This is a genomic window from Streptomyces sp. ISL-1 (assembly GCF_018614585.1).
GTDB lineage: Bacteria > Actinomycetota > Actinomycetes > Streptomycetales > Streptomycetaceae > Streptomyces > Streptomyces maoxianensis.
In genome coordinates this window covers 1-57,136 of sequence record NZ_JAGGOI010000020.1, presented here as the reverse complement: position 1 = coordinate 57,136, position 57,136 = coordinate 1, and the positions used below count along the sequence as shown (strand labels likewise).

At 68.9% G+C, this 57,136-nt stretch carries 53 protein-coding genes and 3 pseudogenes (1 of these 56 cut by a window edge); 16 read left to right on the top strand and 40 right to left on the bottom strand.

Annotated features, from left to right (window positions below):
* The 4 genes from J7E87_RS15900 to J7E87_RS15885 form a co-directional block, all read right to left on the bottom strand.
* A protein-coding gene (locus J7E87_RS15900; RefSeq protein ID WP_215094360.1) for an ABC transporter ATP-binding protein crosses the window boundary here: on the bottom strand, positions 1-76 show its 5' portion. Its footprint begins 887 nt before the window's first position; only the first 76 of its 963 coding nucleotides appear in the window; its start codon is at positions 74-76; its stop codon lies beyond the left edge, outside the window.
* Between the two features lie 133 nt (positions 77-209).
* On the bottom strand, positions 210-1,454 hold the full coding sequence (locus J7E87_RS15895) for a DUF2092 domain-containing protein (RefSeq protein ID WP_215094358.1): 1,245 nt from the start codon (positions 1,452-1,454) through the stop codon (positions 210-212).
* 210 nt (positions 1,455-1,664) lie between these two features.
* Complete coding sequence (locus tag J7E87_RS15890) at positions 1,665-2,678, bottom strand: CHRD domain-containing protein (protein WP_215094356.1); 1,014 nt, start codon at positions 2,676-2,678, stop codon at positions 1,665-1,667.
* Positions 2,679-2,852: 174 nt separating this feature from the next.
* Positions 2,853-3,863 carry a polyprenyl synthetase family protein gene (locus J7E87_RS15885; protein WP_215094354.1) on the bottom strand — a complete coding sequence of 337 codons (1,011 nt, stop codon included), beginning with the start codon at positions 3,861-3,863 and terminating at the stop codon, positions 2,853-2,855.
* Between the two features lie 185 nt (positions 3,864-4,048).
* On the opposite strand from J7E87_RS15885, the gene J7E87_RS15880 reads away from it, so the two are divergent.
* The 11 genes and pseudogenes from J7E87_RS15880 to J7E87_RS15830 all read left to right on the top strand — a co-directional run bounded on the left by J7E87_RS15880 (position 4,049) and on the right by J7E87_RS15830 (position 15,400).
* Positions 4,049-6,046: a CocE/NonD family hydrolase gene (locus tag J7E87_RS15880; protein WP_215094352.1), complete on the top strand. Its 1,998-nt coding sequence runs from the start codon at positions 4,049-4,051 to the stop codon at positions 6,044-6,046.
* Between the two features lie 176 nt (positions 6,047-6,222).
* Entirely contained in the window at positions 6,223-7,455 is a 1,233-nt protein-coding gene (fahA, locus tag J7E87_RS15875; RefSeq protein ID WP_215094350.1) for a fumarylacetoacetase, read from the top strand.
* Positions 7,452-8,135 (top strand): GPP34 family phosphoprotein, encoded by a 684-nt coding sequence (locus tag J7E87_RS15870; RefSeq protein WP_215094348.1) that lies wholly within the window; start codon positions 7,452-7,454, stop codon positions 8,133-8,135. Before fahA ends, J7E87_RS15870 begins: the two co-directional genes overlap by 4 nt.
* Positions 8,136-8,263: 128 nt before the next feature.
* Positions 8,264-9,040 (top strand): GntR family transcriptional regulator, encoded by a 777-nt coding sequence (locus tag J7E87_RS15865; protein WP_215094346.1) that lies wholly within the window; start codon positions 8,264-8,266, stop codon positions 9,038-9,040.
* Positions 9,041-9,079: 39 nt separating this feature from the next.
* Entirely contained in the window at positions 9,080-9,313 is a 234-nt protein-coding gene (locus tag J7E87_RS15860) for a ferredoxin family protein (protein ID WP_215094344.1), read from the top strand.
* A gap of 31 nt (positions 9,314-9,344) precedes the next feature.
* Positions 9,345-9,972: pseudogene (locus J7E87_RS36475) on the top strand (ABC transporter substrate-binding protein); the annotation flags it as partial.
* A 3-nt stretch (positions 9,973-9,975) separates the two neighbouring features.
* Positions 9,976-12,150 (top strand): annotated as a pseudogene (locus tag J7E87_RS15850) (fumarate reductase/succinate dehydrogenase flavoprotein subunit); the annotation flags it as partial.
* Positions 12,151-12,318: 168 nt separating this feature from the next.
* A complete protein-coding gene (locus tag J7E87_RS15845; RefSeq protein WP_215094342.1) occupies positions 12,319-12,927 on the top strand; it encodes a Uma2 family endonuclease in 609 nt (202 codons plus the stop codon).
* Between the two features lie 171 nt (positions 12,928-13,098).
* Positions 13,099-13,293: a hypothetical protein gene (locus tag J7E87_RS15840; protein WP_215094340.1), complete on the top strand. Its 195-nt coding sequence runs from the start codon at positions 13,099-13,101 to the stop codon at positions 13,291-13,293.
* 122 nt (positions 13,294-13,415) lie between these two features.
* Positions 13,416-13,829 (top strand): ATP-binding protein, encoded by a 414-nt coding sequence (locus tag J7E87_RS15835; RefSeq protein WP_215094338.1) that lies wholly within the window; start codon positions 13,416-13,418, stop codon positions 13,827-13,829.
* 176 nt (positions 13,830-14,005) lie between these two features.
* Positions 14,006-15,400, top strand: a complete 1,395-nt coding sequence (locus J7E87_RS15830) for an amidohydrolase family protein (protein ID WP_215094336.1) — start codon at positions 14,006-14,008, stop codon at positions 15,398-15,400.
* A 27-nt stretch (positions 15,401-15,427) separates the two neighbouring features.
* Here the strand turns inward: J7E87_RS15830 and J7E87_RS15825 are convergent, their stop codons facing one another.
* Positions 15,428-16,270, bottom strand: coding sequence for a helix-turn-helix transcriptional regulator (locus J7E87_RS15825; protein ID WP_215094334.1), 843 nt, complete (start codon positions 16,268-16,270; stop codon positions 15,428-15,430).
* 176 nt (positions 16,271-16,446) lie between these two features.
* Here J7E87_RS15825 and J7E87_RS15820 point away from each other — a divergent pair, with 176 nt between their 5' ends.
* Positions 16,447-16,662: an Atu4866 domain-containing protein gene (locus tag J7E87_RS15820; RefSeq protein ID WP_215094385.1), complete on the top strand. Its 216-nt coding sequence runs from the start codon at positions 16,447-16,449 to the stop codon at positions 16,660-16,662.
* Positions 16,663-16,731: 69 nt separating this feature from the next.
* Here the strand turns inward: J7E87_RS15820 and nuoN are convergent, their stop codons facing one another.
* The 14 genes from nuoN to J7E87_RS15750 form a co-directional block, all read right to left on the bottom strand.
* The gene (gene nuoN, locus J7E87_RS15815; protein WP_215094332.1) at positions 16,732-18,381 is read right to left on the bottom strand and encodes an NADH-quinone oxidoreductase subunit NuoN; all 1,650 of its coding nucleotides are present in this window, start codon (positions 18,379-18,381) and stop codon (positions 16,732-16,734) included.
* Positions 18,378-19,976 (bottom strand): NADH-quinone oxidoreductase subunit M, encoded by a 1,599-nt coding sequence (locus tag J7E87_RS15810; protein ID WP_215094330.1) that lies wholly within the window; start codon positions 19,974-19,976, stop codon positions 18,378-18,380. The genes nuoN and J7E87_RS15810 overlap by 4 nt, the downstream gene beginning before the upstream one ends.
* A gap of 5 nt (positions 19,977-19,981) precedes the next feature.
* The gene (gene nuoL, locus J7E87_RS15805; protein WP_215094328.1) at positions 19,982-21,931 is read right to left on the bottom strand and encodes an NADH-quinone oxidoreductase subunit L; all 1,950 of its coding nucleotides are present in this window, start codon (positions 21,929-21,931) and stop codon (positions 19,982-19,984) included.
* 14 nt (positions 21,932-21,945) lie between these two features.
* Complete coding sequence (nuoK, locus tag J7E87_RS15800) at positions 21,946-22,245, bottom strand: NADH-quinone oxidoreductase subunit NuoK (protein ID WP_215094326.1); 300 nt, start codon at positions 22,243-22,245, stop codon at positions 21,946-21,948.
* Entirely contained in the window at positions 22,242-23,126 is an 885-nt protein-coding gene (locus J7E87_RS15795) for an NADH-quinone oxidoreductase subunit J (protein ID WP_215094324.1), read from the bottom strand. Before J7E87_RS15795 ends, nuoK begins: the two co-directional genes overlap by 4 nt.
* Positions 23,123-23,710 (bottom strand): NADH-quinone oxidoreductase subunit NuoI, encoded by a 588-nt coding sequence (nuoI, locus tag J7E87_RS15790; protein WP_215094322.1) that lies wholly within the window; start codon positions 23,708-23,710, stop codon positions 23,123-23,125. Before nuoI ends, J7E87_RS15795 begins: the two co-directional genes overlap by 4 nt.
* A complete protein-coding gene (nuoH, locus tag J7E87_RS15785) occupies positions 23,703-25,079 on the bottom strand; it encodes an NADH-quinone oxidoreductase subunit NuoH (RefSeq protein WP_251017520.1) in 1,377 nt (458 codons plus the stop codon). The genes nuoI and nuoH overlap by 8 nt, the downstream gene beginning before the upstream one ends.
* A gap of 62 nt (positions 25,080-25,141) precedes the next feature.
* Positions 25,142-27,652 (bottom strand): NADH-quinone oxidoreductase subunit G, encoded by a 2,511-nt coding sequence (locus tag J7E87_RS15780; protein ID WP_215094318.1) that lies wholly within the window; start codon positions 27,650-27,652, stop codon positions 25,142-25,144.
* 97 nt (positions 27,653-27,749) lie between these two features.
* Positions 27,750-29,126, bottom strand: a complete 1,377-nt coding sequence (nuoF, locus tag J7E87_RS15775) for an NADH-quinone oxidoreductase subunit NuoF (RefSeq protein ID WP_215094316.1) — start codon at positions 29,124-29,126, stop codon at positions 27,750-27,752.
* Complete coding sequence (gene nuoE / locus J7E87_RS15770; RefSeq protein ID WP_251017514.1) at positions 29,126-29,941, bottom strand: NADH-quinone oxidoreductase subunit NuoE; 816 nt, start codon at positions 29,939-29,941, stop codon at positions 29,126-29,128. Before nuoE ends, nuoF begins: the two co-directional genes overlap by 1 nt.
* A 35-nt stretch (positions 29,942-29,976) precedes the next feature.
* Complete coding sequence (locus J7E87_RS15765; protein WP_215094312.1) at positions 29,977-31,299, bottom strand: NADH-quinone oxidoreductase subunit D; 1,323 nt, start codon at positions 31,297-31,299, stop codon at positions 29,977-29,979.
* The gene (locus J7E87_RS15760) at positions 31,296-32,030 is read right to left on the bottom strand and encodes an NADH-quinone oxidoreductase subunit C (protein ID WP_215094311.1); all 735 of its coding nucleotides are present in this window, start codon (positions 32,028-32,030) and stop codon (positions 31,296-31,298) included. Before J7E87_RS15760 ends, J7E87_RS15765 begins: the two co-directional genes overlap by 4 nt.
* Complete coding sequence (locus J7E87_RS15755) at positions 32,027-32,581, bottom strand: NADH-quinone oxidoreductase subunit B family protein (protein WP_215094310.1); 555 nt, start codon at positions 32,579-32,581, stop codon at positions 32,027-32,029. The genes J7E87_RS15760 and J7E87_RS15755 overlap by 4 nt, the downstream gene beginning before the upstream one ends.
* A gap of 18 nt (positions 32,582-32,599) precedes the next feature.
* Entirely contained in the window at positions 32,600-32,959 is a 360-nt protein-coding gene (locus J7E87_RS15750; protein WP_003992243.1) for an NADH-quinone oxidoreductase subunit A, read from the bottom strand.
* 693 nt (positions 32,960-33,652) lie between these two features.
* Between J7E87_RS15750 and J7E87_RS15745 the strand changes: the two genes are divergently transcribed.
* On the top strand, positions 33,653-34,450 hold the full coding sequence (locus J7E87_RS15745; RefSeq protein ID WP_215094308.1) for a C40 family peptidase: 798 nt from the start codon (positions 33,653-33,655) through the stop codon (positions 34,448-34,450).
* Between the two features lie 207 nt (positions 34,451-34,657).
* Here J7E87_RS15745 and J7E87_RS15740 read toward each other — a convergent pair whose 3' ends face one another.
* Positions 34,658-35,068, bottom strand: coding sequence for a cupin domain-containing protein (locus J7E87_RS15740; RefSeq protein ID WP_215094306.1), 411 nt, complete (start codon positions 35,066-35,068; stop codon positions 34,658-34,660).
* A gap of 100 nt (positions 35,069-35,168) precedes the next feature.
* Here J7E87_RS15740 and J7E87_RS15735 point away from each other — a divergent pair, with 100 nt between their 5' ends.
* Complete coding sequence (locus tag J7E87_RS15735) at positions 35,169-35,993, top strand: AraC family transcriptional regulator (protein ID WP_215094304.1); 825 nt, start codon at positions 35,169-35,171, stop codon at positions 35,991-35,993.
* Here the strand turns inward: J7E87_RS15735 and J7E87_RS15730 are convergent.
* Complete coding sequence (locus J7E87_RS15730) at positions 35,988-37,274, bottom strand: geranylgeranyl reductase family protein (RefSeq protein WP_215094302.1); 1,287 nt, start codon at positions 37,272-37,274, stop codon at positions 35,988-35,990. The two genes, J7E87_RS15735 and J7E87_RS15730, sit on opposite strands and share 6 nt — an antisense overlap.
* A 99-nt stretch (positions 37,275-37,373) precedes the next feature.
* Between J7E87_RS15730 and J7E87_RS15725 the strand changes: the two genes are divergently transcribed.
* Positions 37,374-37,892, top strand: a complete 519-nt coding sequence (locus J7E87_RS15725) for a GNAT family N-acetyltransferase (protein WP_215094300.1) — start codon at positions 37,374-37,376, stop codon at positions 37,890-37,892.
* On the opposite strand, the gene J7E87_RS15720 is transcribed toward J7E87_RS15725, so the two are convergent.
* From J7E87_RS15720 to J7E87_RS15650, 16 genes and pseudogenes are all read right to left on the bottom strand, one after another.
* Entirely contained in the window at positions 37,879-40,227 is a 2,349-nt protein-coding gene (locus J7E87_RS15720; protein ID WP_251017531.1) for a hypothetical protein, read from the bottom strand. The genes J7E87_RS15725 and J7E87_RS15720 overlap by 14 nt on opposite strands.
* A 51-nt stretch (positions 40,228-40,278) precedes the next feature.
* Positions 40,279-40,347: pseudogene (locus tag J7E87_RS35870) on the bottom strand (zinc-ribbon domain-containing protein); the annotation flags it as partial.
* A 452-nt stretch (positions 40,348-40,799) separates the two neighbouring features.
* Positions 40,800-41,711 carry a glutaminase gene (locus tag J7E87_RS15715; protein WP_215094297.1) on the bottom strand — a complete coding sequence of 304 codons (912 nt, stop codon included), beginning with the start codon at positions 41,709-41,711 and terminating at the stop codon, positions 40,800-40,802.
* A gap of 11 nt (positions 41,712-41,722) precedes the next feature.
* Positions 41,723-42,418, bottom strand: a complete 696-nt coding sequence (locus J7E87_RS15710; protein ID WP_215094294.1) for a demethylmenaquinone methyltransferase — start codon at positions 42,416-42,418, stop codon at positions 41,723-41,725.
* Between the two features lie 347 nt (positions 42,419-42,765).
* The gene (locus tag J7E87_RS15705; protein ID WP_374195180.1) at positions 42,766-43,419 is read right to left on the bottom strand and encodes a hypothetical protein; all 654 of its coding nucleotides are present in this window, start codon (positions 43,417-43,419) and stop codon (positions 42,766-42,768) included.
* Between the two features lie 18 nt (positions 43,420-43,437).
* On the bottom strand, positions 43,438-44,637 hold the full coding sequence (gene mqnC / locus J7E87_RS15700; protein ID WP_215094292.1) for a cyclic dehypoxanthinyl futalosine synthase: 1,200 nt from the start codon (positions 44,635-44,637) through the stop codon (positions 43,438-43,440).
* 184 nt (positions 44,638-44,821) lie between these two features.
* Complete coding sequence (locus J7E87_RS15695; RefSeq protein ID WP_215094290.1) at positions 44,822-47,749, bottom strand: bacterial transcriptional activator domain-containing protein; 2,928 nt, start codon at positions 47,747-47,749, stop codon at positions 44,822-44,824.
* A 106-nt stretch (positions 47,750-47,855) separates the two neighbouring features.
* Entirely contained in the window at positions 47,856-48,323 is a 468-nt protein-coding gene (locus J7E87_RS15690) for a Tad domain-containing protein (RefSeq protein ID WP_215094287.1), read from the bottom strand.
* Positions 48,320-48,739, bottom strand: a complete 420-nt coding sequence (locus tag J7E87_RS15685) for a TadE/TadG family type IV pilus assembly protein (protein ID WP_215094381.1) — start codon at positions 48,737-48,739, stop codon at positions 48,320-48,322. The genes J7E87_RS15690 and J7E87_RS15685 overlap by 4 nt, the downstream gene beginning before the upstream one ends.
* Before the next feature lie 19 nt (positions 48,740-48,758).
* Positions 48,759-49,136: a TadE family protein gene (locus J7E87_RS15680; RefSeq protein ID WP_251017512.1), complete on the bottom strand. Its 378-nt coding sequence runs from the start codon at positions 49,134-49,136 to the stop codon at positions 48,759-48,761.
* Positions 49,137-49,254: 118 nt separating this feature from the next.
* Positions 49,255-49,500, bottom strand: a complete 246-nt coding sequence (locus J7E87_RS15675; protein ID WP_215094283.1) for a hypothetical protein — start codon at positions 49,498-49,500, stop codon at positions 49,255-49,257.
* A 38-nt stretch (positions 49,501-49,538) separates the two neighbouring features.
* Positions 49,539-50,471 (bottom strand): type II secretion system F family protein, encoded by a 933-nt coding sequence (locus J7E87_RS15670; protein WP_215094281.1) that lies wholly within the window; start codon positions 50,469-50,471, stop codon positions 49,539-49,541.
* Positions 50,468-51,418 carry a type II secretion system F family protein gene (locus J7E87_RS15665; RefSeq protein ID WP_215094279.1) on the bottom strand — a complete coding sequence of 317 codons (951 nt, stop codon included), beginning with the start codon at positions 51,416-51,418 and terminating at the stop codon, positions 50,468-50,470. The genes J7E87_RS15670 and J7E87_RS15665 overlap by 4 nt, the downstream gene beginning before the upstream one ends.
* 10 nt (positions 51,419-51,428) lie before the next feature.
* Positions 51,429-52,736 carry a CpaF family protein gene (locus J7E87_RS15660; protein WP_215094277.1) on the bottom strand — a complete coding sequence of 436 codons (1,308 nt, stop codon included), beginning with the start codon at positions 52,734-52,736 and terminating at the stop codon, positions 51,429-51,431.
* On the bottom strand, positions 52,733-53,560 hold the full coding sequence (locus tag J7E87_RS15655) for a hypothetical protein (RefSeq protein ID WP_215094275.1): 828 nt from the start codon (positions 53,558-53,560) through the stop codon (positions 52,733-52,735). Before J7E87_RS15655 ends, J7E87_RS15660 begins: the two co-directional genes overlap by 4 nt.
* 28 nt (positions 53,561-53,588) lie before the next feature.
* A complete protein-coding gene (locus tag J7E87_RS15650; RefSeq protein ID WP_215094273.1) occupies positions 53,589-54,305 on the bottom strand; it encodes a hypothetical protein in 717 nt (238 codons plus the stop codon).
* A gap of 319 nt (positions 54,306-54,624) precedes the next feature.
* Between J7E87_RS15650 and J7E87_RS15645 the strand changes: the two genes are divergently transcribed.
* Complete coding sequence (locus J7E87_RS15645) at positions 54,625-55,527, top strand: hypothetical protein (RefSeq protein WP_215094271.1); 903 nt, start codon at positions 54,625-54,627, stop codon at positions 55,525-55,527.
* Between the two features lie 107 nt (positions 55,528-55,634).
* Here the strand turns inward: J7E87_RS15645 and J7E87_RS15640 are convergent, their stop codons facing one another.
* The 3 genes from J7E87_RS15640 to J7E87_RS15630 all read right to left on the bottom strand — a co-directional run bounded on the left by J7E87_RS15640 (position 55,635) and on the right by J7E87_RS15630 (position 56,607).
* The gene (locus tag J7E87_RS15640; RefSeq protein WP_215094378.1) at positions 55,635-56,024 is read right to left on the bottom strand and encodes a hypothetical protein; all 390 of its coding nucleotides are present in this window, start codon (positions 56,022-56,024) and stop codon (positions 55,635-55,637) included.
* Entirely contained in the window at positions 56,024-56,308 is a 285-nt protein-coding gene (locus tag J7E87_RS15635; protein ID WP_215094269.1) for a hypothetical protein, read from the bottom strand. Before J7E87_RS15635 ends, J7E87_RS15640 begins: the two co-directional genes overlap by 1 nt.
* A gap of 71 nt (positions 56,309-56,379) precedes the next feature.
* Positions 56,380-56,607 carry a GntR family transcriptional regulator gene (locus J7E87_RS15630; protein ID WP_215094266.1) on the bottom strand — a complete coding sequence of 76 codons (228 nt, stop codon included), beginning with the start codon at positions 56,605-56,607 and terminating at the stop codon, positions 56,380-56,382.
* Positions 56,608-57,136: the final 529 nt, after the last annotated feature.

Sequence of the window (57,136 nt, the reverse complement as noted above, 5' to 3'; positions counted from 1 at the left end):
GGCCGCCCCGGTAACGCTTGGTGAGACCTCGCGTCTCGATGACCGTCTCGACGCCGGTCTGCATGGCGGCTGTCATTCCGGTCCCCCGTTCACTCGGGTCAGCGCTCCGCCCCACCGTACGGAGCGTACGGCGGGGCGGAGGTGAGTGCGCGTTCTGTCCTGTGGGCTACTGGGCCAGTTGGGTTACTGGGCCAGTGGGGCTGCTTGGATTACTTGCCCTCGTTCGCGGCCTTCACGAGTGCGTCCTTGGTCACGGCGCCGACGTAGACCTTGCCGTCGTCCGTCATCAGCGCGTTGACCAGACGGGTCTTAAAGACCGTGCCCGAACCGAACTTACCGTCGACCTGGTCCCCCAGCGCGTTCAGGAACTTCTCGGCCTCCGGCGGGACTTCGCCGTCCTTCGGCGCGCCGATTCCCTCGCCGCCCGGCATCTCGATCTTGGCGATGGAGGTCCAGCCCTCGCCGATGATGTTCAGCCCCTGGAAGTCCTCCATGCCCTTGAAGTCCTCGTGGTTCTTCGCGCCGCGCTCCAGGCCCTTCTCCTTCTCCAGTTCGTCGGCCTCGGTCACCTTCGCGCCCTTGGGCGGGGTGAAGTCGAAGGTGGACGCGGCCGGCTTGGAGAAGTCGACCTTGGTGAAGCCCGCGTCGATCGCGGCCTTGCCGCCACTGCTCGGGGTGAGCGTGAACTTCAGCGGCACGCCGTTCTTCGCGTCCACCGCGATCTTGATGGAGCCGACCGTCGAACCGCTCTGCTTCGGCTTGATGACCAGCTGGTACGCATCACGGCCGGCCACCTGCGCGGTACCGCCCACGGTCACCGACGTGGTCTCGTCCGCGGCCTTCAGCGCCTCGTCGGCAAGCTCCTTGGGCGTGGTCGGCAGATCCTTCGGCGCGGCCTCGCGCTCCTTGCCGGGACCCGTGCCGGAGCCGTCGTCCTTGGCGTGGAATGCCTCGTTCGACGCACTGTCGTACGCCCAGACCTCGCCGCTGTTGTGGATCACGCTGTACTCGGCGGTGTCCTCGAGGATCGACACCTTCTGCTTGTCGGGGCCGTCGGCCGCGACCCGCAGGGTGTGCGAACCGGAGGCCAGCTCCAGCAGCTTGCCGTCCGGCGACGCGGCCGAGCCCGACTCCCCGCGCTCGCCCCCCGGGGCGAGAGAGCCGCCGCCCAGTTCGGCGAGGCCGCCCAGGGACGGAATGCCGAGGTCCGTGTTGATCTTCACCGTGCCGGAGAGCTGCTGGGTGTCCGACGCGGCCATCTTCTCGATGAGTTCCTGCGCGGTGATCTTCGGCAGATCGGGGTCACCGGAGGCAGCGAGCGCCGGGACGAGCCCGATGGTCGCCGCCGCCACCCCGGCCACCGCGACCGGGACGATGTAGCGCGTTGCCCTGCGGCGGCCCGCTACGAGGTCCTTGGCCTCTTCGGTGGTCTGTGCGCTGTCGTTCGGTGCCATGGTGTGCCCTACCTCCGTGGTTGGTCAGGGGTGGTGTATTCATCTGACCAAATGGGGCGTACAGAAGCGTCAGACCGCGGGAGCAACTTGGCGTACTGCTCTGGGATGACAGTAGGGCGCTGCGCGTCCCCCAACCAGTAGGGGTAGGGGAGGCGCCGCGCCCTCTGCCCCGGTCACCGCCGAGCGGCGGTCACCGCTCGATGAAAGCGGCTACTTCTGGACGAAGACGTAGTCCGCCCCGTACGGGACCCCCACGATCGAGCCCTGTTCACAGCTGCCGGCCGGCGCGACGCCGCCCACCGTGTTCAGCCGGAAGATCTCCTGGGTGTCCGCGAACAGCCCTCGCTTCTTGCCGGACTGAGTCGCCTTGAGGTCCAGCTCGGCGATGTTCTTGTCGCCGTTCGGCGTCTTGCTGATCAGCTTTCCGGTGACGGCGCTGTGGTCCTGCGCGATCCACTGCGGCGTACCGGAGTTGGGGGCGACGAAGGAGTGGGCGATGTACCCGCCGAGCGCGGCCCGGACGTCGCGCTGCTGGAAGGAGAACTTGCCGTCGTCGCCCTTCTTGCACTCGTAGATCTGCTTGCCCTTGACGACGGAGGCCTGGAAGTTGTCGAGTGCCGCGGCGAACGGGAAGGAGCCGGTCACCTTGTGGAACTGGCCGCGAACCGCTCCGCCCGGGAACCCGGCGGTGTGCAGATTGGCGTAAAAGCCGTTCGGGTCCGTCTTGAAGGCGTCGAGCACGGCTTTGTCCTTGACCTGGACGGTGCCGGTGACCGCGCCCGCCCAGCCCTTGGTCTTGGTCTTGCCCTTGCCGAGCAGCCCGGTGAAGTCGACCTTGATGCCGCCGTTGGCGCCCTTCGCGCCCTGGTGGATATGGAGGGCGGTCGGCTTGTCGGTGCCGCGCCACTTCACGGCGACCGACACCTTGTCCCCCTTGACCTTCACAAACTCCAGCGCTGCGCCGTCGCGGTCGCCGACGGCGGGTCCACCCTGCACAGGCACCTCGTTGGCCCCGTTCAGGCTCGCCACGAAAAGGGAGGCGCCGCTGTCCGAGCCGCTGCCGCCGCTCTGGACGGCGATGCCCGCGCTGCTGTCCGCCTGCCCCGAGTGACCGGCGGCGGAGCTGCTGTTGTCGGCGGCAAAAGCCGGCAGGACGGCGAGGGTGACGCCGGCCGCGGCAGCGACGGCGGTAGTACCGATAAGGATGATCTTAGTGCGCTTCATTGTGAAATCCCCCGTACACGACGCCAACGCCCATTGCGTCAGCTTCTGGGCATGGATACGGAGTCGATCCGAGGTTAGACTCAATCCAAGAGTGTGACCTGTGTCACAAGCCTCAGAGGGATCCCGGAGCGAGCCCCGGCCGTGGTACTGGGCCGGTCAGCGGCACTGCGGCGGTCAGCCCGCGCGGTGGACCACCGCGTCGCAAAGCTCCTCCAGGGCGGCCTTCGCATAGCAGTCGGGCAGCGGAGCGAGCATCGCCCGCGCCTCCTGCGCGTACCGCACGGTGTCCCGCCTGGCCTGCTCCAGCGCCGGGTGTGAACGCAGCAGTCGCAGCGCCTCGGCATGCCGGTCGTCGTCCGTCAGATCCCCGTCGAGCAGGGCGACGAGCTCCAGATCCTCCGCCCGCCCCTCGGCCTCCGCCTGCGCGCGCACATGCAGCACCGGCAGCGTCGGGATGCCCTCGCGCAGATCCGTGCCGGGCGTCTTGCCCGACTCGTGCGAGTCGCTGGCGATGTCGAGTACGTCGTCGGCGAGCTGGAACGCCACGCCGAGCCGCTCCCCGTACTGGGTGAGGATGTCCACGACACCCTCGTCCGCGCCCGACATCATCGCGCCGAACCGGCCCGAGACCGCGATCAGCGAGCCCGTCTTGCCCCCGATGACATCGAGGTAGTGCTCGACCGGGTCGCGGCCGTCGCGCGGCCCCGCCGTCTCCAGGATCTGGCCGGTGACCAGCCGCTCGAAGGCCTCCGCCTGGATACGGACGGCCTCCGGGCCAAGGTCGGCCAGTATGTGCGAGGCCCTCGCGAACAGGAAGTCGCCGGTCAGCACCGCAACCGAGTTGCCCCAGCGGGCGTTGGCGCTGTCCACGCCGCGCCGCACATCGGCCTCGTCCATCACATCGTCGTGATACAGCGTCGCCAGATGGGTGAGCTCGACGACCACGGCCGAGGGCACCACACCCGGCGCGTACGGATCACCGAACTGGGAAGCGAGCATCACCAGCAGCGGCCGGAAGCGCTTGCCCCCGGCTCGTACGAGGTGACGTGCGGCCTCCGTGATGAAGGGCACCTCACTCTTGGTGGCATCGAGCAGTCCCGCCTCGACAGCCGCCAATCCGGTCTGGACATCGGCCTCAAGAGCCTGGTCCCGCACGCTCAGCCCGAACGGCCCGACGACGGTCACGAGGGGATCTCCTGTCTGCTGACGATCACACGGATTGTCGATGTGTCGCTGGAATCACTCAAGTCAGCGTATCCGGTCGCCTTTCGATCACCGTGGGCGGCTTCCCGCCTCCCCCGGTATGTTCGTGATCAGTCCGTACGACCACGAGTGGCCCCTTTGCCCGGAACATTCGCTGAGGTCATGCCATGCACATCCGCACCTATTTCCCGTACGAGACCGCCCACGAGGACATCCGTATCGCGATGCCGGACGGGACGAGGCTGTACGCGCGGATCTGGCGGCCGCTGACCGACGAGCCCGTTCCCGCCCTGCTCGAGTATCTGCCCTGCCGGCTGACCGACTGGACCGCGCCACGCGACTGGCAGCGCCACCCCTGGTACGCGGGCCATGGTTACGCCTCCGTACGCGTCGATGCGCGGGGACACGGCAACAGTGAGGGCCTGCCCGGGGACGAGTACGACGCGACCGAGCGGGCCGACGGTGTCGAGGTCGTCAACTGGCTCGCCCGGCAGCCGTGGTGCACCGGCCGGGTCGGCATGTTCGGCATCGGCCGGGGCGGCGTCAACGCGCTGCGGACAGCCGCTCTGGCACCCGAGCCTCTCAAGGCGGTCGTCACCGTCTGTTCGACGGACGACCGCTACGACAATGACGCGCACTACATGGGCGGTTCGGTGCTCGCCGCCGCCATGCACGCCCGGGCCGCCGCCATGCTCGCCCTCGTCTCCTGCCCGCCGGACCCGCTCTTCGCCGGCGACCGGTGGAGTGAGATGTGGCTGAAGCGGCTGGAGGCCCTCGCCCCCTTCATCCACACCTGGCTCGGCCACCAGATCCGTGACGACTACTGGCAGCAGGGCAGCGTCCGCGAGGACTACGCCGCCATCGACGCGGCGGTTCTGGCGGTGGGCGGCCGGCACGACCCGTACCGGGACACCGTGCTGCGGCTCGTCGAGCATCTGCCGCCCGATCGTGTACGGGGCCTGATCGGCCCGTGGTCGCACCAGTACCCCGACCGGGGCATGCCGGGTCCGGCGATCGGTTTCCTCCAGGAGACGCGTCGATGGTGGGACCACTGGCTCAAAGGCGCTGACACCGGCGTCATGGCCGAGCCCCTGCTGCGCTCCTGGATCAGCGGGTCGCACCCACCCGCTACGAGCTACCCCGAGCTGCCGGGCCGCTGGGTCGGCGATCCCGCGTGGCCCTCGCCGCACATCACGCTCGTCCCGTACGCACTCCGGGGCGGACCGGTGATCGTCCGCTCCCCCCAGCACACCGGAGTGGATGCCGGCAATTTCCTCCCCCGCGGCAACGACGCCGACCTGCCGCCCGACCAGCGCGAGGAGGACGCCCGCTCCGCCTGCTTCGAATTCCCGGTCACCGGCGACCCGGTCGAGATCCTGGGCCGCCCCCGCCTCAGCCTGCGGCTGCGCATGGACGTGCCCTACGGCCAGGCGATCGCCCGGATCTGCGACGTCGCCCCGGACGGCGCCTCCACCCTGGTCACCCGCGGCGTCCTCAATCTCTCCGCGCGCCACGGCCGCGAGCGCGCCAACGCCTGGCCGGCCGGCGCGACAGAGGACGTCTCCCTCGAGCTGAACGGCATCGGCCACACCTTCCCGCCCGGCCACCGCATCCGGCTCGCCGTCTGCTCCGCGTACTGGCCGTGGATCTGGCCGCAGACCGGCTCGGCCGGCTTCACGCTGGACCCGGCGGGCTCCCGCCTCGAACTCCCCGTACGCCGGACCGGTGAGAGCGCAGCGGACGCGATCACCTTCGAGGAGCCCGAGCAGTCCGGGCTACTGCTCGTCAGCTCCCCCGCCACGCTCGACGAGCAGCGCCCACAGCGGCTGGTGGTCCGGGACGTCGCCAAGGGCGAATGGCGGCTGGAGGTCGACCCCCGCAACGGGGGCACCCTCGTCTACCCGGACGGCCTGGAGTTCACCCAGGAGGCGCTGGAGACGTACACGATCCGCCAGGACGACCCGCACTCCGCCGCCGCCCGCTCGGACTGGGCCATCCGGCTGCACCGGCCGGAACTGGCCTGGGACGTACGGATCGAGACGCGCTCCGAAATCACCTGCGACGCGGCCGACTTCATCACGTCGAACGAGGTGGTGTGCAAGGACCACGGCGAGGTCGTCTTCCACCGCACGTGGGAGAAGCGGATCCCGCGGATGGCCGGCTGACAGCGGGTCGGAGCCGGTCCTCCCGGCCGGTCCGGGCAGGTCCTCCGGGCCGGTCCGGGCAGGTCCTCCGGGCCGGTCCGGGCAGGTCCTCCGGGCCGGTCCGGGCACAGTGCCGCCGCGGGGGGGACGTCCACGTAACGTGTGCCCCACACCCGTGGAAAGCGAGGCAAGCACCGATGCCCGAGCAGAGCCCGCTCGATCTGGCCGACGGCGATCCCTTCGGCCCGCACAACCTTCCGTACGGCGTTTTCACCACCGCCGACGAGCCCGACCGCCGACGGCTCGGCGTCCGCATCGGCAATCATGTCCTCGACGCCGGGGCGGCGGCCCACGTTCTCGGCTCCCCCTACGCCGTGCTGCTGGCCCGGCCGAGCCTCGACCCGCTGCTCGCGGCGGGCCGCACCGCCTGGCGCGACGTACGCCGCGCGCTCACCGCCTGGCTCACCGTGCCGGCCCACAGGCAGGACGTGGAGCCGCTGCTGCACCCGCTCGACTCGGTCACGCTGCACCTCCCCTACGAAGTCGCCGACTACGTCGACTTCTACGCGAGCGAGCACCACGCCACCAACGTCGGCAGGATCTTCCGGCCGGACGGGGACGCGCTGACCCCCAACTGGAAGCATCTACCGATCGGTTACCACGGCCGCTCCGGCACCGTCGTCGTCTCCGGCACGGACGTGGTACGCCCCTGTGGCCAGCGCAAGGCGCCCGCCGACGCCGCACCCGTCTTCGGCCCGTCGATCAAGCTCGACATCGAGGCCGAGGTCGCCTTCCTCGTCGGCGCCCCCTCCGAGCTGGGCAGGCCGGTGGCCCTCGGAGACTTCCGCGAGCATGTCTTCGGCCTCTCGCTGCTCAACGACTGGTCGGCACGCGACATCCAGGCCTGGGAGTACGTCCCGCTCGGACCGTTCCTCGGCAAGTCGTTCGCCACCTCCGTCTCCGCCTGGGTTACCCCGCTGGAGGCCCTTGACGCGGCGAGGTCCGCCCCGCCCGCCCGCGACTTCGATCTGCTCCCCTACCTCGACGACTCCGCCGAGGAAGAGCCGGGCGGCTTCGACCTGCACATCACGGTGGCGGTCAACGGCCATGTGATCGCCGAGCCGCCGTTTTCCACCATGTACTGGACGGCCGCCCAGCAGCTGGCCCATATGACGGTCAACGGCGCCTCGCTCCGTACGGGCGACCTCTACGGTTCCGGAACGGTCAGCGGCCCCGAGGTCCACCAGCGCGGCTCGCTGCTGGAGCTCACCTGGAACGGCCGGGACCCCTTCGAACTCCCGGAGGGCAAGCGGACGTTCCTGGAGGACGGCGACGTGGTGACGATGACCGCGTGGGCGCCCGGTCCGGACGGCACCCGGGTGGGCCTGGGCGAAGTGACCGGCCGGATCGTACCGAGCGTCGTGCAATGACCGAACTCTCCTTGCCCGAGGAGCTGTTGCTGCTCGCCCTCGACCCGGTGACGGGCCGTCGGCACTGCACCAGGCGCTATCTCCAGTACGGGCTGGCCGGCGCCGCCCTCGCCGAGCTGGAGCTCCAGGGCAGGATCACCGAGGCACGCGGCCGGGTGACGGTGGTCAACCCCCTGCCGCCGCAGGACCCGCTGTCGGCGCAGATCCTGGCGAGCCTCCCGGCCCCGCGCAAGAGCCGGTTCGGCGACGGCGTACGTGCCCGGCCCTGGGTCAGGAGCACCGGGCGGAGAGTCGAAGAGCTGTGCCTGTACCAACTGGTGGGCCGCGGTGCGCTGCGGGTGGAGACCCGCCGCTTCCTTGGTCTCTTCCCGTACCACCGATACCCTGCGGCGGCCGACGACTGGTCGGCGCCGGTGCGTGGGCGCTACGCCGAGTCGGTGGCGGCCGGCTTCCCGGACCGCCGCAGCCGGCTGCTGGCCGCCTTCACCGCGGCGATCGGTCTTGCCAAGGTGCTGCATCCGGGATTCGGGTCCCGGCGGGAGCGCGGCGCACTGCGCGTTCTCGTACGGGAGGAGTGGGCACCGCATGCGGTGCACCGCGCCGTTCAGCAGGACAAGCAGTCGGGGAGCGGCGGGGACGGCGGCAGTGACGGCGGTGGAGGCGGGGGCGGCGGCGACTGACGCCCCGGGGGTGGCAGATCTTTCCCGCTGACCAGCATCACTGCAGGTCAGCCGGGTGTTCCAGCGGCCGCTGGTGGCGCAACACTCTGGCAACACCACTGTCGACACAGCGTCGGTATGGTCCCTCCATGCCAGCCGAACGTATCCGTGAGCACACCGTGCCGGTCGCCGCCGCCCGACGGCGGCGGCTGCGCGCGGACCAGGCGCGGCAGCTCGCCGACCTGCTGCGCCACCAGGTGCGTACGGGCGGCTTCCCCGGCGGCGTGCTGCCGCTGGAGGGCACGATCGGCGACGACTATCGCGTCTCCCGCAACACCGTCCGACAGGCGCTGGATCTACTCCGTACCGAGGGTCTTGTCGAGCGCCAGCCCGGCGTCGGCACGGTCGTGGTGTCCGAGAAGTACCCGCACGGCCTGGACCGGCTGCAGGGCCTCGCCGAGACCCTCCACGAACACGGCGACGTCACCAACGAGGTCCGTACGGTCGGCCCCGTCCCCGCGCCCGCGCCCGCGCCCGTGGCCCGGCGACTCGGCCTGGCGGACCACGCCGACGTCCTCTACATCGAGCGGCTGCGCCGGCTGAACGGTCTGCCCCTCTCCCTCGACCTCACCTACATCCCCCTCGACATCGGCGCCGGTCTGCTCGGCTGCGACCTGGAGCACACCGATGTGTTCCGGCTGCTCGAGACCCTGACCGGGCAGCCGCTGGGCACGGCCGAGATCACGCTGGAGGCCGTCAACGCCGACGTGCACTCCGCCGCCGTACTGCAGGCACCGCGCGGCGCGGCCGTGCTCATGCTCGAACGGCTCACGCATCTGTCCGACGGACGCCCCGTGGACCTGGAGTTCATCCGTTTCCGCGGCGACCGCATCACCATGAGCGGGCTGCTCCACCGCTCCCTCTGACGCCCCTGTTCACCCTCACCCCTTTTCCGGGAGACAGCCATGCCTCTGGCCCCCCAGCGCGCCGACGTGCCCGTGACCATCGACGAGTCGAAGTGCATCGACGGCTGCACCCTCTGCGTCGACATGTGCCCGCTCGACTCCCTCGCCATCAACCCGGACAGCGGCAAGGCGTACATGCACGTCGACGAGTGCTGGTACTGCGGCCCGTGCGCGGCCCGCTGTCCCACGGACGCGGTCACGGTCACGGTCAATATGCCCTATCTGCTCCGGTGAAGCCGGCAAAGGTCGAGAGGTCCGAACTCCCATGACGCGCAAGGTACTTCCAGCTTCTCTTGCCGTCCTGCTGACCGTCCGCTCGCCGCGGGCTGTGGCGGCGACGCGAATGCGGGCGACTCCGGCACGGTCACCGTGACCGTCGGCTACCAGTCCAAGACCATCAACACCGTCACGGCAGGCACGCTGCTTCGCTCCCTGGGCTACTTCGAGCGGGAGCTCGCCGCGCGCGGCAAGCGCGACGGCATCACATACAAGGTGAAGTGGCAGGACTACGCCACGGGCGCGCCGATCACGGCGCAGATGACCGCCGGGAAGATCGACATCGGCTCGATGGGTGACTTCCCGCTGCTCATCAACGCGGCCCGGGGCAAGCAGCTCAACCGGCCCACCAAGCTCGTCTCCGTCACCGGCTACAACCTGCGCGGCGCCCTCAACACAGTGGTCACCGGGCCCGGTTCGAAACTTCTCTCGCTGGCGACCTGCGCGGCAAGAAGGTCTCGACGAGCGTCGGCTCGGCGGCCGACGGGACGCTCGTACGGGCGCTGCAGCGGGCGGACATCGACCCGGAGAAGGACATCCGCAAGCTCAACCAGCAGCCCGCGGTCGGTGCGTCGGCCCTCCAGGCGGGCAGCGCCGACGCGCTCTCGCAGTTCGTGGGGGGCCGGGCTGTAGGAGCCGTGGGCTTCAACACCCGTACAGGACAGTTCGTTTCCGTCCGCGCGGGGGCGGTGATCATCGCCACCGGCGCCTGCGGCCGCCTCGGTCTCCCCGCTTCCGGCTATCTCTACGGCACGTACCAGAACCCCACCAACGCCGGCGACGGCTACGCCATGGCCTACCACGCCGGCGCCGACCTCACCGGCATCGAGTGCTTCCAGATCAACCCGCTGATCAAGGACTACAACGGCCCCGCCTGCGCCTATGTAGCCAATCCCTTCGGCGGCTACCAGGTCAACCGGCATGGCGAGCGTTTCGTCGACTCCGACTACTGGTCGGGCCAGATGATGGCCGAGTTCGCGGCCGAACTCGCCTCCGACCGCGGCCCGGTCTATCTCAAACTCAGCCATCTCCCCGAGGAGTCCATCAACGCGCTGGAGGGCATCCTGCACTCCACCGAACGCCCCACCCGCGGCACCTTCCACGCGAACCGCGGCCACGACTACCGCACCCACGACGTCGAGATGCACATCTCGGAAATCGGGCTGTGCGGCGGCCACTCCGCCTCGGGCGTACGCGTCGACGACCACGCGCGTACCACCGTCCCCGGCCTCTACGCCGCCGGTGACCTGGCCTGCGTCCCGCACAACTACATGATCGGCGCGTTCGTCTTCGGCGACCTGGCAGGCGCGGACGCCGCCCGATTCACAGCATACGAAGGGGAGTTGCCCGCCGACCAGCTGCGCGAGGCCCATGAGCTGATCTACCGGCCGCTGCGCAACCCGGACGGACCGCCGCAGCCCCAGGTCGAGTACAAACTCCGCCGTTTCGTGAACGACTATGTCGCCCCGCCCAAATCCGGCGCCCGTCTCTCCCTCGCTGTCGAGCACTTCGAGCGGATGCGCGGCGAGATCGCGGAGATGGGCGCGCAGACCCCGCACGAGCTGATGCGCTGCGCCGAGGTCAGCTTCATCCGCGACTGCGCCGAGATGGCCGCCCGTTCCTCGCTCGCCCGTACGGAGTCACGCTGGGGCCTCTACCACGAGCGTACGGATCACCCGCGGCGCGACGACGAGGACTGGCTGCACCACCTGGACCTGCGTAAATCACCGTCCGGGGCGATGGAGTTCACCGCCCGGCCCGTCGCCCCCTACCTCGTCCCCGTCGAGGAGTACGCCCCGACCGGCGGCGCATCGCGCCATCTAGGCGAGATCCACCCGGAGCAGGTCTCCACCGCGGGACTCCGCGACGTCGCCCCCATCGGCTCCGGCGTCCGCACCGCGGTCCTGCAGGACGCGACCACCGCCTCCCACTCCCCCCGCATCCTGGAACTGCTCAGCCTCACCGAGGACGAGCCCGAACTCCCCGAGCTGCGCCCCTTCTTGACCGACCTGGATCCCGCCGTGCGCCGCGCGGCCATCGCCGCGCTGACCGAGACGGTGCCGGCGGGCACCGGACCCGCGCTCGCGGCGGCCCTCGCAGACCCGGACGGTGGCGTCCGTACCGCCGCCGCCGCGTCCCTGCGCGAGCTGGTCGAAGTCCTGCCCCCGGAGGCCGAGTTGTCCCGGGGCCTCACCGGCGCGCTCGGCAACGACGACCCCCAGGTCCGGGCGGCCGCGCTCGACACACTGCGGGCCCTGCGCCTGGGCGACGCCGCCGCCTACGCCCGTACGCTCGACGACCCGGACATCGAGGTCCGCATCGCGGCCGTGCGCGCCCTGGTCTCGCTCGACGCCCTCGGCGTCGTCGCCCGCGCCACCGCCGACCCGGCCCGCGAGGTCCGCGTCACGGTGGCCCGCAGCCTGACCGAGCCGGGAGCCCTCGCCCCCCTGCTCCAGGACCCGGACATCCTGGTCCGCGCGGCCGCTCTCGCCGCCCTGTCCACCACCGGCTGCCCCGCCCCGTACGACACCGCGGCCGTCACCGCACTGACCGCCCCGGCCTGGCAGATCCGCGCGGGAGCAGCTACGGCTCTGGGTGCGGTGGATCCGGAACTGGCCGTGCCCGCCCTGGCCAAGGCGCTCGGCGACCCGAATGCCGACGTGCGCAAGGCGGCGGTCCTGTCCCTGCTCCGCCACTCCACCACCCCGGAGGCCCGCGCGGCCCTGTCCACGGCAGTCCAGGACCCGGACGCGGACGTACGCGCGTACGCCGGCCGGGCGGCTGCCCCGGCCTGAGCGGCAGCAGATCAGATGGGCGCGCGTGATCATTCCGGTCGCGGACGCCCACGGTGACGGAGGGCGCGTCAACGGCGCGTGATTCGTTCACACGTGCGTGGGGGCCTTGTCCCGTTCCCTCCGGATACGCTGATCAGACCCGCGAGACTCCGTCCCATGGGAGCACTGATGAGCGTCGAACCCCAGGCCTCGAAGCCCAGCTGGCCCGTCCCGCCCGTGGGCGGCTGGACGGCCGACGACCTGGACCGGCTTCCGAACCTGCCTCCGCACACGGAGCTGATCGACGGGAGCCTTGTCTTCGTGAGTCCGCAAACCGTCTTCCACATGCGCGCGGTCAGCTTCTTCGAATGGCAGCTGCAGTCGGTCGTTCCCGAAGACCTTGAGGTCTGCCGGGAATTCACCATCGACATCGACCGGCAGAACAGGCCGGAGCCCGATGTGTTCGTCGTGCGCGGAGAGGCCATCGAGGAATCGGATCAGACCCGGTTCCCGGCCGAGTCCGTCATGCTGGCCATCGAGGTCGTCTCCACCGACTCCGTGACCCGGGATCGCGAGACCAAGCCGGTGAAGTACGCACGGGCCAAGATCCCGCACTACTGGCGAGTGGAAGACAACGAGGGTCAGGCCGTGGTCTACGTCTTCGAGCTGGAGCCGACCACGGGCGCGTACACCAGCACCGGCATCTTCCACGACCGGATGAAGGTCTCCGTCCCCTTCCCCGTCGACCTTGACCTCACCCAGATCAAGCCCCGCCGGAACAGGGCCGCCGAAGAGTAGCTGAGGTTCCGTAGATGAAGTCGATGCCATCGGCGGATGCCGTCTGGACGTCCGCATATGCCGTGGAGCCGTCCGGGTAACCGCGATTGATCGCGTCGGCGACCGGTTGGCAGGGCGCCGGGGTCGGTCGGCGACGAGTCCATCACGTTCACCACGTCCTCCACATGGAGAATGCCGGACGAGGACGGACTGACCGAAGACGTCGCGACAACTACCTTGGTCCGCAGCGGTGCCGTGACCCTGTCGTTCGACCTCGGCGACACCTATCCGTCCGGCTTCCCGAAGGGGAAGCGAACCATGCCGAGGATCGATCCCGAACTCATCGCCCGCCAGGTCGCCAAGGTCCAGGCAGCCCAAGGCACCTGAGGAATTCCATGCGAAAGTTCATGGTGGACAGCCTGTACAGGCCTGGACAGCCGTCAGACAGTCACCGTACGCATCGGCTTCATCACTGTTCAGGCTACGCACGCACGGCCACGCTGGGTCACGTGAATCCAGAAATCACCCAAGCCAGCGTCACCGTCCTCCAGTTCAGCGTGCAGCTCTCCGCCACCCGCAGAGGTGCGCGGCTTGCTCGCCTGCTCGCCACCGAGCAACTCCGCTCCTGGGGGCTCCCGTTCGAGACGGCAGCTCAGGTGGTCGCAGAGCTGGCTTCGAACGCCGCGCTGCACGGGCGCGTACTTGGCCGCGACTTCAGCCTCGCCCTCGCGGCCACCGAGCGCACTCTGCGTATCGAGGTGACCGACACCCGCAGTGACCGTCTGCCCGTCAACCGGCAGCCCGGAGACGACGAGTCCGGACGCGGACTCATCCTCGTCGACGCGCTCGCCGACCGGTGGGGCGTCAGCCCCGGCCCGGCGCCACGCAAGACCGTATGGGCCGAGATTGATCTTCTGCCCTGACCATCCGAAACGCGCGGGTTCGCGTCAACCTACGGGCTACGGATCGAGCGGTGAGCCTGGGTGCGCTGTACCTGGGCAAACGGCTGCCTGGCTGCCGCTGTCGGAATGGGCCGAGGCTGGGGTCATCGACCACTCCGCACAGGCCCACCACCCTGGCATGACGAACAGGACCTCCCTTGACTTCCTCCGACACCACCAGCCCTGCCGTACTCGCACAGCTTCAGCGCCGACCCGCCGACCCGCAGCGGCGCATCCTGTTCACCGGCGCGACCATCGTCACCATGGACCCCGACCTCGGTGTCCTTCACAGCGCCGATCTGCTCGTCGAGGGCGAGACCATCACCGCGATCGGTTCTGACCTCAACCGGGATGGCGCGGTGGTCGTCGACGCCACCGGCGCCATCCTCACGCCGGGCTTCGTCGACACACACCGGCACGCGTGGCAGACCCAGCTGCGCCGGATCATGCCGGACGTCGACGACCTCGGCGCCTACGTGATGTCCACCCTCGCCGGCTACGCCACCGTCTACCGGCCCCACGACATGTACGTCGGCACCAAGCTGTCCGCCCTGACAGCGATCGACAGCGGCATCACGACCATGCTCGACTTCTCCCACAACTCCCGCACCCCCGAGCACTCCGACGCCGCCCTTCAGGCTCTCGTAGACACCGGCATCCGGGGCGTGCACGCTTCCATGGGCCCGCACTTCGGTAACTGGGACAAGCAGTGGCCCGGCGACCTCTCCCGCCTCAAGGAGACCTACTTCGCCGATGGCGACCAGTTGCTGACCCTGCGCCTGGCCGCCCTGGCCACGGACGAGATCGCCGGACCCGCCCTCGCCTACGGCACTGAACTCGCCCGTACGGCCGAGGAACTGGGGATCGGCGTGAGTGTGGACGCCGTCTTCGGTGCCTCCTCCTCCCAGGCAATCCTGGGATGGGCGAAGGATGGCATCCTCGGCGCGGACCTCACCCTCATCCACGCCACCGGCCTGACCTCGGAGGCGTGGAAGGCGATCGGGGAGAGCGGCACCACCATCGCCCTGGCCCCGACCTCGGACGCGCAGATCGGGCTGGAGACCGCGATCCCCGCGATCGACGAGGCCCTGGCCGTGGGGGTCCGTCCCGGTCTGAGCATCGACGTCGAGGTGGCGCTGGTCAGCGACATGTTCACGCAGATGCGTGCCCTGCACGCCATCCAGCGGATGCGTGCGGTCAACGCCGTCTACGGCACCGAGCAGCAGCCGACACGCATCACCACCCACGACGTCCTGGACTTCGCCACCCTCCAGGGCGCCCGCACCAACGGCCTGCAGAACGTCACCGGCTCGCTCACGCCGGGCAAGAAGGCCGACATCCTGGTCATCCAGGCCGAGGACCTCAACAACATGCCGCTCAACGACGCCGTCGGCACCGTCGTGCTCGGTTCCGACGCCCGCAACATCAGCGCCGTCCTCATCAACGGGCAGCCCCGCAAGTGGAACGGCCGGGTCCTCGATGTCGACCTGCCCGCCCTGCGCGACGAGGTCCACGCCTCGCGGGAGTACGTGCTCAACACTCCGGCCGCCTGACCCCGACGCCGGGAAAGCTGTGAGGTGTCACTGCTCCGGGGCGACCTCCTGGTGGCGCGTGGCGTGCAGGCTGCCCAGCAGGGCGAGTGCCTGGGCGCTGGGGCTTCCCGGTTCGGCGTGGTAGACCACCAATTGCTGGCCCGGCGCCCCGCGGACGTCGAAGGTCTGGAAAGTGAGCGAGAGGGGTCCGACATCGTGGTGGACGAGGTCCTTGCCGTCACGGGTCTTCCCGTGGACAGTCTGCGAGGACCACAGTGCGGCGAACTCCTCGCTCTCCTCTGTCAGGGAGCCGACAAGGTCGTGCAGGCGCCGATAGTGCGGGTCGAGGCCCGTGGCGTGGCGCAGCCCGGCAACGACCGCCTCGGCTGCCCGCCCCCACTGGGTGAAGAATTCCCGGGCGGCCGGGTCGAGGAAGATCATGCGGGCCATGCTGTCCACGTTCTCGAACGGTGAGAACAGTGCGTCGGCCAGGGCGTTCGAAGCCAGGAAGTCGGTGGCCGGGTTCAGGACGAACGCCGCGGCGTTCGGGTATCCGTCCAGCAGCTGCCGCAGCGCGGGACTGACCGATTCCCTCGGCTGCGGCCGCTTACCTTCCGGTGCGGTGCCCGCCAGCCGGAACATGTGCTCCCGCGTTTCGTCATCCATGAGCAGGGCCCTGCTGATGCACTCGAGGATCTGCGGGGAGGGGCTGCGTTCGCGGCCCTGTTCGAGGCGGGCGTAGTAATCGCTGTTCATCCCGGCCAGGACGGCGACCTCCTCCCGTCGCAGCCCCGCCACCCGGCGGGCGCCGTAGGAGGCGAGCCCGACGTCGTCAGGTCGCAGGCGGGCGCGGTGGGCGCGCAGGAAGTCTCCGAGATCGTTGCTGGTCACCCCCTCAGGCTATGTCGCCCCCACTGCACGTACCTGGGTGCGCCATACCCGGGCACAGCCGGTCCTGGCTGTCTCCCGTGCCCTTGACCAGGCTTGACGCGGACACCTGAACGAAAGAGGACGTGGTGAGAGACCAACAAGTCCAAAGGGGCGGTGAACGTGCGGACGTGATCGGGATGTGGGTGTCCGCCGACGGACACATCCGGCAGGAGCTGCGCGCCGACGGCCGCTACGACGAGGCGCGCGGCACCCGCCGCAGCGCCTACACCGGCCGCTACACCGTGACCGGCAGCCACATCGACTACGTCGACGACACCGGCTTCACCGCCACCGGCGACATTCGCGACGGTGTGCTCTTTCACGAGCACCTCGTCCTCTACAAGGAGCAATAGCCGCACAAAGAGCGCTCGCCGCGGCGTCGTCGAAGACACCACGGCGAGCGCTCAGAAGCCGGGGCCGGGCTAGCGCACGAACACCCCCGCCTGGCTCGCCAGATCCAGGAAGTACTGCGGAACCACGCCCAGCACCAGCGTCACCGCCACACCCACCGCGATCGTCGTCATCGTCAGCGGCGAAGGCACGGCGACCGTGGGGCCCTCCGCCTTCGGCTCGCTGAAGAACATCAGCACGATGACCCGGATGTAGAAGAACGCGGCGATCGCCGAGGAGATCACACCGACCACGACCAGCGCGCCCGCGCCGCCCTCCGCCGCCGCCTTGAAGACCGCGAACTTCCCGGTGAAGCCCGACGTGAGCGGAATGCCGGCGAAGGCCAGCAGGAAGACGGCGAAGACCGCGGCCACCAGTGGCGAACGGCGGCCGAGGCCCGCCCACTTGGACAGGTGCGTCGCCTCGCCGCCCGCGTCGCGCACCAGCGTGACCACCGCGAACGCGCCGATCGTCACGAACGAGTACGCGGCCAGATAGAACATCACCGACGAGATGCCGTCCGGCGTCGTCGCGATGACACCGGCCAGGATGAATCCGGCGTGCGCGATCGAGGAGTACGCGAGGAGCCGCTTGATGTCGGTCTGCGTGATCGCGACGATCGCACCGCCCAGCATGGTGATGATCGCGATGGCCCACAGGACCGGTCGCCAGTCCCAGCTCATCCCCGGCAGCACGACGTAGAGCAGGCGCAGCAGCGCGCCGAACGCGGCCACCTTCGTCGCCGCCGCCATGAAGCCGGTGACCGGAGTCGGCGCGCCCTGGTAGACGTCCGGCGTCCACATGTGGAACGGCACCGCGCCGACCTTGAACAGCAGTCCCACCAGGATCATCGCGCCGCCGATCAGCAGCAGCGCGTCGTTCCCCATGGTGTCGGCGAGCGCCGGGTCGATGGTGCGCACGCTGCCGTCGACGACGTCCGCGATCTTCGCGTACGACACCGAGCCCGCGTACCCGTACAGCATCGCGATCCCGAACAGCAGGATCGCCGACGAGAAGGCTCCGAGCAGGAAGTACTTGACCGCCGCCTCCTGCGACATCAACCGCTTGCGGCGGGCGACGGCGCACAGGAGGTAGAGCGGGAGCGAGAAGACTTCCAGCGCGATGAAGAGCGTCAGCAGATCGTTGGCGGCCGGGAAGACCAGCATGCCGGTGATCGCGAACAGCACCAGAGGAAAGACCTCGGTGGTGGTGAACCCGGCCTTGACCGCGGCCTTTTCGCTGTCGCTGCCGGGTACGGACGCGGTCTGCGCCGCGAACGAGTCGACGCGGTTGCCGTGCGCCTCGGGGTCGAGGCGGCGCTCGGCGAAGGTGAAGACCGCGACCAGCGAGGCCAGCAGGATGGTGCCCTGCAGAAAGAGCGCCGGGCCGTCGACCGCGATCGCGCCCATCGCCGCGATCCTCGCCTTGGTGGTGCCGTACCCGCCGGCCGCCAGAGCGACGACCGCCGCGAAGGCGGCCACCAGGGCGACGACGGTCAGGAACACCTGGACGTGGTAGCGGACCTTGCGCGGAACGAATGCTTCCACGAGCACACCCACGATGGCGGCGCCGACGACGATCAGCGCCGGTGCCAGCTGGGCGTACTCGACAGTCGGAGCCGGGATCTTGTCGATCGGCTCGGCTGCCGTTGTCCACAGGCTGTGGACAGCTGTAGCGCTCACTTGGCCGCCTCCACCTCTGGCTTGGGGTCCTTCTTCTGTACGTCGGACATCGTGTGCTCCACCGCCGGGTTGACGATGTCCGTCAGCGGCTTCGGGAAGACGCCGAGGAAGAGCAGCAGCGCGATCAGCGGAGCGACCACGGCAAGCTCACGGACCTTGAGGTCGGGCATCCCCCGCACCTCGGCCTTCACCGGGCCCGTCATCGTCCGTTGGTAGAGGACGAGGGTGTAGAGCGCGGCGAGCACAATGCCGAAGGTGGCGATGATCCCGGCCACCGGATAGCGCGCGAATGTGCCGACCAGGACCAGGAATTCGCTCACGAACGGCGCGAGGCCCGGCAGCGAGAGCGTGGCCAGACCGCCGATCAGGAAGGTGCCGGCGAGTACCGGGGCGACCTTCTGCACCCCGCCGTAGTCCGCGATGAGCCGCGAGCCGCGCCGGGAGATCAGGAACCCGGCGACCAGCATCAGGGCGGCCGTCGAGATCCCGTGGTTGACCATGTAGAGCGTCGCGCCCGACTGCCCCTGGGACGTCATCGCGAAGATGCCCAGGATGATGAAGCCGAAGTGCGAGATCGAGGCGTACGCGACAAGGCGCTTGATGTCGCGCTGGCCGACCGCGAGCAGCGCGCCGTAGACGATGCTGATCAGTGCGAGCACCAGGATCACGGGCGTGGCCCACTTGGAGGCCTCCGGGAAGAGCTGGAGGCAGTAGCGCAGCATCGCGAATGTGCCGACCTTGTCGACCACCGCGGTGATCAGCACGGCGACCGGCGCGGTCGCCTCACCCATGGCGTTGGGCAGCCAGGTGTGCAGCGGCCACAGCGGCGCCTTCACCGCGAAGGCGAAGAAGAAGCCGAGGAACAGCAGCCGCTCGGTGTTGGTCGCCATGTCGAGCGTCCCGGCCGCGCGTGCCTCGGCGATCTCGTTGAGCGAGAAGCTGCCCGCCACCACGTAGAGACCGATGACCGCCGCCAGCATGATCAGGCCGCCGACCAGGTTGTAGAGCAGGAACTTCACGGCCGCGTACGAGCGTTGGGCCGAGGCGTTCTCGTCGCTGCCCGCGTGGGCGCGGTCCCCGAAGCCACCGATGAGGAAATACATCGGGATGAGCATGGCTTCGAACAGGATGTAGAAGAGGAAGACGTCGGTGGCCTCGAAGGAGAGGATCACCATCGCCTCGACGGCCAGGATCAGGGCGAAGAAGCCCTGCGTCGGCCGCCACCGATACTTCTTCGTTTCCACCGGGGTGTCCCCGGCGGAGGCAGGGGAAGGGTCGGCGTCGTGCCAGCCCGCCAGGATCACGAACGGGATCAGCAGCGCGGTCAGCGCCAGCAGCGCCACCCCGATGCCGTCCACGCCCAGTTCGTAGCGGACGCCGAAGTCCTTGATCCAGGCGTGCGACTCGGTCAGCTGATAGCGGTCGCCGCCGGGCTCGAACCGTACGAGCACGACGGCGGCCAGCACCAGCGTGCCGAGCGAGAACAGCAGCGCCAGCCACTTGGCGGCGGTGCGCCCCGCGGCCGGGACGGCGGCGGTGGCGATCGCGCCGATCGCCGGAAGCGCCGCCGTCACTGTAAGGAGAGGGAACGACATAACAGTTACACCGCCCTCATCAGCAGGGTCGCGGCGATCAGCACCGCCGTACCTCCGAACATCGAGACCGCGTAGGTGCGGGCGTAGCCGTTCTGCAGCTTGCGCAGCCGGCCGGAGAGTCCGCCGAACGAGGCGGCCGTGCCGTTGACCACGCCGTCGACCAGGGTGTGGTCGACGTAGACCAGGGAGCGGGTGAGGTGCTCGCCGCCACGGACCAGGACCACATGGTTGAAGTCGTCCTGGAGGAGATCGCGGCGGGCGGCTCGGGTGAGCAGACTCCCTCGCGGGGCGAGGGTGGGAACCGGGCGCCGCCCGTACTGGACGTAGGCGATGCCGAGGCCGATGACGAGAGCGACGACCGTTGCCGACGTGATCACCGTCGCGCTGATGGGCGGATGCCCGTGCTCGAATTCCGTGACGGGCTTCAGCCAGTTCACGAACGAGTCGTTGAGACTGAACAAGCCTCCGGCGAAGACCGACCCGAAGGCCAGCACCACCATGGGGATGGTCATCGACTTCGGCGACTCGTGCGGATGCGGCATCTCGCCGGGGTGCACCTCGATGCCGGGCTCGACGCTCGGCGCCTTGTCCGGGTCGGGGGCGGGCTGCCAGCGCTTCTCGCCGAAGAACGTCAGCAGCATCACGCGCGTCATGTAGTACGCGGTGATCGCCGCGCCCAGCAGCGCCGTACAGCCGAGGATCCAGCCCTCCGTCCCGCCCTTGGCGAATGCCGCCTCGATGATCTTGTCCTTGGAGAAGAAGCCGGACAGACCGGGGAAGCCGATGATCGCCAGATAGCCGAGCCCGAAGGTGACGAAGGTGATCGGCATGTACTTCCGCAGGCCTCCGTACTTGCGCATGTCGACCTCGTCGTTCATGCCGTGCATGACGGAGCCGGCGCCGAGGAACAGCCCGGCCTTGAAGAAGCCGTGCGTCACCAGGTGCATGATCGCGAAGGCGTATCCGATCGGGCCGAGGCCGGCCGCGAGGATCATGTAGCCGATCTGCGACATCGTCGAACCGGCCAGCGCCTTCTTGATGTCGTCCTTCGCGCAACCGACGATGGCACCGAAGATCAGCGTCACCGCGCCGACGACCGCGACCGCCAACTGCGCGTCCGGGGCCGCGTTGAAGATCGCCCCTGACCGGGTGATGAGGTAGACGCCCGCGGTCACCATGGTCGCCGCGTGGATCAGGGCCGAGACCGGAGTCGGGCCCTCCATCGCGTCGCCGAGCCAGGACTGCAGCGGCACCTGTGCGGACTTGCCGCACGCCGCGAGAAGCAGCAGCAGTCCGATGGCCGTCAGCGTGCCCTCGCTCGTCTCACCGGTCGCCTCCAGCACGGGCCCGAAGGTGAACGTCCCGAAGGTGGTGAACATCAGCATGATCGCGATCGACAGACCCATGTCGCCGACGCGGTTGACCAGGAAGGCCTTCTTCGCCGCCGTCGCCGCGCTGGGCTTGTGCTGCCAGAAGCCGATCAGCAGGTACGAGGCGAGGCCGACGCCCTCCCAGCCGACGTACAGCAGGAGGTAGTTGTCCGCGAGGACCAGCAGCAGCATCGCGGCGAGGAAGAGGTTCAGATAGCCGAAGAAGCGGCGGCGGCGCTCGTCGTGCTCCATGTACCCGATCGAGTACACATGGATCAGCGAGCCGACGCCCGTGATCAGCAGGACGAACGTCATCGACAGCTGGTCGAGCTGGAAGGCCACGTCAGCCTGGAAGCCCTCGACGGGAATCCAGTCGTACAGGCTCTGGTGCATGGCGCGTTCATCCGCGCCCTTGCCCAGCATGTCCACGAACAGCACCGCGCCGACCACGAAGGACGCGGCCGCGAACAGCGTGCCGATCCAGTGGCCGCTTCGGTCGAGCCGCCGCCCGCCGCACAGCAGGACCACCGCTCCGAGCAAAGGCGCCGCGACAAGCAGCGCAATCAGGTTCTCCGAGTTAGTCACGGTTCAGCGACCCCTTACAGCTTCATCAGGCTGGCGTCGTCGACCGAGGCCGAGTGGCGGGAACGGAACAGCAACACGATGATCGCGAGCCCGACCACGACTTCGGCGGCGGCGACGACCATCGTGAAGAAGGCGATGATCTGGCCGTCGAGATTGCCGTGCATGCGGGAGAAGGCGACGAACGTGAGGTTGCAGGCGTTGAGCATCAGCTCGATGCACATGAAGACCACGATCGCGTTCCGCCTGATCAGCACTCCGGCCGCGCCGATGGTGAACAACAGCGCCGCGAGATACAGATAGTTGACGGGATTCACTTCGCGGCCTCCTCGTCGTGCGAGTCGTGCGAGTCGTGTGGGTCCTTCGACTCGTCTCGGGCGTGCGGCTCATGCGACCCGGTCTCACGGCCGAGTCGCTCCTCCGAGCGCTGCTCCAGCGCCGCCAGGTCGTTCAGCGCCTCGCTCGACACATCGCGGATCTGGCCGCGCGCCCGCAGCGTCTTGCTCACGGTGAGCTCGGACAGCGTGCCGTCCGGCAGCAGACCGGGAATGTCCACGGCGTTGTGCCGGGCGTAGACACCCGGCGCGGGCAGCGGCGGAAGGTGCTTGCCTTCCCGTACACGCAGCTCGGACAGCTCGCGCTGGGTCTTGGCGCGCTCGGTGCGCTCCCGGTGGGTGAGCACCATCGCGCCGACGGCCGCCGTGATCAGCAACGCTCCGGTGATCTCGAAGGCGAAGACGTACTTGGTGAAGATGAGCTGGGCCAGGCCCTCGACATTGCCACCGTGCGCGCTGTTGGCCGCGCCCAGGCCGGTGAACGTATTCAGCGAGGCATTGCCGATGCCGGCGATCAGCAGCACTCCGAAGCCCAGACCGCAGGCCGCGGCCAGCCAGCGCTGCCCCTTCAGCGTCTCCTTGAGCGAGTCGGCGGCGGTGACCCCGACCAGCATGACGACGAAGAGGAACAGCATCATGATCGCGCCGGTGTAGACGATGATCTGGACGACACCGAGGAAGTACGCGCCGTTGGCGAGGTAGAAGACCGCCAGGACGATCATGGTCCCGGCGAGGCAGAGCGCGCTGTGCACGGCCCGCCGCATCAGGATCGTGCCGAACGCCCCGGCGACGGCGACGGTGCCGAGCACCCAGAACTGGACGGCCTCGCCCACGGAAGTGGCGGAGGCTGCGAGGGTGTTCATGCTTCCACCTCCTCGTCCTTCTCCCCCTTGGAGACGGCGACCTGCTGGACCGTGCCGGGAGCGGCCTCGGAGACCAGCCCGCGGTAGTAGTCCTGCTCGTCCATGCCGGGGAAGATCGAGTGCGGGGTGTCGACCATGCCCTCCTCCAGACCGGCGAGCAGCTGCTCCTTCGTATAGATGAGGGCTTCGCGGGAGCTGTCGGCCAGTTCGAACTCGTTCGTCATGGTCAGCGCCCGCGTGGGACAGGCCTCGATGCACAGCCCGCACAGAATGCAGCGGGCGTAGTTGATCTGGTAGACCCGGCCGTACCTCTCCCCCGGGGAGTAGCGCTCCTCCTCGGTGTTGTCCGCGCCCTCCACATAGATCGCGTCCGCCGGGCAGGCCCACGCGCACAGCTCGCACCCGACGCACTTCTCGAGCCCGTCGGGATGACGGTTGAGCTGGTGCCGGCCGTGGAAGCGCGGCGCCGTGACCTTCTGCTGTTCCGGGTACTGCTCGGTCAGCCGCTTCTTGAACATGGCCTTGAAGGTCACGCCGAAGCCCGCGACCGGGTTCTGGAACTTGTTCTCCGATTCCTCAGACACCGTCAGCCTCCTTTCCGTCACTAGGACCGTCGCTCGCCCCGGGGGTCCGGGGGTCGCCCCCAGAAATGTCGCTGCCGGGTGCACCACTGACAATCAACGCGCCCTCACGGCGCGACCGCCTGCGTGGCACGGGCGGCAACTCCTGCCCCGGCAGCGGCGGTACGGGGAATCCGCCCGCCATCGGGTCGAAGGCCACGGGCTCCGCCTGCGCCGCTGCCTCTGCCTCGCTCGACTTCTCTTTCTTGCCGCGGAAGATGTCGGCAACGAAGGAGAGCAGCAGCACCGCGATGACCGCGCCTCCGACGTACAGCACGATCTGCTGGAAGTCGTAGTTCTCGTTCCGCAGCGCCCGTACGGTCGCCACCAGCATCAGCCAGACCACCGATACCGGGATCAGCACCTTCCAGCCGAGCTTCATCAGCTGGTCGTAGCGGACCCGGGGCAGCGTGCCGCGCAGCCAGATGAAGAAGAACAGGAGCAGCTGGACCTTGATGACGAACCAGAGCATCGGCCACCAGCCGTGGTTCGCGCCCTCCCAGAAGGCCGAGATGGGGTACGGGGCCCGCCAGCCGCCCAGGAAGAGAGTGGCCGAGACGGCGGAGACGGTGACCATGTTGACGTACTCGGCCAGCATGAACATCGCGAACTTGATCGAGCTGTACTCGGTGTTGAAGCCGCCGACCAGGTCGCCCTCGGACTCCGGCATGTCGAACGGGGCGCGGTTGGTCTCCCCGATCATCGTGACGATGTAGATGATGAAGGAGACCGGCAGCAGGATGATGAACCAGCGGTCCGCCTGCGCCTCGACGATCGCCGACGTCGACATCGACCCGGAGTAGAGGAAGACGGAGGCGAAGGCCGCGCCCATCGCGATCTCGTACGAGATCATCTGCGCGCAGGACCGCAGGCCGCCCAGCAGCGGGTACGTCGATCCCGACGACCAGCCGGCCAGCACGATGCCGTAGATCCCGACCGAGGCGACCGCGAGGATGTAGAGCATCGCGATCGGCAGGTCGGTGAGCTGCATCGAGGTGCGTTGGCCGAAGATCGAGACCTCGTTGCCGGCCGGCCCGAAGGGGATCACGGCGATCGCCATGAAGGCCGGGACCGCGGCGATGATCGGCGCGAGGACATAGACGACCTTGTCCGCGCGCTTGACGATCAGGTCTTCCTTCAGCATCAGCTTGATGCCGTCGGCGAGCGACTGGAGCATGCCCCAGGGGCCGTGCCGGTTGGGGCCGATGCGCAACTGCATCCAGGCGACGACCTTGCGCTCCCAGACGATGGAGAAGAGCACGGTGATCATCAGGAAGGCGAAGCAGAACACGGCCTTGATGACGACGAGCCACCAGGGGTCGCGTCCGAACATCGAAAGATCCTCAGCCGCGAGCACGCTCCGCTGGGCCTCCGCGATATTTGCGAGGGTCGGGTTCACGCTCGCACCTCCGGTACGTCAGGGGTGGCGGCCTGCGCCGCCGCCGGGCCGATGCGGACCAGCTGCCCGGGAACCGCGCCGGTGTCCGAAGGGACGCCGCCGCCGGCCGAGTTCAGCGGCAGCCACACCACCCGGTCGGGCATCTCGCTCACCTGGAGCGGGAACCTGACCGAGCCGGCGGGTCCGGTAACGGCGAGGACGTCGCCGTCCTTCACACCCGTCTCGGCCGCCGTCGCCGCGGAGAGCCGGGCGACCGCCGCGTGGCGGGTGCCCGCCAGCGCCTCGTCGCCCTGCTGGAGCAATCCCAGGTCGAGCAGCAGCCGGTGGCCGGCGAGGACCGCCTCGCCGTCGCCCGGGCGGGGCAGGGACTGCGTGGACTCATTGGGCTCGGTGGCCCGCGGTCCGTCCCAGGTGCCCAGCCGGTCCAGCTCGCCTCGTACGGACTTGAGGTCCGGCAGCCCGAAGCTGACATCGAGCGCGTCCGCGAGCATGTGCAGCACCCGCGCATCGGTCGGCGCCAGGCGGCGCGTCATGTGCTCGGGCTTCAGCGCGGCCTCGAACAGCCTCGCCCTGCCCTCCCAGTTGAGGAACGTACCCGGCTTCTCGGCGACGGCCGCGACCGGGAAGACCACGTCCGCCCGCTCGGTGACCTCGCTGGGCCGCAGCTCCAGGGAGACCAGGAACCCGACCGCGTCGAGGGCCGCGCGTGCGCGTGCCGGGTCGGGCAGGTCCGCGAGCTCGACGCCCGCCACCAGCAGCGCGCCCAGTTCGCCGGTAGCCGCGGCCTCGACGATCTGGCCGGTGTCGCGGCCGTAATGGTGCGGGAGTTCGCGTACGCGCCAGGCCGCCGCGGTCTCCTCGCGGGCCCGCGGGTCGGTCGCCGGGCGGCCGCCGGGCAGCAGCGAGGGGATCGCGCCCGCCTCGAGCGCGCCCCGCTCGCCCGCCCTGCGCGGGATCCACACCAGCTGCGCGCCGGTCGCGGTCGCGGTCCGTACCGCGGCGGTCAGTCCGCCGGGCACGGCGGCGAGCCGCTCGCCGACTACGATCAGCGCGCCGTCGGAGCGCAGTGCATCGGCCGCCTTCGCGCCGTCGCCCTCCAGGCCCACGCCGCCGCTCAGTGCGTCCAGCCACTCGGTCTCGGTGCCGGGAGCGGCGGGGAGCAGTGTGCCGCCCGCCTTCGTCGAGCCGCGGGTGGCGTGCGTGGCCAGCGCGAAGGTGCGCTGCCCGTGCTTGCGCTGTGCCTTGCGCAGCCGCAGGAAGACACCGGGGGCCTCCTCCTCGGACTCGAACCCGACCAGCAGAACCGCCGGGGCCTTCTCCAGGGAGGTGTACGTGACCCCGCTGCCGTCCAAGTCCCGGCCGCGCCCCGCGACGCGGGCGGCCAGGAAGTCGGCCTCCTCGCTGCTGTGCACGCGCGCGCGGAAGTCGACGTCGTTGGTGCCGAGGGCGACCCGGGCGAACTTGGCGTATGCGTACGAGTCCTCGACGGTCAGCCGACCGCCCACCAGCACACCGGCACGCCCGCGGGCCGCGCTCAGGCCGCGGGCCGCCGCCTCCAGCGCTTCCGGCCAGCTCGCCGGCTCCAGCTCACCCTGGTCGTTGCGTACGAGTGGAGTCGTGAGCCGGTCCCGCTTCTGCGCGTAGCGGAAGCCGAAGCGCCCCTTGTCGCAGATCCACTCCTCGTTGACCTCGGGGTCGTCGGCCGCGAGCCGCCGCATGACCTTGCCGCGCCGGTGGTCGGTGCGCGTCGCGCAGCCGCCCGCGCAGTGTTCGCACACCGAAGGCGACGACACCAGGTCGAAGGGGCGGGAGCGGAAGCGGTACGCGGCCGAGGTGAGCGCGCCCACCGGGCAGATCTGGATGGTGTTCCCGGAGAAGTACGACTCGAACGGGTCGCCCTCGCCGGTGCCGACCTGCTGCAGCGCACCCCGCTCGAGCAGCTCGATCATCGGGTCGCCCGCGACCTGGTTGGAGAACCGGGTGCAGCGGGCGCACAGGACGCACCGCTCACGGTCGAGCAGCACCTGCGTGGAGATCGGGACGGGCTTCTCGAACGTCCGCTTCTTACCATCGAAGCGGCTGTCCGGGGCGCCGACCTGCATGGCCTGGTTCTGCAGGGGGCATTCGCCGCCCTTGTCGCAGACCGGGCAGTCCAGCGGGTGGTTGATCAGCAGCAGCTCCATCACACCGCGCTGGGCCTTCTCGGCGACCGGCGAGGTGAGCTGCGACTTGACGACCATGCCGTCGGTGCAGGTGATGGTGCAGGACGCCATCGGCTTGCGCTGGCCCTCGACCTCGACGATGCACTGGCGGCAGGCGCCGGCCGGGTCGAGGAGGGGGTGGTCGCAGAACCGCGGGATCTCGATGCCGAGCAGTTCGGCGGCCCGGATGACCAGAGTGCCCTTGGGCACGCTGATCTCGATGCCGTCGATCGTCAGCGACACGAGATCTTCCGGCGGAACGGCCGCGCTGCCGCCTCCGGCGGGGTTGGACGTCGTGACGGTCATGCCCGTACCTCCGCACGAGGTGAGTCGGACTGCGGTGCTTGGCCCGCAGGGCGGTCCGCGGCGAAGCCGCGGCCGGGGCTCGGCGCAGTGGCCACAGTCATGCGGTCACCTCCAGGTGCTTGTCGGCCCAGGCGGTCGACCTCGCGGGGTCGAAGGGGCAGCCCTTGCCGGTGATGTGCTGCTCGTACTCCTCGCGGAAGTACTTGAGCGAGGAGAAGATCGGGGACGCGGCGCCGTCGCCCAGCGCGCAGAAGGACTTGCCGTTGATGTTGTCGGCGATGTCGTTCAGCTTGTCGAGGTCGGACATGACGCCCTTGCCGGCCTCGATGTCGCGCAGCAACTGCACCAGCCAGTACGTGCCTTCGCGGCACGGTGTGCACTTGCCGCAGGACTCATGGGCGTAGAACTCGGTCCATCGCGTCACGGCCCGCACCACGCAGGTCGTCTCGTCGAAGCACTGCAGCGCCTTGGTTCCGAGCATCGAACCGGCCGCGCCCACGCCCTCGTAGTCCAGGGGCACATCGAGGTGCTCGTCGGTGAACATCGGGGTCGAGGAGCCTCCCGGGGTCCAGAACTTGAGGCGGTGGCCCGTGCGCATGCCGCCGCTCATGTCGAGCAGCTGGCGCAGTGTGATGCCGAGCGGGGCCTCGTACTGGCCGGGGTTGGTGACATGGCCGCTGAGCGAGTACAGCGTGAAGCCCGGGGACTTCTCGCTGCCCATCGACTTGAACCAGTCCTTGCCGCGATGAAGGATCGCGGGAACGGACGCGATGGACTCGACGTTGTTCACCACAGTGGGGCACGCGTACAGACCGGCGACCGCGGGGAAGGGGGGACGCAGCCGGGGCTGACCGCGACGGCCTTCCAGGGAGTCCAGCAGCGCGGTCTCCTCACCGCAGATGTAGGCGCCCGCGCCCGCGTGCACGATGAGTTCGAGGTCGAGTCCGGACCCCAGGATGTCCTTGCCGAGGAAGCCCGCCTCGTACGCCTCGCGTACGGCTTCGTGCAGCCGCCGCAGGACGGGGACGACTTCACCACGCAGATAGATGAACGCGTGATTCGAGCGGATCGCGTAGCAGGCGATCACGATTCCCTCGATGAGGGAGTGCGGGTTGGCGAACATGAGCGGGATGTCCTTGCAGGTCCCGGGCTCCGATTCGTCGGCGTTGACAACGAGATAGTGCGGCTTGCCGTCGCCCTGCGGAATGAACTGCCACTTCATCCCGGTGGGGAAGCCCGCGCCGCCGCGGCCGCGCAGTCCGGAGTCCTTGACGTACGCGATGAGGTCGTCCGGCGACATGGCCAGCGCCTTGCGCAGTCCCTCGTACCCGTCGTGCCGCCGGTAGGTGTCCAGCGTCCAGGACTCGGCCTCGTCCCAGAAGGCGGAGAGGACGGGCACGAGGAGTTTCTCGGGACTCGTCTCTCCGCCGCTCTCCGGTCGGGCGGTGCCCCCGTACTCGGTGGACAAAGTCATCACTCCCCCTCCTCGGCTGCGGGTCCTGCCGGGTGGTCAGGGTCGGAGGCCGAGGTCTCCTGCGGTGCGTCGTGCGAGCTCAGGTGCTCGGAACCGGCCTGGGGCGGTGCGTCGTGTGGTGCCTCGCCGCGCGGGGAGACCACTCGCGGCATCGGACTCTCGCCCTTGGCCAGGCGCAGGCCGATCAGCGAGGCGGGTCCCGCGCCGCCGCTCGCGCCGACCGCGCCCGGGCGCTCGTCGGGGAAGCCGGCGAGCATCCGCGCGGTCTCCTTGTACGTGCACAGAGGAGCGCCGCGGGTCGGCTCGACGGGCCGTCCCGCGCGCAGATCGTCGACGAGGCGCTTGGCGCTCTCGGGCGTCTGGTTGTCGAAGAACTCCCAGTTGACCATCACCACCGGGGCGAAGTCGCAGGCCGCGTTGCACTCGATGTGCTCGAGGGTGACCTTGCCGTCCTCGGTCGTCTCGCTGTTGCCGACACCGAGGTGCTGCTTGAGCTCGTCGAAGATGGCGTCGCCGCCCATCACCGCGCACAGCGTGTTGGTGCAGACGCCGACCTGGTAGTCGCCGGAGGGCACCCGCCGGTACATCGAGTAGAAGGTGGAGACCGCGGTGACCTCCGCAGTGGTCAGGTCCAGCAGCTCGGCGCAGAAGCGGACGCCGGTGCGGGTGACGTACCCCTCCTCGGACTGCACGAGATGCAGCAGCGGCAGCAGGGCGGACCGGCTGTCGGGGTATCGGGCGATGATCTCCCTGGCATCCGCTTCGAGCCGGGCGCGCACATCGGCCGGGTAGTCGGGGGCGGGGAGCTGGGGCATGCCCAGGCTCACCTCTTGATCAGCTGGTTTGGCTGTCACCGGTCGACGCCTCCCATCACGGGGTCGATGGACGCGACGGCGACGATGACGTCGGCGACCTGGCCGCCCTCGCACATCGCCGCCATGGCCTGCAGATTGGTGAAGGACGGGTCACGGAAGTGGACCCGGTAGGGGCGGGTGCCGCCGTCGGAGACGACATGGACGCCGAGCTCGCCCTTGGGTGACTCGACGGCTGCGTATGTCTGTCCGGGCGGCACCCGGAAGCCCTCGGTGACCAGCTTGAAGTGGTGGATCAGGGCCTCCATGGAGGTGCCCATGATCTTCTTGATGTGGTCGAGGGAGTTGCCGAGACCGTCGGGGCCGAGCGCGAGCTGCGCGGGCCAGGCGATCTTCTTGTCGGCGACCATGACCGGTCCCGGCTCGAGCCGGTCCAGGCACTGCTCGACGATGCGCAGCGACTGCCGCATCTCCTCCAGGCGGACGAGGAAGCGGCCGTACGCGTCGCAGCTGTCGGCGGTCGGGACGTCGAACTCGTACGTCTCGTAACCGCAGTAGGGGTCGGTCTTGCGCAGATCGTGGGCCAGGCCCGCGGCGCGCAGGATCGGTCCGGTGGCGCCCAGTGCCATGCAGCCGGTCAGATCGAGATAGCCGACGTCCTGCATACGGGCCTTGAAGATGGGGTTGCCGGTGGCGAGCTTGTCGTACTCCGGCAGGTTCTTGGTCATCTTCTTGACGAACTCGCGCACCGCGTCGACCGCGCCGGGCGGCAGGTCCTGGGCGAGTCCCCCGGGCCGGATGAACGCGTGGTTCATCCGCAGGCCGGTGATCAGTTCGTACAGGTCCAGGATCATTTCGCGGTCCCGGAACCCGTAGATCATGATCGTGGTGGCGCCGAGCTCCATACCGCCGGTGGCGATGGCCACGAGGTGGGAGGAGAGCCGGTTGAGCTCCATCAGCAGGACGCGGATGATGGTCGCCCGGTCCGGGATCTGGTCCGTGATCCCGAGGAGCTTCTCCACGCCCAGGCAGTACGCCGTCTCGTTGTAGAACGAGGTGAGGTAGTCCATGCGCGTGACGAAGGTGGTGCCCTGCGTCCAGGTCCGGTACTCGAGGTTCTTCTCGATGCCGGTGTGGAGGTAGCCGATGCCGCAGCGGGCCTCCTTCACGGTCTCTCCGTCGATCTCCAGGATCAGCCGGAGCACACCGTGCGTGGAGGGGTGCTGCGGGCCCATGTTGACGACGATCCGCTCGTCGTCGGCCTTGGCCGCGGACTGGACGACCTCGTCCCAGTCGCCGCCGGTGACTGTATATACAGTCCCCTCGGTGGTCTCGCGGGCGCTTGCAGATGGGGTAGTCACGAGTACGACCTCCGCTGGTCCGGAGCCGGGATCTGGGCGCCCTTGTACTCGACGGCGATGCCGCCGAGCGGATAGTCCTTGCGCTGCGGGAAGCCCTGCCAGTCGTCCGGCATCATGATCCGGGTGAGGGCGGGGTGGCCGTCGAAGACGAGCCCGAAGAAGTCGTACGTCTCGCGCTCGTGCCAGTCGTTGGTCGGGTAGACCGCGACCAGCGAGGGGACGTGCGGGTCGCTGTCCGGGGCGCAGACCTCGAGGCGGATCAGCCGGCGGTGGGTGATCGAGCGCAGGTGGTAGACGGCGTGCAGCTCGCGGCCCTTGTCCTCGGGGTAGTGGACGCCGGAGACGCCCGTACAGAGCTCGAAGCGGAGCGCCGGGTCGTCGCGCAGGGTGCGCGCCACCGTCAGGAGGTGCTCGCGGGCGATGTGGAAGGTGGCCTCGCCGCGGTCGACGACCGTCTTCTCGATGGCGTTCTCGGGGACGAGTCCCTGTTCTTCCAGCGCGCCTTCAAGCTCGTCGGCCACCTCGTCGAAGTACCCGCCGTAGGGGCGGCTCGCCGGGCCCGGGAGGCGTACGGAGCGGGTGAGCCCGCCGTAGCCGGAGGTGTCGCCGCCGCTGTCCGCACCGAACATGCCGCGCTGGACGCGGATCTCCTCGCCGTGCTCACCCCGCTGGCCGGGCAGGTTCTGCGCGCCGACTTCCCTGTCGGGGTTCGGCTCACTGGTCTCGCTCACCGGAGCAGCCCCTTCATCTCAATGGTGGGGAGCGCCTTGAGAGCCGCTTCCTCCGCCTCGCGGGCCGCCTCTTCCGCGTTCACGCCGAGCTTGGAGTTCTGGATCTTGTGGTGGAGCTTGAGAATCGCGTCCATCAGCATCTCCGGACGCGGCGGGCAGCCTGGCAAATAGATGTCAACAGGAACAATGTGGTCAACACCCTGCACAATCGCGTAATTGTTGAACATTCCGCCCGATGATGCGCAAACGCCCATGGAAATAACCCACTTGGGATTGGGCATCTGGTCGTAGACCTGCCGCAGAACGGGCGCCATCTTCTGGCTGACCCGCCCTGCCACGATCATCAGGTCGGCCTGGCGCGGCGAGCCGCGGAAGACCTCCATGCCGAAGCGGGCCAGGTCGTAACGCCCGGCGCCGGTCGTCATCATCTCGATGGCGCAGCAGGCCAGGCCGAAGGTCGCCGGGAAGACGGATGACTTGCGCACCCAGCCCGAGGCCTGTTCGACGGTGGTCAGCAGGAAACCGCTCGGCAGCTTCTCTTCGATTCCCATGGTGTGCTCCTCAGCCCCTCAGTCCCATTCCAGGCCGCCCCGCCGCCATACATACGCGTAGGCGACGAAGACGGTGAGCACGAAGAGCAGCATCTCCACGAGCCCGAAAATCCCCAGGGCGTCGAAGGTGACCGCCCAGGGATAGAGGAAGACGATCTCGATGTCGAAGACGATGAAGAGCATCGCCGTCAGGTAGTACTTGATGGGAAAACGGCCGCCTCCGGCCGGTGTAGGAGTCGGCTCGATGCCGCACTCGTACGCCTCAAGTTTTGCCCGGTTGTACCGCTTGGGGCCGATAAGCGTGGCCATGACCACGGAGAAGATCGCAAACCCTGCCCCGAGGGCGCCGAGCACAAGGATGGGCGCGTAAGCATTCACCCTCCTCGCTCCTTCCAGTCGTCCTTGACCGTTGGACCGCACCGGGCTTCCGCCTCGCCGCCTCAGCGAAGATCGTGTACATGTGAGGCAGTTCACAAGCCCGACTGCTCCGCATCCTATGCCTGCCGGTCTGTGATCTGCGACACGGGGTACGACAACGCCTTTGTGATCTCCACCACCAGTCGAACGATCACGAAGTCGGATGACCAGCGATCTTCATACGCGAAGCGCCCGAGTGGTCACCGGACGTGACACCCGAGGGCGTTATCGCTGGTCGGAGGCCATGCGCTCTATCAAGTGGTTGCTCGGACCAGCAAATTGGCGATGGACCTCAACGGGTGATAGTGGACGCCGCCCCACCCGGGCGGGGGCATGGACGGACCGAAGTGGACAACGCGCCCCCATTCACGAGACCCGGGCAGCCCGGACGTTGACCTTTCTGTGACCTGCGTCACGCTCTTGTAACTTCAACAAAAGCGGGCTTGGCCAACGGAGTGAAGGGGTGGTAAGCGCCAGGCAATTCGGACCTTTTATGGAAAGTCCATGATCACAGCCGTGATCATGCATGCCCGTATTGCCCGTTACGGCGTCAATAAGGGTTTGAGGAGAGCGGATTAGAAGGTTCCGGTCGTAACTGTGGCGCACCCCACGTTTCTTGAAGGGAACCGGGAGCCCCTGATACCGGTTGTACTCATGTCCCACACCGCTCACATACCCAGCCACCGGAAGCCCCGCCGCAGCGCCTCCAAACTGGCGCTCCGGGCCGGAGTTGCCGGTGGCGTCCTCAGCACCATGGCAGTGGCCGGAGCTGCCGGGCCGGCGAACGCCGAGCCGGTGACCGAGACCATCGAGATGCCCGCGCTCACGTCCGGCGCCGCGCTCTCCGCCGTCTCGCAGTCCGTCGAGGCCACCCAGCAGGTCGCCCTCGACCTCGAGTTGCAGGCCCAGGAGGACGCCGCCGCCGCCAAGGCCGCGAAGTCCGCCAAGCTGGCCAAGGCCGAGGCCGAGCGCAAGGCTGAGGCCGAAAAGAAGGCCGAGGCGAAGAAGCGCGCCGCGGCCGAGGCCAAGGAGCGCGCCTCCCGCGACTCCGAGCGCACCACACTCTCCGCCTCCGCGTCCAGCAACACGTCTGCGACCGGCTCGGCCGGGACCGTCGTCGCCTTCCTCAAGGCGCAGCTCGGCGACGCGTACGTCATGGGCGCCTCCGGCCCCAACTCCTGGGACTGCTCCAGCCTCGTCCAGGCCGCGTTCCGGACGGCCGGCGTCGACCTCCCGCGCGTCTCGCAGGACCAGTCGGTGGCCGGCACGCAGGTGGGCACCTCCAACCTCCAGGTCGGCGACATCCTCTACTGGGGCGGCGCCGGTTCCGCGTACCACACCGGTGTCTACATCGGCGACGGCAAGTACCTCGACGCCGCCAACCCCGGCAAGGGCGTCGTCATCCAGGACCTGTCGGGCTATCCGGCGAGCGGTGCGGTCCGCGTTCTCTGATGACACTGCCGGCGGCACGCAGCCGGCACGCACACTGACACGCGCACCACGAAGGGCCGCGGCTCCCCCGCTCGGGGGTGGAGCCGCGGCCCTTCGGTCCGTTCATCAGTCTGCCCATTCCGGTTACGTACAGGCTCCGAGCACTCACGTGTGGTAGGCGCCGGCCCGCGGCCCGGAAGCTGCTGGGCAAAGGCGGGCACAGCATCCTCACACCGCCCGCGCCCCGCCCTCGCGAGGGGGGCCCACCAGCGGCTGGGCGGCCTTTGTCAGTGGCCCGCCCGCGTCGCCGGTGTTGAGGACCCCTGCCGGTTCCAGCAGCAGGATGGCCGTCTCCTCATCCGCCACAGGGCAGTGCTCCACGCCGCGCGGGACCACGAACAGCTCCCCCGGTTCGAGCACGACGTCGCCATCCCTGAGCTGGATGGTGAGCCTGCCACTGATGACGAGGAACAGTTCGTCGGTGTCCTCATGGGTGTGCCAGACGAATTCCCCCTGCAGCTTGGCGAGCTTGACCTCGTAGTCGTTGAGATCAGCGATCTTCTTTTGGGACCACTGTTCGCTGAACCGCGAGAGCCTCTCGGCGAGATTGACTGGCGCGGCCGACGGCGACTTGGACATGCGGCATCCTTCCGAGCGGTTGCGAGCCCGGACACGTGCGTCCCGGCCGGTGTCACAAGCGTGCCGCGACCCCTCACCGCCGGTCTTGTACGTTCCTTGCATGGCTGCAGAGGGACCTCGTACACGGATCAATGCCTGGCGGCCGTCGGTCCCCGGGATCGCCGAGGTCCTGCACGCCCATTTCACCGACCACGCCTACCCGGCCCACACGCACGACACCTGGGACCTGATGATCCTCGACGACGGGTCGGTCGACTTCGCCCTCGACCGCCGCCGGCATGGAGCCACCGGGACGGGAATGGTCCTTCTGCTGCCTCCCGGCGTCTCCCACGACGGCAGGACGGTCACCGCGTCAGGGTTCCGCAAGCGCGTGCTCTACCTGGACACGACCGTGCTCCCGGAAGGGCTGGTGGGGTCCGCGGTCGACGGCCCGATCCTCAACGACACCCTGCTGCGCCGCCGTATCCATCAACTGCACACAGCCCTCGGCAATGCGGGCGACGCGTTCGAGGCCGAATCCCGGCTGTCCCTGATCCGCGAGCGGCTCCGCTTCCACCTCGCCGCCTTCCGGACCCGGGCCCCGGGAAATGATGCCTCTCGCCTGGCCGCGGCACTGCGCGAACTGCTGGACTCACGGCTGACCACCGGTATATCCCTGCGGGAGGCGACCGGGATCCTGCACGCCCACCCGACCCACCTGATCCGCTGCTTCAAGCAGACCTATGGGCTGCCGCCGCACACGTACCTGACCGGCAAGCGCATCGACCGGGCGCGCCGACTCCTGCTCGACGGCCGGCGCCCGGCCGATGTCGCCGCGGCGGTGGGGTTCTACGACCAGGCGCACCTGAACCGGCACTTCACCCGGCACCTGGGAACCACGCCGGCGCGGTACGCCGCCACGCGAGGCGGCGGCGCATCGTCATGAACGCGGCGCCACCTTCGAGAGACCGTTGATGATCCGGTCCATCGCGTCGCCACCCGTCGGGTCGGTCAGGTTCGCCAGCATCTTCAGCGTGAACTTCATGAGCACCGGGTGGGTCAGACCGCGCTGCGTCGCGATCTTCATGACCTTCGGGTTGCCGATGAGCTTCACGAACGCCCGGCCGAGCGTGTAGTAGCCGCCGTACGTGTCCTTGAGGACCGTCGGGTAGCGGTGCAGCGCCATCTCCCGCTGCGCCGGGGTCTGCCGGGCGTGCGCCTGCACGATCACATCGGCGGCGATCTGCCCGGACTCCATGGCGTACGCGATTCCCTCACCGTTGAACGGGTTGATCAGCCCGCCCGCGTCGCCGACCAGCAGCAGGCCCTTGGTGTAGTGCGGCTGGCGGTTGAAGGCCATCGGGAGCGCGGCGCCGCGGATCGGCATCGTCATGTTCTCCTCGGTGTACCCCCAGTCCTCCGGCATCGAGGCACACCAGGCCTTCAGCACCTCGCGCCAGTCCAGCTCCTTGAAGGAGGCGGAGGTGTTGAGCACGCCGAGGCCGACATTCGAGGTGCCGTCGCCCATGCCGAAGATCCAGCCGTAACCGGGCAACAGCCGGTCCTCGCCCGGGCCGCGGCGGTCCCACAGCTCCAGCCAGGACTCCAGGTAGTCGTCGTCGTGGCGGGGCGAGGTGAAGTACGTCCGTACGGCCACGCCCATCGGCCGGTCCTCACGCCGGTGCAGTCCCATGGCGAGGGAGATCCGCGAGGAGTTGCCGTCGGCGGCGACGACGAGCGGGGCGTGGAAGGTGACCGGGGTCTTCTCTTCGCCCACCTTCGCGTTCACGCCGGTGATACGGCCGGTGCGGTCGTCGATGATCGGAGCCCCGACATTGCACCGCTCGTGCAGCCGCGCGCCCGCTTTCTGCGCCTGCCGGGCCAGCTGCTCGTCGAAGTCGTCGCGCTTGCGGACGAGTCCGTAGTCCGGGTACGAGGCGAGATCCGGCCAGTCGAGCTGCAGCCGCACCCCGCCGCCGATGATCCGCAGGCCCTTGTTCCGCAGCCAGCCGGCTTCCTCGGAGATGTCGATGCCCATCGCGACCAGCTGCTTGGTGGCGCGGGGAGTGAGGCCGTCGCCGCACACCTTCTCGCGCGGAAAGGCGGTCTTCTCGAGGAGCAGGACGTCAAGTCCGGCCTTGGCGAGGTAGTACGCGGTAGTGGAGCCGGCCGGGCCTGCCCCGACGACGATCACATCGGCGGTGTGTTCGGAGAGGGGCTCGGTCACGGCGGGTTCTCCCGAAGACTCGATATTGCGTACCGAATGGCACAGGACGAGTGCAGTCTATGGGGGCGTACTGATCCACAAACTGAAGGGCTCCCCCCTATGAGCAGGCCGCTCCCCGCCGTACAGCTGCGCGTGCCCACCGACGAGGACGCACTGGCCTGGCACCGGATCTTCAACGACCCGGACGTCATGGAGTTCCACGGCGGGACGTCGGCCGAGCTTTCGGTCTACGAGGAGTTGACCGCCCGGCAGCGCAGACACGACGCCGAGCGCGGCTTCTGTCTCTGGACCATGCTCGACGAGGACGGCGAGGTCATCGGCTTCACCGGGGCCCAGCCCTGGCCGCACGAGGGCTTCGGCCCGGTCGGCGAGATCGAGATCGGCTGGCGGCTGGCGCGGTCCGCGTGGGGAAAGGGGTACGCGACGGCCGCCGCCCGCACCACGCTGGAGCGGGTGCGGGCGGTGGGCGTCGAGCGGGTGGTGGCGATGGTGAACGCCCGCAACGAGCGCTCGATCGCGGTGATCCGACGGCTGGGGATGGAGCGGGCAGAGACTTTCACGACGCCGGTTTCCCAGCAGAAGGGGTACTGCTTCCGGCTGGAGCTCAGTTCGCTTTGAACGTGTTGATCGCCGTGGAGAACACCACGTCCCTGTTCGCGTCCCAGAGGTCGGCGCGGCCGGCGGCGAGGATCGCGTACTCCGTGCCGTCCGCGGCCACGAACGCCTGGTCGATGACATGCCGCCTCAGGCCGCCCTCGTCCGGCTCGGGAATGTGGGTGAACTCCCAGAGCGCGCCCGGCCGTCCCTGGTAGGTGTTCTGCGACAGCCGGCTGCGCCGGTAGTCGTTCTCGGGGGTCTCCAGGTGCTTCTTCTCCAGGCCGAGGAAGTTCTCGTACGAAGAAACGGGGGTGTTCTTGACGATCCCGATCTGGATGTACGAACCACCCGTCGGGCCCTCGTAGAAGACCTGGCTGCCCGCCTGCCGTCGCTTCCAGCCGTCCATCACGCCGACGGTGAATCCTGCCGGGTCCTGCTTCAGCACAAAGCCGGCGGGAAGCGCGGCGCCGCCCGGTGACGGGGCCTTGGAGGGGCCGGTGGACGCGGTCTCGGAGGGGGACACGGAGGCTGAGGCGGAGGGCGAGGCGGACGGTGAGGCGCTCACCAACGGGTCCTGCTTGGCGGTGGGCGACTGCGAGGCGGCGGGCGGCTTGTTCTGTGCCCGGTCGGATTCGGCGGCGTTGTCGTTCTTCTTCTTCAGCAGCAGCGCCCCGGCTGTCGCGCCGCCGCCGATGACGAAGGCGGCGGTGAGGGTGGCCGTCCAGACAAGGACCTTGCGCTTGCGCTCGGCCGCAGCTGCCATGGGTGCCAGTGCCACGGCTGCCACGGGTGCCGGTGCCACGGGTGCCGGTGCCATGGATGCCATGACGGTTGGTTCGTGGGCAGGCGGCCCGGGCGCGGCGGACAGGTGCACGGTGTTGGGGTCAGCCGGATGGGGAGCGGCAGCAGGAGGCGTGGCGGGGACGGGAGCCGCCGGTGCCGACGTCATCGGACCCGCCACCGGGCCGTACACCGGCAGCGGCACAACCGGTGGGACCGGTGGAACTGCCGCCTGCTGCCCCGCCATCCGCAGCACATACGGGCCCAGGAACGTCGCCGCCCCCACCCACAGCAGCCCGAACAACAGCGCGTCCGGAACGCTCGGCGCGAACTCGAAGGTGCCCTGACCGCCCCAGTTCGCGAGGCCGCCCGCAACTTCGGCCGAGACTCCGCTGACGCCCAAGAGCAGCATGACGAGCCCCAGCGAGAAGCCGCCGGCCAGCAGTTGCTCGCGACGGTCCGCCGAACGGCGCGCCGCCCAGACGCCGAGCATGAGCGCGCAGACCACACCGAGGCCCAGCGCCCCGGCCACCGCCCCGCCGCCCCACACATCGTTGATCTCGGGGAGTCCGAAGCTGCCGTGCTCCGTGCTGGAGCCGACCATGCTGAACTGGCCCTGGACGTCGTACTCCACCGGCACGCCCCAGCTCAGCCCGAGCACCGCGAAGCCGATGTTGGGCAGGATCGGCAGCGCGACCAGCAAGGCTGTGCCGTCCACGTCGTCCGCGTTGGCGTACGCGACGAAACCGACCAGCGAGCAGAGCGCCAGCACCGCGCCGAGCGCCCGCACCGCCGTCCCCAGCGCGCGTACCGCCGCGCGTGCCGCGGGCCGCTCGGCCAGCCACGCCGCGAGGTCGTCGCGCTGCAGCACCCCGCAGGTCACCACGAGCGAGATCGCCAGCGCGCCGAGCGCCGCGAGCAGCGGCGACGAGGAGACTGCCACGCCCGCGATCTCGGGCTGAGCGAACAGGCCGAGAACCAGCACCACACCGGTGACCAGCAGCGAGAGCCGTACGGCGGCTTCCAGCCCGGCCCCTCGCGTACGCAGCGTCCGCGCGCCCAGGTACAGCGCGCCGATCCACAGGAGCGTCACCGTCAGCGGCACCAGCGAGAGCGAGGCCGCGCCCATCACATCGATGCCCGAGTCGCCGTAGCCCGAGGAACCCCCGCCCGAGGTATCGGGGAAGCCTCCGCCGTCGCCGAAGATCCCGCCCGAGGAACCGGAGCCGGAACCGGAACCGGAGTCCGAACCGGAGTCGAAACCGGAGTCCGAGCCGAACGGCGACGAGCCGCCCGCCGCCTTCACCTCGAAGCCGCCGCCGAACCCTTGCAGCAGCATGGCGAGCGCGATCCGCAGCCGGTCGCTCCAGCCGACGACGACCTCGTCGTCCTGGCCGTACGAGGGGATGGCGAGCACCACCGCCAGCGCCGGCAGCAGTACGGCAGGCCAGGCCGCGGCCCTCGCCGCTGCCGGCCAGTCGCCGCGGAACACCCGCCCGAAGAACGCCCCGACGGGCGAGGGCCCGCCGGGCTGCCCAGCCGCAAATGCGGGCGGGGGCGGGGCGGGCAGAGACATCGCGGGCGGCGGCATCGGGGGCGGGGCCGAAGCCTCCGGCAGCCTCTCCCGTCCGCACTTCATGCAGAAGCGAGCCTCATCCGGAGATGGATTGCCGCAGTGCGGGCAGTACGACGCCATGGGCGGACTCCGAGGTGACAAGTGGGGACGGGTCGGCAGATAAGAAACTCATAAACAACTGACTCATCTTCCCCGCCCGCCGGTTCCCGTCAACACCCGGCTCGTCTACATCACTTCACACCGGACCCACGCCAAATTCAGGACAGGTCAAGGCAGTTCACGGCAGCGGCCTCGCCCCCGACTGCCTCCGACTGGCGGCACGTCCCCCAGGCCGGGCCTGGCAGGCCCTGGAGGTGACCGTGATGATCGGCGTCAACGACAACGAGTCGGAGATCTTCAACCTCGATGACGCGGCCCCAACTGGCCCGGTTCGCCTCGGAGAAGAGCAACGACGGGCTCTCCATGTCCACGGCGCACGGCCGGGAGGGCGCACGGCGGCGCCCAGACCCAGGTGGACGACACCTGCGGCGGAGTAGTCCAGCCCACCGGTGCTTCGCGACCGCCCTCTCGGGCTAGAACACCGAAAGCCCGGTCAGCGTCGTGAAGCTGTCCAACGCCGCGAGGCCCGCCACCGAGTTGCCGCGCGCGTCCAGGCCCGGGCTCCAGACGCACAAGGTGCAGCGCCCCGGCACCACCGCGACGATCCCGCCGCCCACGCCGCTCTTGCCCGGCAGTCCGACCCGGTAGGCGAACTCGCCGGCCGCGTCGTACGTACCGCAGGTGAGCATCACGGCGTTGATCTGCTTGGCCTCGCTGCGGGTCAGCAGGCGGGAGTCGTCGGCGCGCAGCCCGTGACGGGCCAGGAAGCGGGCCGCCAGGGTCAGATCGGCGCAGCTCATCTCGATCGAGCACTGCCAGAAATAGTGGTCGAGGAGGGTCTGGACGGGGTTGGCGATATTGCCGTACGAGGCCATGAAGTGGGCCAGGGCGGCATTGCGGTCGCCGTACGCGGACTCCGACTCGGCGATCGCCGAGTCGAAGGCCAGATCCGGGTTACCGCTCTCCTGCCGCAGGAATTCCAGCAGTTCGCTGCTCGCGTCGCCGGTCAGGGTCTGCAGGATGTCCGTGACGACGAGCGCGCCCGCGTTGATGAAGGGATTGCGCGGAATCCCGTTCTCGTACTCCAACTGCACCAGCGAGTTGAAGGCGTTGCCGGACGGCTCACGGCCGACTCGCTCCCAGAGGCTGTCGTCGCCATGGGCCATGGCCAGCGCGAGGGCAAAGACCTTCGTGATCGACTGGGTGGAGAAGGGGTGCCGCCAGTCCCCCACTCCGTACACCTTGCCGTCCACGTCCGCGATGGCCATACCGAAGCGGCGCGGGTCGACGGCGGCGAGGGCCGGGATGTACTCGGCGGGACTGCCGCTGCCGATCAGCGGTGCGACGTCCGCCGCGACCCGTTCCAGGACTGCCTGGTAGTCCATGGCGGCGTGGCCTACCGCGGCTTGGTGCCGCGGTGCAGCGCGACGATCCCGCCGGTCAGATTCCGCCACGCGACCTTGGACCAGCCGGCCTGCTGGAGCCGCTGCGCCAGCCCCGCCTGGTCGGGCCAGGCGCGGATCGACTCGGCGAGATAGACGTACGCGTCAGGGTTCGACGAGACCGTCCGCGCCACCGGCGGCAGCGCCCGCATCAGATACTCGGTGTAGACCGTACGGAACGGCGCCCAGGTCGGCTGCGAGAACTCGCAGATCACGACCCGTCCGCCCGGCTTCGTCACCCGGTACAGCTCGCGCAGCGCCGCGTCCGTGTCCTGGACATTGCGCAGCCCGAACGAGATCGTCACCGCGTCGAAGACGTCGTCGCGGAACGGCAGCTTCGTCGCGTCGCCCGCGGTGAGCGGCAGCCACGGGTTGCGCTTCTTGCCCTCGCGCAGCATGCCGAGGGAGAAGTCGCAGGGGACGACGTACGCGCCGGTGGCGGTGAACGGCAGCGAGGAGGTGCCCGTGCCCGCGGCGAGGTCCAGGACCTTCTGCGCCGGGCGGGCGTCCACCGCTTTCGCGACCTCCTTGCGCCACCGCCGGTCCTGGCCGAGCGAGAGCACGTCGTTGGTGAGGTCGTAGTTCGCCGCCACGTCGTCGAACATCGAGGCGACTTCGTGCGGCTGCTTGTCCAGGGTTGCTCGGGTCACGCACCCCATTCAAGCAGCACGTTCAGGCAGCCCGCCTCCCGGCAGGGCTCACGGCGGCCGGGGCCGGCTCCCGCCACCTCGCCGCGGCATCCTGATGGCGTACGCGAAGGGCCCGAGGCCGGCCACAATGAACACGCCGAACACGCCGAACACGCCGAGCGCGATCCTGCTGCCGCTGCCGACGTCGCTGCCGCGGCTGCTGCCTTGCCCGACGCCGCGCGCCGGCGTGGCTACCGTGGCCGCCGCCTGGCCCGCTCGGCCCGCCGCCGGCACCAGGACTGCAGCTGCAGACGTCACCGCACCGCGCAACCCACAGGCTCCTCACGCCACTTCGGCGGGCGGCACCCCTACGCGCGCCGGTACACCAGACGTCCACCGAGCACCGTCGCGACGCAGGTCCCCGCGCCGTGCAGCCGCAGCATCCGCGCCGGGTCATCCTCGACCGGTACGTCGAAGACCGCGAGGTCCGCGGTCCCGCCGACCGTGAGGCTCCGGTCGAGCAGGGCGTTCAGCGAGTAGCCCTTGAACGGGTCGAGGGTGAGCGCCTCGCGCTCGGCACCACCCCCCGATTCGCTGACATCGCGTACATACAGCCCCGACCGTGCCACGGCTGTCCGCACCGCGGGCCGGGTGAACGGGCCGCAGACCGCGGTCACCCCGTGCCGCAGCAACCTCTGCAACCCCCGCCGTGCGCTCGCGCCCCAACGCGCCTCGTCCATCTCCAGCGCCGCCAGTGCCTCGCCGGTCAGCGGCTCGGTGCCGAGCTGATCAGCCTCGCGCGGATCCGGGTGGTAGGCCGACTCGAGCAACTTGGCTGCCTGCGGGTGCCGCAGCCCGGGGGTCAGCAGCCCGGGCCAGCGCCGCACCCGCGCCCGCGGGCGGGCGGCAGCCATCTCCTCATACGTACCCATCGCGACGATCAGCCCGGCGTCCACGGCAACCGCGTGGACCGACCGGCCGCCGCCCACAAAGGCGGTGTCGGCCACATGGATGGTCTGCAACTCGGGCCCGTGCCGCTCTCAGTTGGAGGCGAGCAGCTTCAGCTCGGGGTGGGCCGTACCACCCTCGATCGCCGTGGACGAGATGTGCGAGGCGACGCGCTCGTCGACCGGGTCGGCCGCGGGGTCGTCGTGCACGACGATGTGCTCGTACGTCGTCGTCCGCTGCGCCGGCACCCGGCCCGACTTACGGATCAGGTCGATGATCTCCAGCCGGTTCGACCGGTGCTTCGCGCCCGCCGAGGAGACGACATTCTCCTCGAGCATGATCGAACCCAGGTCGTCCGCGCCGTAGTGCAGCGACAGCTGGCCGACCTCCTTGCCCGTGGTCAGCCACGAGCCCTGGATGTGGGCGACGTTGTCGAGGAAGAGGCGCGCGATCGCGATGATGCGCAGGTACTCGAAGAGCGTCGCCTGCGTACGGCCCTTGAGGTGGTTGTTCTCGGGCTGGTACGTGTACGGGATGAAGGCCCGGAAGCCGCCTGTCCGGTCCTGCACGTCGCGGATCATCCGCAGGTGCTCGATCCGCTCGGCGTTGGTCTCACCGGTACCCATCAGCATGGTCGACGTCGACTCGACGCCCAGCCGGTGCGCGGCCTCCATGATCTCCAGCCACCGCTCGCCGGACTCCTTGAGCGGCGCGATCGCCTTGCGCGGCCGCTCGGGCAGCAGTTCGGCGCCGGCGCCCGCGAAGGAGTCGAGGCCGGCGGCGTGGATCCGGGAGATCGCCTCCTCGACCGACACCTTGGAGATACGGGCCATGTGTTCGACCTCGGAGGCACCGAGGGAGTGGATCACCAGCTCCGGGTACGCCGTCTTGATCGCCGAGAAGTGCTCCTCGTAGTACTCGACGCCGTAGTCCGGGTGGTGCCCGCCCTGGAACATGATCTGGGTGCCGCCCAGCTCGACCGTCTCGGCGCAGCGCCGCAGGATGTCGTCGAGGTCGCGCGTCCAGCCCTTGGCGGTGTCCTTGGGCGGTGCGTAGAAGGCACAGAACTTGCAGGCGGTGACGCACACGTTGGTGTAGTTGATGTTGCGCTCGATGATGTACGTCGCGATGTGCTCCGTACCGGCGTAGCGCCGCTTGCGTACGGCGTCCGCCGCCACGCCGAGCGCGTGCAGCGGTGCGGAGCGGTAGAGGTCGAGCGCCTCTTCGGGCGAGATCCGCCCACCCTCGGCAGCGCGGTCCAGCACGGACTGAAGGTCGGCCTTCTCGGTCACCGGTGCGTCCCTTTCGGCGGGGTTGTGGACGGACCGATCCAGGCTACGCCACCACCTGGGGTGAGCTGTGGGCGCCTGGGTGCCCCACGGCTCTCAGGCGCGCGGTGCATCGCAGGACGCCAGACGGCAGCGCCGCCGTACAGGAGACCGAGCAGGGCCTCGCACTTCCTGCCCGGCGCCGGGTTCAACCGGCCTCCGCCGCACCAGCGCGCCACGTCGGCAGGAGTTCGTCGAGCAGAGCCTCGGTACGCGGCGGCAGGCCGCGGGCGCCGCCGCTGTGCTCGGCGCTGCGGGTAACGAGGGACGTGGCCAGTTCTGCGAGGCGAGCTGCGTCGCCCGTCGCATGAGTCGAGCGCAGCAACTCGTTCCACAGCCGCTCGTCAGTGGGCGACGAGGACAGCGCCGCATTGACAGCTTCGATGGCCTGCTCGGGCCGGCCCTTGTCGAGGTGGTGCGCCGACAGAGCGAGCCCCACATCGGCGACGAGCAGCGGCAGCTGGGCATCGATGATCTCGTGAGTGAGCCAGCGGTAGCGACCACCCGGACGGTCGGCGAGCAACGGACCGCGCACGAGGCCGAGCGCATCGGTGAGCAGCCGCTCCCGGACGGTCGCGCTGCGGGCACCCCTGCCGTGTGTCGCTTCGTGGTGCAGTGAGCGCAGCACGTCCAGGTCGGAAACGACGGACGGGGCCAGGGTGAGGCGGCCGGAGGCGTCCGAACCCAGGCGCGGGGTGCCGTCCTGGTCAGTGCCGAGCCACCCGCGAAGCCGCTCTATGAGCGCGTCACGCACGTCCTCGGTCGCTCCGCGCGGCCACAGCGAGGCGGCGAGTACGCGCGGGTGGACACCCTCGCGATGCAGCAGAAGCAACGCGAGCGCCTCGTGCAGGAGCACGCTGCGTTCGCTGTCCGGGGTGTCGAGGCCGATGAGCTCGTACGGGCCGACAAGCCGCGCGTAAACCGCGGGCCGGCCCTGCTCCGTAATATCGACGAGGAAGGGGCGGGTGGCGGGATCCGGATCCGGGTCATTGCCGGGGATGGCATCCCGGAACAGCTGTACGACCGCTTCGTGCTGGGTCCGGGGCAGCATCTGCGCCTGGAGTTCGAGGCCCAGCAGCGGAGCAAGAAGTCGGCCGTCCGCGGTGACTTCGAGCTCCCAGACCGCGCCGGGCAGGTCGCTCGTGCCCGTGCCGACGAGGTAGCCGATACCCAACCGGCCGGCGCCCGCCGCGAGTTCGGCAAGCTGGGAGGCCTCCGCCTCAGTCGGCTCGGCAGCGAGCAGCACGAGATGCGGTGCCCAACGGTTGTGCTGGGCGTGGCCGGTACGGCCGGTGAGGACCGAGTCGTGTCCGGCCGCGCCCAGCGCACCGCGGCGCTGCCGGGTCTCGGCTTCCATGGCCTCCAGCAGGTCTTCCATGCCGCCGAGATGGCGCAGCCGGGTGGGGGCGAGGGCGCCGAGCTCCTCACCGAAGCCCACAAGGGTGATCGTCATGCGGTCCGACCAGCCGTTGGTGGCCAGCTCGGCGGCGATCGAGGCCATGACCGCGGCACGGTCCTGTGCTGCTCCACTGAGCGAGACGATGCCGGGCACAGACTCCAGATTCAGCAGCAAACGGGACTCGTCGAGGGTGCCGAGACTGACCAGCCCGGGGTACGGGGCGGCTGTGTCACCTTCTTCGTACGCCTCTGCGGCGGACCGCTCCAGGCGCCAGAATGTCGGGTCCTGTCCAAGCTGCCACGGGGCGGGCGGTTGCCCCTCCGGCTGAGCCAGTTGGAGGTGCAGCTCGCCGCCGGTCAGCCAGGCCGCGTACACGGTCGGCAGCGGACGGGACTCCACGGCGAGGGCGGCGGACAGGCCGCGCAGGGACCTGTCCAGGAGCCGTACGGCTTCGGGGTCGGCGCCCACAAGCAGCGCGTCCTGCACATCGGCTGCGGCACCGGTGGGTGCAGGCGGCTCCATACCTCGCCGGCCTGCGACAGCGCCCATCGCGGACTGCCACAGGGCAGTACGGCGGCGGCGACCCAGCGCGGCGAGCAGACCGGCGGCGAGCAACGGGGAAGCGATGAGGGCTTCAGGGAGACCGAACGAGGAGTCCTCGCCGACCGGTACCGCTGTCTCCGCCGGCGCCGTGGGTTGTTCCTGTGCGGGCCGCTGCTCGGGAACGGAAATCTGAGTGGTGTCGGTGTCGAGAACGCCACCGCCCTGCTCTCCGCCGCCTTGCCCTCCGCCGCCTTGGGCGTGCTCCCCGGACTTGGCGTAATCGGTGATCTGCCCGCGCACTTCTTCCGAGACCTTCGGTGCCTCGTCCGGCATCTCGACGAGATCGCCGCCGTACGCGTCCGCGGGCATTTCCATGATCCAGCCGGGCCGGATCAGGCTCGCCTGCGAGAGCTTCGAACCGTCGGGCTGCAAACGGTCCTTGTTGAGCTGATGGATCTCCTTGTACCTGCGGCCATCGCCGAGATGGCGCTCGGCCACCTCCCACAGGGAGTCATGATGGCGGCCCTCGGGCGGCTGAATCCGATAGAACTTCGTGCCGTCTTCCTTGACGCTCTCCCCTGCCACCGCGGCCTGTGCAGCCGCCTCGGCACGGTCGGCGGCCGCCTTCCCCTGCTGGTGCTGTGCCTGCTGACCCGGCGACTGCTGGGCGGATGCGGCCACCGTCGGACGGTGCTGTTCCTGCAAGGTCTGGCCCAGCTGCGACAGACCTGGCGCGAAACTGGCCGCGCCGGCACTCAGCAGGAGCAGGGCGGCGACCAACTGCCGTGCAAGCGCCTGGCTCGCGCCGGCGCCGGGTACGCGTGAGGGCAGTCCGACCCCCGACAGAGCGGCCTTGACCTCGACGAGCACACACGCGGTGAACTGTGCCCAGGCGAGCCAGACGACCACCGTCAGCACGCTCACGAAGGTGTGGACCGTGATCTGCTGCTGCAGCATGCCCAGCGAAGGCATCTCGTCCGGCAGGGGCCAGCCCACGAAGTACGCGAGCGAACCCGGTACGCCGACGACGAGCACAGCCAGCGCGACGAACGCGAGGAACGCCTTGACGAAATCGCCGAAGGTCCGGCGGGGCGGGCTCGGCCGGGTGTTCGTGCTGGTGGGAGTGCGCGCCATGACAGGCTTCCTGGTGAGACGGGGCGGGGATCTGGAGCCAGAGCCTGCCGTCAGGCCGGCTCTGGCTGATTCTGCTGGTTCGCTGCTTCTCTCCTGGAGGCTCCGGTTATCCGACGACGGACTCGGCGACCGATCTGCCGCGTACGGTGACAGAACCGCCGTAGAACATGCCGGTCAGCACGGGCCGGTAGGTAAGCCGGATCTCGACTTCGACCTGCTGGGCGTTGGCCGCCACGCACTGCGATGCCGCGATGTCCGGTCCGGACATGCCCATTTCCTGGGCGAAGGCTCGCACCCGGTCGCCGCAGTTCTCGAAGTTGATGGGGGCAGGGCCGCCTGTGCCGTCGTACAGAGCGTCCCTGTCGATGTCCTGCGCCGCGTACCGCGCGGCCTGTTCCGCAATGTCCGCCGCGCGCTCACGCTGGGAGATCGACAGTCCGCCGTCGATCACGAAGGCGGCCAGCGACAGGAAGAGCAGAGCGAAGATGATGACGGCCCCGGCACCCGAGCCACGGTCGTCCAGGCGCTCCTGCCTGACAGCAATCCAGGTCGGCAGCGCAGTCGGCACTCTCATGCCGCCCTCCGGAAGGGGTCGAGCGGTGAGGTGGATCGGCCCGTGAGCGTGGTCGGGATGTCGAGGCCGAGCATCCCCAACCCTCTGATCTCGCAGCTGACCTCGACGGTGAAGAGCCCGCCGGCCTCGAAGCCGTTGCTGGTCTTCGCCACTGTCACAGGGCCTGCGCACACATCCGCGAGGTCGGCCTCCGCCGCCTTCTTCGCCTCGGCCATCGCCGTTCCGTGGTCCTTCTGGATCGAGCCTGCCCGGGCAGCGTCACGCGCGGCACCGTCGACCGCGCCCCGCCCGTCAACGAGCTGTCCGAAGGCCACGAGCACCAGGATGAAAAGGATCATCACGGGAGCGAGGATGACCACCTCGATGGTGGACAGGCCGCTGTCTGCGGCACCCCGGTGCCGTATCCATCGCCTCATACGTTCGTTCACCGGCGCGTCAGCCCCCTTCCGGTACGAACCGCTCGACGGGCCCCTGCGACTGCGCGTGCACCGTCAGGTCAAGTCCCGGGAAGACAATCGGCACCTTCGCGGTGATCTCGATGCCAACCGTGTTCTGCTCCGGCTGGAGCGTGTCCACATCGGGCTCGAGCACCAGTTGCGGCCCCAGCTGCCGGATGTAGCTGTCAACGACGTCACGCGCCTCACCACGCCAGCCACCCGGGTTCTCGTCTGCCTCGGCCCGTGCCTTGCGCGCCCCCGCCTGGGCAGCGGCCTGCGCCACGTGGTCCGCGAAGAAGTAGAGCGCGAACTGGACCGTCGCGAAGATCATGAAGAAGAGCACAGGTGTCAGCAGGACGAACTCGATCGCGGTCATGCCTGAGTCACCGCGGGCGGAGGCGGCCTCCACGCGACGGCGTACGGCAATGCGCAAGCGGACTGCGAAGCGATTCACAGCGTCGGCAGAGGCAGCATGAGCGTCAACTGTCCGCGGCTCAGCAGGTCTTGCCCGCGTCGGCGCCCTTGATGCAATCCCCGACCTTCGTGGCGCCATCCTTGAGTGCGAGATTGATGATCGCTGCAACCACACCGACAATCGCGACCACAACCGCCGAGATGATCACCCACTCGACCGCCGAGGCACCGCGGTCCAGCTCGCCCGAACGCGCGCGCTGCATCCTGCCCTGCAGGAAGGTGATCAGGAAGTCGACAGCCGGGTGGCTGAAGCGGTTTCCGTTCATGGTGCGGGGTCCTCTCAAATATGGGGAAGTAACGGAGATCAGCCGACTTGGAAGACACGAATCGCGGCCGGAAAGATCAGGAAGACCAGGAAGCCGGCGCAGAGCAGCAGCTGCGCGACGAGCATCGACTGCGACTTCTCGCCCGCGCTGCCCTCGATCTCGGCCAGCTCGCGGTGCCGCATCGTTTCGGACCGCGAAGCCAGGGATTCACGTACCTTCGCGCCATCATCCGCAACGAGTGCAAGTGAAGCCGACAGGTCCTTCAGTTCTTCGACCCCCAGCTCTTCACCGAGTCGGCCGAGCGCCTGCCACTGGCTGGTGCCGGTGATACGGGCGTCCGCCAAGGTGTTGCGGATCCGGCGCAGCGCCCAGCCGTCGCTCACCTCGGCGGCGGCCATCAGAGCTTCGGGCAGACCGCGGCCGCCCGCCAGGTTCATGGCGACCAGGTCGAGATAGGCCCCGACGACACGGCGCAGGTCTCGGCGTTTGTCCGCCGCGTCTCGCCGCACCTCGAGGTCGGGCAGAAAGAAGAACAGGACGGCGCAGGCCAGCGCCAGCCAGATGGGGATCACCGGCCCACTGCCGAAGCCCATCGTCCAGACGATGGCAAAGAGGAAAGGACCGAAGAAGAGGCCGGCCGCGGCCAGCAGAATCTTCGTCGCCAGGAACCTCTCCCAGCTGCGATCGAGTACCGCCAGATCGGCGCGGAGCGAACGCTGCTCCCAGCCCTGCTGCAGATAGAGCTCGGCGACGCGCGCACCCACCCGGGCGCGCAGCGAGACCAAGCGCCCGGTGTCCTGCCGCTGCGTACCTCGTCCGGCCGACTCGTACGCCGCACCGCGCGCCCGCATCGCGTCGATGCGGGCAACGGTCGCGACCGCGCCCCGCTTCGAGGGCATCAGCGCGCGAACGAGGGCGTAGACACCGAGACCGAGAAGCGCCCCGATCACTACTGGCATGGTGAGACTCATCGGGGCGCGACCTCCTCGCGTTCGGTCTGCGACGGTTGCGGGCGTACGAACCGGACCGCGACGTCGTCACGGACCAGAAAGCGTTCGGGGGTCTCGATGGTGGAGAGCTTTCGCAGCCACCAGAAGCCCAGCGCGAACAGCCCGCAGACACAGGCCAGTACGAGTTGTCCGATCGGTGAGCTGTAAGGAGAGACGAACTCCCGGTTGAAGACCGCGAGTCCGAGGACGAAGGCGACGCTGACGCCGACGACGATCTGAACGCTGCGCCGGGTACTGGACCGCTGAGCCATGACGCGCTGGCGCATGTCGACCTCCTCGCGGGCGGACTTCGCCAGGGCACCGAGCACTTGCCTCAAGCCCGGACCGCGCAGTCGCGCATTGAGGATCAGGGCGGCGACGATGATGTCGGCAGATGCATCGTCGATCTCGTCTGCGAGCAGCTGAAGCGCCTCGGGCAGCGGAGTACGGGCACGCAGCCGGTCCACAAGCGCGTCGAGGTGGGGCCGCAGCGCGGGCGCCGCGGCACGTGCCGAGGCGGGGATGGCCTGTTCGAGGCCGACCGCACCAGCGATGGTGTCGCGCAGCGACTCGGTCCAGGCCGCCAGAGCCTCGACCCGGCGCATCGCGCCGCGCTCCTCCGCGGCGCCGCCGAACAGCCGGTCCCAGAAGAAGACGAGGACACCGGCCGCAATGCCTGCCACAGCCCAGCGGGTCAGCAGCAGTACGGCCAGACCGACACCGATCGCGAGCGAGCCACGGCGTCCTGCGAACTTCGCCAGTTCCCCCAGGCGTTCGCTCGACTTGACCTTTTCGTGGGCCGGTTTGGCGGGTATGCCGCGGATGGCGAGCGTGAGCAGCGCGATCCCGCCGCCGACGACGACGCCGCACAGCAGCGCGTACAGCACCGGCAGCGAGAAGAGGCCGCCCATCGAGGAGATGCCGTTCATATCGCTCCGCTCACCCCCAGGCCCCGGTGGGGCGGTAGCCGTAGGAGGCCAGCTCCTCAATGCAGGAGATAGGGGCGTGCGGGACGACCCGGCCGTCCGGGGTTTCCGCGAACACCTCACTGGAGAGCACCCGGCCGTCAATGCCGTTGACTTCGCGTACGGAGGTGACAGTACGGCTCAATTTGCCGCCGTTCTCGTAGTTGTTGCGGCGTTCGACGAAGACCACAAAGTTGATGGCACCCGCCACCAGCATCTGACTCGCTTCGATGGGCAGCCGCTCTGAGGCCTGCAGTGCGTACGTGGAAATACGGTTGAAGACCTCACTGGAGCTGTTGGCGTGGATTGTGGAAAGCGAACCGTCGTTGCCCTGCGACATGGCATTGAGCATCGTGACGATCTCGTCGCCGAGCACCTCACCGACGATGACCCGGGAGGGGTTCATACGGAGCGAACGGCGCACCAGCTCGGACATCGCGATGGTGCCCTGCCCTTCGGAGTTGGGCAGCCGCTCCTCGAATGCCACAACGTTGGGATGTAGTTCGGGGAACTGGTCGAGCCCGAGCTCAAGCGCGCGCTCGACCGTGATCAACCGCTCCTGCGGCGGGATTTCGTTGGCCAGCGCTCGCAGCAGGGTGGTCTTCCCCGCGTTGGTCGCACCGGCGATCATGATGTTCTTACGGGCCCGAACCGCGCATGCCAGAAAGTGACCCAATTCCGGGGTGAGGGTGCCGTTCCCCACCATGTCCGACATGAATACCTTGCCCATGCGGGCACGCCGGATGGACAGAGCGGGCCGTCGGGTCACATCCATGACCGCGGACAGTCGTGAGCCGTCCGGCAGCCGCAGATCAAGTTGCGGATTGGCGGAGTCGAAGGGCCTGGAAGACAGTCCGGAGTACGCACCGAGAACCTGAATGAGCTCGATGAGCTCCTCGTCGGTCTCGGCCACCGGCTCGCTGCGGACCTCGCTCCCGTCCGCGTACCCCACGAAGACCTGGTCGCAGCCATTGATGTCGATGTTCTCGACCTCGGGGTCGTCGAGCAGCGGCTGCAGTCGGCCCACGCCGAAGAGCGCGGCGTGCACGGCGGCCGCGAACTGCTCCTCGGTCTCGGCATCGAGCGGAGTGCGGCCGGCGTTGATCTCGAGGCGTGCGTACTCCTCCAGAATCTGGGCGATGACGGCCCTCGCGTACTGCCGCTCGTCCTCGCTGGACATGGCGGCGACCCCGGACACCTGGTCCAGCCGCCGCTGTTCGGCGATACGGTCGCCCGCGTCCTGCCTGAACCGTTTGACGAGCTGATGGTCGACTGCGCTCATCGACTCGCACCCGTGACGGGAGCCGCCCAGGCGGCCCCGTACTGCTGATACAGATCAGCGGAGATCTTGCGGGCCGACCGGATCAGCAAGGACTTGTCCAGCCGGCCGCGCCTGCGACCGGCCAACTGCTCGGCGCCCGCGGGGTCGTGGGCCAGCGTCCCCAGCACCCGCGCGCCGGCCTGCGCGCCGATCAGCATGCTGTTGACCTGGTTGGCGACCTTGGCCGAGTCTCCGGGTTCGGCAACCAGCAGGACACCGATGAGCGGGGTGGCGAGCTGGGCGGCGCCACGGTTCTGGCCGTGGAGTCTGGCGGACAGAGCGATGGCCCGGTCCCTTACCCGGGCGATGCTCTCCGGTTCCGTACGCGCGATCAGCAACAACAGGCTCGCGTGCGAAAACAGCTCGACAGCGGGGGTCTCGCCGCTGATGCGGCCACAGTCGGCGATTACATCGGCTGGGGCGTGTGGAGACTCCGCGAGCGCGGAGAATGCGCGGCCGAGGAGAGGCCATTGGCCGACAAGGCCCGCGGCCTGCTCGGCCGAGCCGAGACCGACAAGAACATCGAGCCCGCCGGACAACGTCTGGGAGTGGTCCCAGAGTTGATCGGGAGCCAGGCCACGCCGCGCGGTCGCGGCGATCGACAGCATTCCGGTATTGGGGTTCAGCGGGCCGCCATGTGCGGCCGAGCTGCGGTAGACGAGGTCTCCGCCGGCAGGGTCGGCCTCGGCAAGCAGCGCACGCCGCGGCCACACGGCCGCGAGAGCGACAGCGGCCGTCGTGACACCCGGTGAACCCTTGTCGGCGGCGAGAGCAATGAGCGCCATGTCTTCTGCTTTCCTGTGCGCTCGTGAATCAGCTGCTGCTCGAGGGGACCAGCACGAGCGCGACCTGCCCGGCGGAGGCGGCCTGAGTGAGCGTCGCGACCTCGGAGCTGCTGACCATCACGGTGACGGGCAGGTTGCCACTGCTGATCGTGTCGCCCGTGGCCCTGACGATGTCATTGACCTTGGCGCTCTGCACGATCAGCGCATTGCCGCCGGAACTCCCGGAGGAGCCGGGCTGGTTGCTCTTGCCTGCATCGTCACCGACGCGGTAAGCAGCGACGCTGTCACCGATCTTGAGCCCTGCCGGATACTGGCCTTCCTTGAGGGAAAGTCCCACGAAAGCCTTGCCCTCCGGCAGCCCTGCCTTGTCCGAGAACATCTGCCCAATCGCGATGGTGCCCGCGACCAGGGTGTTCTTGGCCTGGAGCTTCTTCAGCCCCTCCTTCTGCTCCCACGGGACGTAAGCGATGCTCGGGTCGTCCGCAACCATCACAGAGGTCATGGTGGAGTCACTCACCGACTTCCCGGCCGGGATGTCCTCCGTAATCCTCACGACCTCGATCCGCTCACCGGCGCGCAGCACCAGCACGGTCGCCCCGAGCGCCCCGACCAGGATGAGCAGTACGGCGAGTGCGGCCAGTGCGGGTTTGCGCTCACGGGGCGGCGAGGGAAGTCGCTCGCCGGCCGACTGAGTGGGCACGGAACTCCTGTGGTTCCCCGCCCCCGTGCGCTCTTGAACCTTCACGCCACCGCTCCCCGTTACCACCAAAGACAAATCGGCCGATCTGCCAACGCTTCATTGCGCGCTGGCGAGTTGACCAGACTCACGACATACGACAAGTCATCGAACCGTATCAGCACCACATAGGCCCCTCAAGGAACGCTTCAGATCGCGAACCTCACAGATTCGGCCACGCGGGACTCACCGCAACCTGCCCCCAGCAACCGCCCGCTGACTCAACACGTCCACAAGGAAGCCAAGTTCAGGCCCGGTGACCACTCCTACGAGTGAGACATCGGCATATGCCGGACCGCCTTGCCGCAGCATCACTACCGTCCGCCACATGGTCAGCTCATCCCACGAGGCGATGCACCGGATCTTCCAGAAGGATCCCGGCGTCTTCAGCCGCACCTTCCGGACCCTGGACCTGCCCCTCGCAGATCCCGACACGGTGTCGCTCATGCCCACCGACCTCACCGAGATCAAGCCGCTGGAACGCCGGGTCGACACCCTGCTCAGGATCGACACCGTCATGGACGGAAGCTATCTCCTGGCCGTGGAGGCCCAGGGCAGGAAGGACCCGGACAAGCCCGCGAGCTGGGCCTACTATCTCGCCTATCTGCACACGAAGTACCGTCTCCCCGCCGTCCTGCTCGTCACCTGCCAGGACAGGGGCACCGCCACCTGGGCCTCAGGCCCGTTCGTCTTCGGCCCCGACTACTGGCCCATGCTCACCATCCGCCCTCTCGTACTGGGTCCCCACAACGTGCCTGTCTTGACCGATGCGCGCACCGCGGCCAAGGACATCGCACTCGCGACCCTGTCCGCGATCACGCATGGTAGGGACGCGAACGCCGATGCCATACTGAGGATCCACGCCGCTGCCCTGCGAACCGTCGACGAGGAGACCGCGGAGTTCTTCGCCGAACTCACCGAACTCGGCCTGGGCTCCGCCCCGGCCGCAAAGACCTGGAGGCATCTGATGACCGTAGACCTCGCCTTCTTCCGCTCCGAAACCTCCGAGCGCCTGCGCGCAGAAGGCCGCGTCCTGGGCCGCGAAGAAGGCCGCATCCAAGGCCGCGCAGAAGACATCCTGCGGATCCTCGAACGGCGGGGTATCGAGACCCCCGACACCGTTCGCGACCGGGTCACCTCCTGCACCGACATCGACACCCTCGACACCTGGTTCGACCGCGCCCTCACAGCCACCACGGCGGAGGACCTCTTCGCGGGGACCACGAGCTGATGCTGTAGGCACGGGCTGGGCGCCGCGTCCGGATTCAGGCCGGGGCCCAGTTCGGCAGTGTCGAGCGGGCCTTCTGACTTGGCCCTGCAGGTGGGCCGCTCGACAACTCAGCGGTTCAAGTCCATGACTGCGACGCCAAACCCGTCGTAGTGCTGGGGCTCCACCGTCGCAATCACGGCGCCCGGCGCATGCCCGGCGGCGATGCTGCGCACCGCGACGACGGCCGCCGCGCACCCCAACCGCAAACCTGAATGCCGCAGCCGCAGGGCATCGACGGCGTCGGCGTAGTCAAGCGGCACCGTGCCGAGCGCTTCCATCTGCCCTACGTGCTCGGCGATGCCCTCGAAGTCAGTGTCCGCGTCCACCATGGCCAGCACGGGGACCCACAGTCTCAGGAACTCGTCGGTGTGCGCATAGTGGATGAGGCCGGACACCTGCTTGTTTCCGCGAAGCGCCAGCAGCGTGGGACTGTCGAGGACAAGATGCTCCTCTCCCATCACGCCGCAGCGTCCTTCCCGAACTTGAGAGCCGCCTGGCGCTGATCGAAGAACTCCCGCACCTTACGGCCCATCGCAGTGCTGTCCTCATCAGTGACCTCGACGCCGAAGTGCTCGGCGAAATAGTCGCGACACCGATCGGCACGCTCCTGACGCTCTTCCGCGGTGAGCATCCGCTCGGTGACCTCCTGCATCAGAGCACGCACGGAGATGTTGCGAGATGCGGCAACGACAGCGAGGCGGTCACGCACCTCGGCGGGGACCCGGATCATGGCATCGGACATGCCCCGAGTATACGTAGACGTAGACACCCTGGGCGGCGAACCGCGAAACCCCAGTCAGGGCATTGCAATGGTCACCTGTCGGTGACGAATGAGCCCATGCCGGCGGTCGTGGTGATCAGGCCTTCTTCCCGCAGAGCGGCGGTCGCCTTCCGTACGGTGACGCGAGATACGCCGAACTCCTGCTCCAACTTCACCTCGGAGATCAGTCCGCGCACGGGGTACTCACCGGAGGAGATCCGCCGTCGGAGCACCTCGGCAATCTGCTGCCACTTGGGCCTTGTGGGGTCAAATTCGAACACGGCCGAACTGTACTCAGACATTGCGAGCTAGGCATAGAAGTGCCATTCTCCAGCTAGCTATAGACAGGTACTTACAGGTCGGATTACGGTGAGTATCAAAGAACCCCCGCGACCGCTGGAACGGTCCGGGGGCATGGCCGAACGCTACGAAGGAGCGTCGACATGCCCGACTTTATCGTCCGGCTCCTCAAAGGGGCTCTCACCATCTGCGGGCCAACGTCTCGGGGCCGCCATCGCGCCACGGACGCACACCCGCGACCGTCAGCGCCGACCCACACCTCAACTCCACGGTTCCAAAGCCCTACTTGACGGCTCCGCATCGGCCCTCGTACGCCCCTACCTCCTCGGCAACGCCGAAGCACACCTGGAACGCCGCCGACAACGCGAGCGCCGCCGCTCCCTGTACCTGGCGACGTGGGGCATCGACATCGGAGCGCACCGCATCCACGGCGTACAGGTGGCGACCGGATGAACGCCGACCACAGAGAACCCCGGACACCGGTGCGCATGTGCGCCCCGCTGGCACCGA

Bases quoted from the DNA above. Each gene is read 5' to 3' on its own strand.
- J7E87_RS15895 (WP_215094358.1), bottom strand. From the start codon at position 1,454: ATGGCACCGAACGACAGCGCACAGACCACCGAAGAGGCCAAGGACCTC.
- J7E87_RS15890 (WP_215094356.1), bottom strand. From the start codon at position 2,678: ATGAAGCGCACTAAGATCATCCTTATCGGTACTACCGCCGTCGCTGCC.
- J7E87_RS15880 (WP_215094352.1), top strand. From the start codon at position 4,049: ATGCACATCCGCACCTATTTCCCGTACGAGACCGCCCACGAGGACATC.
- fahA (WP_215094350.1), top strand. From the start codon at position 6,223: ATGCCCGAGCAGAGCCCGCTCGATCTGGCCGACGGCGATCCCTTCGGC.
- J7E87_RS15870 (WP_215094348.1), top strand. From the start codon at position 7,452: ATGACCGAACTCTCCTTGCCCGAGGAGCTGTTGCTGCTCGCCCTCGAC.
- J7E87_RS15865 (WP_215094346.1), top strand. From the start codon at position 8,264: ATGCCAGCCGAACGTATCCGTGAGCACACCGTGCCGGTCGCCGCCGCC.
- J7E87_RS15860 (WP_215094344.1), top strand. From the start codon at position 9,080: ATGCCTCTGGCCCCCCAGCGCGCCGACGTGCCCGTGACCATCGACGAG.
- J7E87_RS15845 (WP_215094342.1), top strand. From the start codon at position 12,319: ATGAGCGTCGAACCCCAGGCCTCGAAGCCCAGCTGGCCCGTCCCGCCC.
- J7E87_RS15840 (WP_215094340.1), top strand. From the start codon at position 13,099: ATGCCGGACGAGGACGGACTGACCGAAGACGTCGCGACAACTACCTTG.
- J7E87_RS15820 (WP_215094385.1), top strand. From the start codon at position 16,447: ATGTGGGTGTCCGCCGACGGACACATCCGGCAGGAGCTGCGCGCCGAC.
- J7E87_RS15810 (WP_215094330.1), bottom strand. From the start codon at position 19,976: ATGTCGTTCCCTCTCCTTACAGTGACGGCGGCGCTTCCGGCGATCGGC.
- J7E87_RS15795 (WP_215094324.1), bottom strand. From the start codon at position 23,126: ATGAACACCCTCGCAGCCTCCGCCACTTCCGTGGGCGAGGCCGTCCAG.
- nuoH (WP_251017520.1), bottom strand. From the start codon at position 25,079: ATGTTCGGACGCGACCCCTGGTGGCTCGTCGTCATCAAGGCCGTGTTC.
- J7E87_RS15780 (WP_215094318.1), bottom strand. From the start codon at position 27,652: ATGACCGTCACGACGTCCAACCCCGCCGGAGGCGGCAGCGCGGCCGTT.
- nuoF (WP_215094316.1), bottom strand. From the start codon at position 29,126: ATGACTTTGTCCACCGAGTACGGGGGCACCGCCCGACCGGAGAGCGGC.
- nuoE (WP_251017514.1), bottom strand. From the start codon at position 29,941: ATGCCCCAGCTCCCCGCCCCCGACTACCCGGCCGATGTGCGCGCCCGG.
- J7E87_RS15755 (WP_215094310.1), bottom strand. From the start codon at position 32,581: ATGGGAATCGAAGAGAAGCTGCCGAGCGGTTTCCTGCTGACCACCGTC.
- J7E87_RS15745 (WP_215094308.1), top strand. From the start codon at position 33,653: ATGTCCCACACCGCTCACATACCCAGCCACCGGAAGCCCCGCCGCAGC.
- J7E87_RS15740 (WP_215094306.1), bottom strand. From the start codon at position 35,068: ATGTCCAAGTCGCCGTCGGCCGCGCCAGTCAATCTCGCCGAGAGGCTC.
- J7E87_RS15735 (WP_215094304.1), top strand. From the start codon at position 35,169: ATGGCTGCAGAGGGACCTCGTACACGGATCAATGCCTGGCGGCCGTCG.
- J7E87_RS15725 (WP_215094300.1), top strand. From the start codon at position 37,374: ATGAGCAGGCCGCTCCCCGCCGTACAGCTGCGCGTGCCCACCGACGAG.
- J7E87_RS15720 (WP_251017531.1), bottom strand. From the start codon at position 40,227: ATGTCTCTGCCCGCCCCGCCCCCGCCCGCATTTGCGGCTGGGCAGCCC.
- J7E87_RS15715 (WP_215094297.1), bottom strand. From the start codon at position 41,711: ATGGACTACCAGGCAGTCCTGGAACGGGTCGCGGCGGACGTCGCACCG.
- J7E87_RS15695 (WP_215094290.1), bottom strand. From the start codon at position 47,749: ATGGCGCGCACTCCCACCAGCACGAACACCCGGCCGAGCCCGCCCCGC.
- J7E87_RS15690 (WP_215094287.1), bottom strand. From the start codon at position 48,323: ATGAGAGTGCCGACTGCGCTGCCGACCTGGATTGCTGTCAGGCAGGAG.
- J7E87_RS15685 (WP_215094381.1), bottom strand. From the start codon at position 48,739: ATGAGGCGATGGATACGGCACCGGGGTGCCGCAGACAGCGGCCTGTCC.
- J7E87_RS15680 (WP_251017512.1), bottom strand. From the start codon at position 49,136: ATGACCGCGATCGAGTTCGTCCTGCTGACACCTGTGCTCTTCTTCATG.
- J7E87_RS15675 (WP_215094283.1), bottom strand. From the start codon at position 49,500: ATGAACGGAAACCGCTTCAGCCACCCGGCTGTCGACTTCCTGATCACC.
- J7E87_RS15670 (WP_215094281.1), bottom strand. From the start codon at position 50,471: ATGAGTCTCACCATGCCAGTAGTGATCGGGGCGCTTCTCGGTCTCGGT.
- J7E87_RS15665 (WP_215094279.1), bottom strand. From the start codon at position 51,418: ATGAACGGCATCTCCTCGATGGGCGGCCTCTTCTCGCTGCCGGTGCTG.
- J7E87_RS15660 (WP_215094277.1), bottom strand. From the start codon at position 52,736: ATGAGCGCAGTCGACCATCAGCTCGTCAAACGGTTCAGGCAGGACGCG.
- J7E87_RS15655 (WP_215094275.1), bottom strand. From the start codon at position 53,560: ATGGCGCTCATTGCTCTCGCCGCCGACAAGGGTTCACCGGGTGTCACG.
- J7E87_RS15645 (WP_215094271.1), top strand. From the start codon at position 54,625: ATGGTCAGCTCATCCCACGAGGCGATGCACCGGATCTTCCAGAAGGAT.
- J7E87_RS15640 (WP_215094378.1), bottom strand. From the start codon at position 56,024: ATGGGAGAGGAGCATCTTGTCCTCGACAGTCCCACGCTGCTGGCGCTT.
- J7E87_RS15635 (WP_215094269.1), bottom strand. From the start codon at position 56,308: ATGTCCGATGCCATGATCCGGGTCCCCGCCGAGGTGCGTGACCGCCTC.